Below are 41819 nucleotides of genomic sequence, written 5' to 3'. Positions count from 1 at the left end.
TGCCGTTTCTTTATCACGAATTTCCCCTACCATAATGATATTAGGGTCCTGACGCAAAATGGAACGCAAACCAGCCGCAAATGTTAATCCAACGTTTGGGTTCACTTGAATTTGATTGATACCTTCTAGCTGGTATTCCACTGGGTCTTCAACGGTAATCACATTGACCTCTTCTGTATTTAGCTTATTCAGAGCGGCATACAATGTGGACGACTTACCCGAACCGGTTGGACCGGTAATGAGGACGATTCCATTCGGCTGTTCAATCATTTCCTCAAAGCGTTTTAAATGGACTTTGTTAAATCCTAATTGATGCAAATCATTTAACGAGCTGCTTAAATCTAGAATCCGCATTACCACTTTTTCGCCATAAATCGTTGGCAGTGTTGACACACGCATATCAATGGGACGAAATTCGATATTCGTTTTAATACGTCCATCTTGAGGAATACGATGCTCGGTAATATCCAATTTGGCCAAAATTTTAATACGGGCAATTAACATACTTTGCATATGTTTAGGCAGTTGCCGCTCAATTCGTAGCCTTCCATCTATTCGGAACCGGATCGTGACCTTCGTATCTTGAGGGTCAATGTGAATATCACTCGCTTTTTCGGCAATCGCATTGGACAATAGCTGATTGACGAGACGAACAACTGGCGAGTCCTCATCCAGCTCTTCCTCACTTACTTTGTTCGTCTCTACTTCCGGCTGTAATAGTTCTTCAAACGATTCGTCCATATCATAATATTTATTAATCGTTCGAATAATATCGTCCTTTGTAGCAATCGCCGTTTCAATTTGAAAGCCAGTAGATAGCCGTAAATCTTCAATCGTGTAATAGTCCATTGGGTCTGCCATAGCGACAAATAAACGGCTGTCTTCTTTTTTCAATGGAATAATTAAATTTCTTTTTGCTACTTCTTTCGGAATTAACGATAGCAATTTCAGATCAATTGGATAGCGATACAGACTGACATGCGGAATACCTAATTGAAACTCTAGCACTTCAATTAATTGTAGCTCGGTAATGTATCCTTTTTGCAACAGAGCATCTCCTAGCTTTTGCCCTTCTGCTTTTTCCGTTAAGGCGCTTTGTAATTGCTCTGCCGTAATCAGTTTCGAATCAACTAATAAATCCCCTAGACGTTTTCTATGTTTACGCATGCTCATCACCTTTATTTAAGATTGGCATTTCCTGTATTGGTGGTCGCTTCTGTCTGCCCTTTTGGGGGTTGCGACGGCTTTTTATTTTCATTCACTTTATTCGGATCAGCCTTTTGATCTTTTCCACCATTTGGTTGAGCAGGCTTTTCGCTCGGCTTTGGCGCTGGTGGATTTAACGAGCTATGTTGTTCAATCCGATGAGTGGGCGGATAGAAATCCTCGGCTACTTTCTCTTCTTTTCGTTTCTTCAAAGCATCCGACGTTTCTCGGCACACCTCGATCGCCACACCTTTTGTTCCCGGTTCTTTCACAACCATCTTTCCATACGGTAATTGTGGAGTGAACTGCAAAATAGTCTTCGGTTGAAACATTTGTTTATTCTTTAACACAGCTTGATACGTATAAGTAAAAGGTACGCCTTTCAGTGCCCCATATAGCTTTCCATTCACTGCTTTCCACTCAATCGTATAATCTAGCAAATTACCATTCATAAAAATGAAATCTTGATCCTTCACTTCACTTACCTTCGCTTCATAGCCTAACTCTAAATAAGGTGGCAATTCAGCACTTTGATTTTTCTCGAAAATAAGGAAATTCGTTTCTAACACGATTTTGTATAATAGGGAAGCTAATTGATTTTTATCTTTCTCGCTTAACCCTGTACTTCCCGTTTCTCGCATCCATTCGTTAAAGGAAAACGCTCGATTGGATCGGATCGTCATTTGAGCATTTTGCTGAATAAAAGCTTGTAGCTCTTTACTCATCGCACTGTTTGTCATGATCGCTTCCGATACAATGGCTTGTTTGCTCGGTTCGCTTAAATAACGAGTCAAATCAATCACTGATTCTCCTGGCTGTAAAGTAGCCGCAGTTGCCTGAAGTTCTTGATCCAATCCATTAAAATCAAAGCTTTTTTCTTCAATAATTGGAAATTCACGCAAGACATCTTCTTTCACCTGTTCTTCTACTACGTCGGCGACTAATAAACCTGTCTCACCAGGAACAGCATTGTTGATCGATTCTTCCACAGAAAAATGAATCAGTGAAAGATCTAACGGTACGGATTTCTCCACATATTGTAGAGTAATCGTTTTGCTTTGCTGCCACTTTTCAATTTCATTATTGACAAGCTTCACAGAATCCCCTGCTGTTTGACCACCTAACTGTATTGGTCCAACGGTCGTCCCTTCTTCCAAAGCTGAGGAAGGATTAAATATCTTCTCATACGCATTAACGCCATAATATGAAAAACCAATTAAGTAGGCGGTGATTAAGCTGAAACTGATCGATGTTTTTAACATACTTGTTATTTTCATATTAGGAATCCCTATCTTCCCTTCTGCTTGGTGTCTTCACTGATAAGTGGTAGCTCCTCAAATAAATCCTCTAAATAATAATCATCCTCTGTTGATTTAACAGAGACATTAGGACGAACGGCCTCCTCCTCATCAACAACTAAATCACCCAGCGCTTGCACTTCTATTTCTCCCTCAGATGTCTCCCATAACGATTCGATCACATCGAGCTCTTCCTCTTCAGAAACAAGTGAGGCAGAGGATGCGCTTTCTGCGATGGCCTGTTCCTCATCTATTTGCTTTTCCGCCCGTAATGGAGTGATCGAAGCTTCCTCAATTTCGTCTACAGGCTGCCCAGCGGAAATAAACGCCTTAGTAGCATCAACCTTCACTAGATCAGCTACTGGTAGAAACCGCTCCTGTCGATAAATGTAGCCATGGAAGAGAACCGTAACAAAAGCGACGCACCCGAAAGCTAAAAGGCCGCTTTGCCATAGCGGAATGAAAGGTTGAGAAACAAGTAAAGCCCCCGCACTGATCAATGCTAGAAAAACGAATATCACTTTTCCTTTCCAATTCAGCTTCAATGGTAGCCATGGTAATAATGGAATAATTAGTATAAAAGCAATAATTAACAGCACGATTTCAATCATTTAAACGCCTCTCAAGTAGGTAATTTTTTGTTTATTCTTAATAAATTATAGTCCTTTAGGATCAAATACTATATAAGATATTGTATAATAAATGCAAGTAATTTGAAAGAAGGGAAAGATGAAACCTGTTGAAACATGTCAGATCGTGTGAAAAAGGCGTCACTTTGTTAGAGTTACTTTTGTCTCTAACGATACTTAGTATTGTCCTCTTGTCGGTGACACAGTTCTTTTATCAATCAGCGACGTTTAATCACTCGAACCAAAACAAGACGGTCGCATTAAACGTAGCTAGAAATGCCTTAATGTATATGGAAAAGCAAAATTTTATCGAGATGCGCCATTCGTTTGGAGATGTGATTGATAATAAAACAGAGGCGGATCAGCACTACTTTGAATTAATGATCTGTAATAATCAGTACGAATTAATAAACGGTAACGATGATTCAGAAGCTCCCCCCTCTTGTTCAAACATTATAGTAAACAATGAACCATACACTGTTTTCGTTTTTTCCGAACCAGTTGCGGAAGAAGGAAAGAAGAAGCATTATATTCCGATTAAAATCGAGGTGGAATGGGATAAAGATGGAAAGAAACAAACAACTGCATTGGATGGAACGATTAAAAGCGAGGATTTGCGATAATCGCGGAGTAACATTAGTCGAGCTGCTCGTCACATTGGTAATCCTTAGCATTCTTGTCCCTGTTGTGACCGGTGTGATGGTCGCAGGACAGAAAACTTTTATGAAACAAAGTAATGAAGTGCATTTTCGTGAAGATGCGGACTATGTCACTACCATGATCATGAATGAATTTTTCTCAACACCATTCGACTATGTGTCTACGTGTGACAACAAAAACACCTGTATCGAAATAGAAGATTCCAAACAGATCGGTCTATCAAAATATGAAAATAACTATAAAATTGAACAAACAGATAAAGCTGATTCATCGCCTCCAACCGAGATTAAAGTAATAACGGCGAACGACAAAGCGCAATTTGATATTGGTGGTGCCATCATGGAAACAGAATCTGACTTTGCTGGTTCGACCGTCCGCGTCGATTGCAGTAAAAACGAAGGGGAGAAATGTGTATCTGGAACGATTTCACTGAACTTACAGCTAACAAATCCCAACACAAAACAAACATTACGATTAGAAAGTAGGTTTGGTTTTTAAATGAATGTTCTCAAAAGCCAAAAAGGCAACACGCTTATTCTCGTGCTTCTAATGACGGTTATTTTCACTACAATTGGACTGGCGATTATTTCCTTTAGTATTGGAGGAACGAAAAGAACGAGCGTTAGAGAAGAGGAGATTAATAAAACATATGAAGCAATCAAAGTCATCGACCAAATCACCGCTGAATTGTCATTAAAGCTACAAAGTGATGACAATCAAATCTATATTCCTACTAATAACGAGAAGTTCAACACGTTGACTCCAGCGAATGTGTCACAGCGTCTTGAACAAATGATGACAGACTTGAAAACCGTTTATAAAAAACCAGAAAACGGTGTTGAAGAGATTACATTCACAGACATTACCGATGATTACAGCGTCGAAAGGGGCAACACATTAACGAGAGTGTATAGCCTGTCGGTAACGACAAAAACTCGTGAAGGCAATGGAAACATGACAAGAACGGCAAATAAAAGACTCATTTTCTCCCCTATCCCTAGCTTTTTGAAATATGCACTTGGATCGGAGAAGGGTGAATTATCATTAAATGGCTCCCCTCATATCGAAGGAAATATCTTCGCTAATCAATTAACGATTTCTGAGCAAGCCGAATTTTTGTTGTCCAAAGATCGCCAAGAACAAACAGCTACTCCTCTCCCGTCTATTTATGGGGATTTATATGCAGGGACCTATATGAATACTCAGTATGAAAGTGATGATTTTAATCTTGAAGAGATGCTAGCTGTCTTACAACCAGACCATTTCTATAAAGGGAAAGTACCCGATTTAAAACACGACAGTCAGTATCAGGAAATTCACTTTGATGATGCATTTAACGAGGAAAGAACTAGAGCTTTACATAAAGTGAATTTCTCGGAAAGCAGCAAAATCCAGATCATCGATAACCTCGCTACCAACATCGCTGGTGTTCCTCCTATTTTAGAGAATCAACTAACGATCAATAAAGAAACGGGAGAGAAAATACGCCCAGAATGGTTCGAATTAACAGACCCGTCTTTCGATCGCTTAGAACTTGAAGGAAACCTCAGACTCCTCCATTCAACGAAAGGTTTAGCATTAGGTGATGTATTTATCAATGGCGATTTAACGATCATAACTGATGGTGATCTTACATTAGACAATGTCTATACGACCGGAACGCTAAGAATCGTGAACAACGGTCACTTAACGATAAATGGCGAAGTTGTAGCCGGAAAATTGAGCATCGACAATCAACAGCAAATGCTCGTAAAAGGCGATATATATACGAGCGACGATTTCATTATTAAAGAAAATAGCGGCAGTATCGAATTTGAAAAAAAAGCGCAAGCAAGCGGTGAAATCTACGTCGACAATCAAAAGGAAGGCACTTTAGCTATGAACGACGGCCTTCTTACAGAAGATAAGTTAACTGTAATCAATAAAGGTAAGACAACAGTTACAGGCAATATCCTTTCAGCAAAAAACTTAACGATAACTAATGATGGGTCTTTAACTATAACTAATAATGAGTCTTTAACTTTACCAAATTATCTCTTCTCTTATGAAGCAATCAAGCTCGACCTATCTTCCACAACGAGGATCACAGGAGATATATTTTCAACTGCCTCAACGCAGCTGTTGATTAAAAACAATGCTCAGAAGGAAATCGTCTTTGAAGGGAATCTGTTTGCTGGTGCGGCTCCTGCTTATCCTGACGCTGTTAATGAAAAAATAATGTTAACGATTCAAGGAGATGCCCAAGGAGAAGAAAGCGCGGAAAATGATGTCTTTACAGCCAATGGCGTCATTTATTCATCGGATCGATCTCAAATTTCAAATTTAAAGATTGAAGGTAAACAAGACGGTCAGTTAGTCCTTTTATCAAAAGGAAAGCTATTAATTACTCGTATTAACGAATTTAGTAACTTCGATCCCTCTAAAGAGGATGATGATATTTATTTGCCCGCTGAAACAGGGGTGTCTCACCCATTAAAACTAAAAGGCTTCTTTTATACGGATGATACGGCAGAATTATACGGTGTAGGCTCCCTCTTCTATATTGAAGGCGGCTTATTTTCAAAAAATGAGTTAACGATCAATGCTCTTCGCGGTGAAGTGACAGATATTCATCATGCGATGTCGAAGTCTGTCCAACAGCAAGAAGATTATTACTCACGCTTTATCGTTGATTATAACGATGAAATCTTGCTACAAAATTTTGACGCCTTACCGAAAGTCAAATACTTATCGATTTATAGTGCAGAATTAACCGTAGAATAGGCACGACAAAACCCCCGAAGAGTCACTTCGAGGGTTTTTGTCTAGAAAAATAAGTCATTTAATTACCATTTGGAGTCTAAGTCCCCATCAACAGATGGATGATTACCTACTTCAAATACAGCGGTATCTTGTAAAGTTTCAACAAATGTTCCATCCTGCTTACGTCGTTCAGCTGTTGCAGTGAGCGTTGCATAGCCCACTCCAACGGGTTGGATCCACCAAGAGCCGTCCTCTTTCTGTATGACTTTAATGACCTTCTCATTCGTTGAACTCACCGATGTAATACTTTTATTTGTGGCATTTGAAGGCAAGTAATCGATTAAAGTTTCAACCGCGATCCAGTCGGTCTGTGCATCATCATTATACGTCCACTTCGGTTGTTTAAATTGAATGTCCGTTAACTCTATAAACTTACTTTTTATTTTCACAGGGACTTCAACACTTACCTTTGGATTAGATACGGAAGTGATCACTAGTTTCGTTTCGCCAGGTTTGATCCCATTAATTCGTCCACCCATCTGATCGCCATTTGGAATCACTTCTGCTAAATTTGTGTTGTTAATGATTGCCGTCCATTCTTGATTACCTACATGTTCAGGTAACATTTTGACTGTAAACCCTGCAAATTCATCCTCGTATACTTCTATTACTGAAGGGTTTACTTCAATTCCTTCCACTAATTTAACAATTTCGACTGTCTTTGTCACCGGATTATGATCGATAGTGAACCCACCGCTCGTACGAACCTCCATCACGACTTGGCCGATATATTCGTCTGGAATTTGGATCGCTTGCTTCGGATCAAACACGGTCCAATCGGTCGATTGACTGTTATTTACGAGACGATATTCATAGATTACATCTTTACCTGCGACAAGATCAGACACTTTAAAGGAGACTGGCCCAGGTGTTTTCGCTCCGTCAGCTAATCGCTTCCCTGTTGGATTCTCTATCACTTCAAAATTAGTTTTCATATTTAGTAACGCTTTAGTGTCGTCATGATAAAGAATGCGGATCTTTTCCCCTTGATTAACAAACTCCATCCCTTTCACTGGCTTGTTGAGCAAACCATATTCATTAGGAAAGTCTGTTTCAGCTAGTAATTCGTTTGTCTGTTCGCTATATTTTTGAATTTTCCCTGTGTAATCCCCTACATATTTGATGTCTTTCCTGAAGTCAAACTCATCCAAAAATACTCTCATATTAATCAATTTCGGGGAGACTGATAAGGTTTGTGATCGCTCTTTAAATCGCGAATCATAATAATCAATCGTCGCTCGCGGCATCGTCACATATCCCATCGCATAATCCGCCTGCAGTTTCACTTGAACGATTACATCTTTTGGCGTAAATGAACTGCCTTTGTAAGTGAAATCCTCATTTAAGGTGATCTCCAGTACTCGTTTTCCATTCTTCGTGATTTCCTTAGAGGTCGCTCCACGCGGACTCATAGGGCTTCCTACAACACTCACACCATCTGGTAAAGGCTGGTACATGATCATTTTGCTTATTGTACCTGTCACTTGTTGATTCGTTTGGTTGGTTGGTGTCAATGTATACTTTATCGAGAACTGGTTGCTTTCCCCATTGACCATTCCGTCCTTCCATAAATCATCGGCAGAATAGTGTTTATTGCCTGCAATCTCTACCTTGTTTTCAAAAACAGGTGCGGTTTCGTCTTTAATTTCGATTTGGATCGGATCATGTAAAATAGAATGCGCTTTACCATTCAAATCTTTATACTTTAAATGAATTTGATCAAACGTATAGATTCCTTTTTCCGAAAATGTTAACGGAAGAGAAGCTTGAATGAGTTGCGGAATCGGCTGTTTATTAGCAGGATAGGTCGCATTAAATTTAATATGAGCCACGTTATCTGCATCGACATAAGCATCGGCTCCTGTATCGACCTTCACCTTGCCGCCAAACTGATTTAAATCAATAGTCACTTCCCCATCTATTGCCGGAGAGTCAAAGCGCTGAGAAATATCGGTAAACACATTCGTTAAATTACCTGGCTTTGCTTCAATCGCATATCCACCTGTTTTTTTAGACATTTCATCAAGGAGCTCGTAATTGACTTCCCCTTCTTGCGAAAAAGCAATCGTGTACATCGTCACGCCTGATCGTCCGACTTGATCCGCTGTATTTCTTGCTTCGCGATGAATAATGCTCTCGACATCTTTATAAGAGGCTCCACGATTTCCAATACTCGCTTGTCCATTCGTATATAATACATGTCTTTTTCCGTTGTAATCTAAAACGGTCGGCTCTCCATCTGTTAAAAAGATGATATACTTTTTACTATCACGCATGGCGGATAATTGACTGATCGCATATTGCAATGATTGACTATAGTTGGTCCCGCCATCACTGGAATCAAAATAGCGCCCCCACCAATCTTTTCTCACTAAAGAATCGACTACATTTTCAATATTTGCTAAATCTTCAGTCGGATATACGCCATAATTCCCTTTATAACTAACGTCGCTATCAAACGGAACAAAATAATAGCGATCGTCACTCTGGGCACTTTCCTTAAAGAATTTCACAGCTTGCTGGGCTGCCTTCTGTGCCCATACCGACCTTCTTTCATTGTTCCATTGTGCTTTCATTGATCCAGAAGTATCATGAACAAATACGACATCAATCGGCTTTCTCTGTTCATCCTTCACCATTCCAGTCGGCTTAATTTCAACGTCCAAACGCCCTTTTGCCAACTGATTAACCGGCTTCACATATTCAGGTGCGGATGGCTGAACCGAAAATTCGACTCCAACGTCCGATGTAGCGCCGTTAACGACTTTCACTGTTACTTTAGGATGCGTCAGAATCGTTCCATTGTATTGTAATTCAATATTATTAAAAGTGTACGTTCCCGCTTTTTTGAAGATTAATGGTAAGGAATCGATTTGATTGTTTAATAGATTACTAGCATTAAATTGGAAGTTGAACGAATATTCCCTGCTGGAATTCCCTTCCCATGCCACATTACTTCCAGCCGCTGTTCCATCTTCCATCGTCACTTCATCTAGATGGACCTTTACTGTACCAGCGCCTGAAACAGCCATCGTTTCCTTAGCAATATCTTCATAAACCGTTGGAGCATCGGCTGCGTTTGGACTGTATACTTGCCCTCCCGTTTGAGTAGAAAGCTCTTCTAAAAACCGATAGTGAGAGGAATTATTGCTACTATTATTTAAAGCAATACTATGCAAGACAATATTTTCTTGTTTGAATTGACGAGCAATGGCAAGAGCCGCTTCTTGATTACTATTCCCCTTCGCATTCCCGTCAGAAAGAAAGATCACGTACTTTCGATTGGCCTTTCCGTTCTGCAAGTAAGCAAGTGCTTCATTTAAAGCCGGCGCATAGTTATTGTCTCCTGAGCTGTAATCTTCAATATCACTTACCGCCGCTCTAATCTTTGCTAACCCTTCCGTCGGTTTCACCTTGCCTTTATTACTCACATCCGTATCAAAAGGGACAAAATAAAAGCGATCTTGTGAGTCGCTATTTTTCTCAAAATAGTCGATCGCCTTTAATAGCGATTGTTTCGCCACGACACTTTTGATTTGTTTATCTACTTTCTGGTTCATCCACTTAGATGTCTCATGTACAAACACGACATCTGCGGACCCCTTATGAGAAGGTGGGGAAATTTCCATGTTAAGAGAAGCTTTTGCTACACCTGATGGGGATAGCTGCACTTCATGAGCTGACGGCGTCACACTAAAGCTTATATGAGGATTTGTTGCTGCATTTGATCGGAGCGAATATGGTGTATAAAAAATAGTGGATAACACTAACAGCATAACGATGAAATATTTGAACATTACTGAATTTTTGACCATCTATTTTCCCTCCTTAAGTATCATTTTTCTCTCGCTGCTCCTTTAATTATACCAACACTCGATTGTGATTAGTAGTCATTTTTTCCTATTTTTAAGCATTAAAAATAAGAGAGGATACACATTTGTTCCTCTCTCTATTGAAGACTAAAACAGCTTTTTCACCTCAGAAATAAAATAAAGCGAACCCGTTACGACAAAAATACGCTCCTTTTGTCTACTATGTTGAAATTCCTTGATACATTCCTCCCAATCCGCTCTCCAAACCGTTTGCTCATTTAGCAATGGTTCAAATTCTTCGTAGCCAGCCGCTCTCGGAAAATCGAACGTAGTAAAAATAACCGTGTCAGCCACTTCCGTAAGCGAGGAAATCATTTCATCTAGTTTTTTATCCTTTAATCCAGCGAACAATGCTGTGATTTGGCTATCTGGATAACGTGCCTGTAATGAATCAGATAATGCTTTCATGCCTTCTGGATTATGAGCGCCATCAAGCAGAATCACTGGCTGATGGCACACTTGCTCCATTCGACCTGGCCAACAAGCCGCTTCAAGTCCCTCGCGGATATGTGATTCTTCGATGAAAAAGGAGGAGAAGTTTTTTAAATAAAGCGTCGCCATCACAGCAAGTGCCGCATTGTCGGTTTGGTGCAATCCATTTAAACCAGTGTGTAGAGACTCCATATTCGCCAATTCAGAGTGAAAATGAAAGGCTTCACCTGTCGAAAGTGACTGCTGCCACTCGCCTTGAAACTGCTCTCCCAGTTGATAAACGGTTGATTTCTGATCGGCTGCTCGCTTAGAAATTACTGCTTTCGCTTCCTCTTGTTTCACACCACTAATGATCGGAACACCACTTTTAATGATTCCTGCTTTTTCAAAGGCAATCTCTTCTAGCGTATTACCTAAAAATTGCATATGATCCATACCGATCGTTGTAATGATAGAAAGAAGTGGCTGAATGACATTTGTTGAATCCAGTCGTCCGCCTAGCCCTACTTCAAATAGGACGATATCGACAGGATGAACATCGGCAAAATAATAGAAAGCCATCGCCGTAATCACTTCAAATTCACTCGGTCCACCAAGCTCTGTCTGCTCAAGTTCCTCGGCTAGCGGCTTGATTACATTGACGAGCTGAGTCAATTCGTCATCGGTAATCGGGATTCCATTAACGCTAATTCGCTCATTGAATTGTTCAATGTAAGGAGAGGTGAACGTACCGATTTCATAACCAGCTGCTTGCAAAATCGAACGCATGTAAGTAACCGTCGATCCCTTGCCATTCGTTCCGCCAATATGTATCGTTTTCAGTCGTCGTTCTGGATGATTCATCCTTTCCATTAACCATTCCATTCGTAACAACCCTGGCTTAATGCCCATTTGTAGACGACTGTGAATCCAATTTAATGCTTCTTGGTGAGTGTGTATCATTTGAACGTCCTCCATCTATATGAAAAGACGAATCTGTACACGATATACAGATTCGTCCTAGAGCCACCGCTCTTATTGCTTTAATTCATTCATGCGTGCTTCTACTGCCGCACGTTTTTCTAAGTAGTCTTGTTCTTTCGCACGTTCTTCATCGACTACTTTTTGTGGTGCTTTGCTTATGAAGCGCTCGTTGCCTAATTTTTTCTGAACGCGTTCCACTTCGCTATTCCATTTATCCCACTCTTTTTGTAGACGAGCAATTTCTTCCTCGATGTTGATTAACCCCTCAAGTGGTAAAATTAATTCCGCACCCGTAACAACAGCGGTCATCGCTTTATCAGGAGCAACCGCATCGACAGAAATTGTCAGTTCTTCTGGGTTACAGAAGCGTTCGACATATGCACGGTTATATTCAAGTACAGAAAGAACAGCTTCATCTTTCGCTTTGATCGTTAACTTAATTTGCTTGCTCATTGGCGTATTCACTTCGGCACGGATGTTACGAACAGCGCGAATAATATCCACTAATAGCTTCATATCACTCGCCGCTTTTTCATCCGATAATTCCGGGCGCACTTCTGGCCATTTTGCTGTGACGATCGTTTCACCATCATGCGGAAGGTTTTGCCAAATTTCTTCTGTAATAAACGGCATAAATGGATGTAAAAGACGCATCGTATTATCAAGCACATAAGCAAGAATTGAACGAGTCGTTTTCTTCGCTGCTTCATCTTCTCCGTACAATGGCAGCTTCGCCATTTCGATATACCAATCACAGAAATCATCCCAAATGAAGTTGTATAGCACGCGACCAACTTCACCGAACTCATAACGATCAGCAAGCTTTGTCACCGTTTCAATTGTTTCATTTAGTCTTGTTAAAATCCATTTATCTGCAACGGACATTTCACCGCTTAAATCGATTTCTTCATATTTTAATCCGTCCATATTCATTAAAGCGAAACGAGACGCATTCCAAATTTTATTGGCAAAGTTCCAAATCGATTCTACTTTTTCCACTGAGAAACGAAGGTCTTGACCTGGTGAACTTCCTGTCGATAAGAAATAACGTAGGGAATCTGCTCCGTACTTATCGATCACTTCCATCGGATCGACACCGTTTCCTAATGATTTACTCATTTTACGACCTTCTGCATCGCGAACAAGTCCATGAATTAATACATCTTTAAATGGACGCTCACCTGTAAACTCTAATCCTTGGAAGATCATACGAGATACCCAGAAGAAGATGATATCATAGCCAGTGACTAATGCACCTGTTGGATAGTAACGTTTAAAGTCTGTTGCCTCTTCATTTGGCCAGCCCATTGTAGAAAATGGCCATAAAGCCGAGCTGAACCACGTATCAAGTACATCAGTATCTTGCTCCCAGTTTTCGATATCTGCTGGCGCTTCATGACCAACAAACACTTCGCCTGTTTCTTTATGATACCAAGCAGGAATGCGGTGACCCCACCAAAGTTGACGAGAAATACACCAATCACGAATGTTTTCCATCCAGTGTAAGTATGTTTTCTCAAAGCGATCAGGAACGAAGTGAACTTTCTCTTCCTTCTCTTGTAGAGCAATCGCTTCATCTGCTAACGGCTGCATTTTAACAAACCATTGTGTAGATAAATATGGTTCAACAACGGCGCCGCTTCGCTCAGAGTGACCAACGGAATGCATATGTTCTTCAATGTTGAACAACACCCCTTGCTCTTGTAAATCTTTCACGATTTGTTTACGGCACTCAAAGCGATCCATTCCTTTATACGTGCCAGCCAAATCATTCATCGTTCCATCTTCATTCATGACAAGCACGCGCTCTAGGTCATGACGATTACCGATTTCAAAGTCATTCGGGTCATGCGCTGGCGTAATTTTCACTGCGCCTGAACCGAATTCCATATCAACATAATCATCACCAACGATTGGAATTTCACGGCCAACGATTGGTAAAATAACTGTCTTACCGATTAAATGTTTATAACGCTCATCTTCTGGATGGACAGCAACCGCTGTATCCCCAAGCATCGTTTCTGGACGAGTTGTCGCAATTTCAATATGTCCACTGCCATCAGCAAGCGGATATTTCATATGATAGAACGCGCCTTGAACGTCTTTATAAATAACCTCAATATCAGATAAAGCTGTTTTTGTCGCTGGGTCCCAGTTAATAATGTACTCCCCGCGGTAAATTAATCCTTTATTATATAAAGAAACGAATACTTCACGAACGGCTTTTGACAAGCCTTCATCTAATGTGAAACGCTCACGGCTATAATCTAAACCTAAGCCAAGCTTAGCCCATTGCTGACGAATAAAACCGGCATAATCCTCTTTCCATTTCCACGCTTCTTCTAAAAATTTCTCACGACCAAGATCATAGCGCGACTTTCCTTCTTCACGTAGCTTTTGCTCCACTTTCGCTTGCGTTGCAATTCCCGCATGGTCCATACCTGGTAACCATAGCACATCATAGCCTTGCATCCGCTTCATGCGCGTTAAAATATCTTGTAACGTCGTATCCCAAGCATGTCCAAGGTGTAGCTTTCCTGTAACGTTTGGCGGTGGAATGACAATCGTATAAGGCTCCTTCGTTTGATCATCCTTCGCTTCAAACACCTTGCTATTCACCCACCAGTCATAGCGCCCTTGCTCGATCGACTGTGGATCATACTTTGTCGGCATTGTTAATTCATTGTTTTCCATTCGATGTTCCTCCTTTATTTACAGCCTGCTTTTTTGCCCACAAAAAAACTCCTCTCGCCAAAAGGACGAAGGAGTTGTTCGCGGTGCCACCTTTTTTCACGAATGGCTGTTGCAGGCACATTCGGCTCTCAATCCAATAACGGCTGGTAACCGACTTCTGCTACTAACGTTCACAGAAGCAGCTCGCGGGTGACATTCTGATGGGCTTATCGGAAAACCTTTCAGCCATGAGTTTTCTCTCTGCTCGACTTGCTGTTCATCATACTATTCCCGGTCTTTGCTTTTTGTTATTACTCATATCTTATCGAAAAACAGGTATTTTCGTCAATCATTATTGCCATCATTTTTCATGTTTACTCACGAAGATTTACTTTCTTTCATACATATAATAATAATAAAAAGGAAAAGTAGGTGGTAATGATGAGAAGAAGATATAATCCGTATACCCTTCCACCTTGGCTACGAAAATGCCGCGCGATCTGTTCGCAATTAGCCGTCCCCTTTTGTCTGTTTCAAGGAATCCGAACACTATTTTTCCCGACTACTTTTGATGTTATTATACTGGCCGTTTTCATTTTACTAGCTGTTGCTCTTTATCTGGAATGGATTTAGGGACTGTCTCTATTCAATAGAGTTACAGTCCCTCGTTATTTTTTGAGTTAGGTTGGATGAGAAAGTATTCAATATTTTTCAGCTGCCAATGTTGCCTTTGCAGTTTTTTCGTAAATTGACGTTCGCTATATCTTCTCGAGCGAGTAAAGTACGCAGAAACCGTTTCATACATCGCTCCCGGATAGGCTAGATAACTATGAAGCAATAGCTTCTCTTCCTTCTTTAACGGAAAATGCCCCATGTAATAAGTAAATTGTTCAATTTCGGCATCTGCTTTTTTCGGAAAGGTGGCGAGAGAATGGGCAAAGTATGGAACGAGATCATGAATCGGCGTTGCTGGTCGAGATTGCTCTAAGCTAATAAAATAGCCCATGCCTTGACGATCTAAAATAAAATGATCTAACGCCAAATTCCCATGCACTTGAACCGTTCTCACCTTTTTATGCTCCTTCGTTTCCTCCATCCATTCTTTCAGCTTTTCCTTTGCGTACACATATGCCATCGTGATGTCATGATAATATAAGGCGTACTGAAGACTAAACGGTGACATGTACGTCTCTTTCTCAGCTAAAGTGATATATTGCTCTAAGTGCTCTTCTTGCCGTTCCCACATCTGTTTCATCTGTTCATAATGTTTAAGTCTTTCTTCTGGCTCTACCTCTATTTCTTTAGAAGATAATAAATGAAGCCTAGCTGTTTCTCGCAGCATTTGCTTCTCTTTTAAAATCGTGTCGCGATCATTGCTTCCTTCGACCCATGGCATTAAATAATAAATATGATGGCCTTCAAGAATGCCGTATCGACCGTCTCGCGCTGGATAGACAGGCACAAAATGATGATAACCTGATTGATACAATCGTTGCATGCTGTGAAGAAAATACATCCCGCGCGTAGCTAGTATTCTTTTTAACGCAAAATTTCCTTTATCAGTATATATTTTTTGGATACGACCGAATGATTCCATATATTTAGGCTGTAAATCATATTGTTTCCATACATCTGAAAAGGGCTGTTCCACACGCTTCACCCGCTTTGTCAAAAAGTAAGGCTGTCCCACGATGAGACAGCCAGACTATTTATTTACTGACCTTCTCATGGCTCGGAATGTAGAGCACTTGGCCTTCGGTGATTGATTGATGAGCTTCTAACTTATTTTCTTTGACGATATCCGCTACGAGTAGCCCATAACGTTCAGCTAGCTTTTGTAATGTATCATCCTTTTGTACAAGGCACACTTTCCAAGTGACTGGTTCATCCTCTTCTTTTCTCGCAAAAAAGTCCGCTAACGACATTGTTTCCGTTTGCTTAAAGCTAAATGATTTTTTCTTTTTTGGCTCAGGCGCTGGTGTTTCCTCTTGACTCTCTAACATCTCGCTACTCTCCATTTCTTCGTTCACCACTGGACTGCTACTTTCTTCCTCTTGTTCAATCATTTCGCTATTCTCAACTTGTTGGGTCTCTTTCATTTCTTCTCTTTTTTGGATTGTTGAAATGACGGTGTTTTCTATTTCTTGATCAGCCTCATTCGGTTTTCTTTTGACCTCTACAGCAAAATCAGCTTCTTCCTGTTCATCAGTAATCGGTTCTAAATCGAGCGTAACCATGGAAAACTCTAGTTCATCCGCTACTTCTTCCTCTGCGGACTCGCTTACACCTTGTTGTTCTTCTCCAAACTCCTCTAATGCTACTGGAACGACTGGCTCTTCAGTTGCTACTTGATCACGTTCTTCTTCTAACAGTTCTGGTTCTTGCGGTCGATGCGTTTGCTGTTCACCATAAATGCCCGAGATCGATAAATCCACCGTTAGCTTTAAGTCACCTTTTTGCGGAAGTTCATAGTCAAAGGAATCAATATAAATTTCCACTTCCTCTAGCCGCTCAATCCGATTTTTAGGAATGGTAATGTCAATCGGAAACGGATGAAAAAATTCGCATTCATGCTCATTTCGTTCTAATACTTGCTGAACATATTTAACCGACTGGTTACTTTCACTATCTGTCTCCTCGGCTATAGCTGGCTGATATTCTCCAGAAAGCTCTAAACAGCCATGCAAGCGGACAAATTGATCTTGCTCTTCCATTTGTATTTGCGGATCAAGCGAAATCGAGTATAACTCCTCTACCTCCTGCCCGCGATCAAATCGAATCGTTTCTTCTAAGGAAAATCGTAAATACGACTGATCTTGAGAAGTCACGCTTATTCCTCCCTCCAATAAATGCAACTTTCAGCAAATGATTAATAAGGCTCTCTTCATTCGAATGTATGCTTTTTAAAAGAGGAATATGCTTTTTCTCGTTCGCTCAGCTCTCTCACGACAAAAAAGACTGTCTTCGAGTAAACATAGTCACTATGCTCGAAGACAGTCCTAAAAAATAGCTACTTATTATTTTTTCAGTTTACTAAATGCTTTTTCCGCAGCCGCAATTGTTTTCTCGATATCTTCATCGGAATGAGCCGTTGATAAGAACAACCCTTCAAATTGAGACGGTGGAAGGAAGATACCTTCATTAGCCATTTCTTTATAATACTCAGCAAACAGCTCTAGATCAGACGTTTTCGCTGTTTCGTAGTTAATAACATCTTCATTCGTGAAGAAAATGCCAATCATCGAGCCGGCACGATTAATCGTATAAGGAATGCCATGCTTCTCTGCCGCTTCTGACAAACCTTTTTCTAGAAGATCCGCTTTACGAATAAACTCATCATACGTTTCCGGTGTTAATTGACGAAGCGTTTCTAAACCTGCTGTCATCGCCATCGGATTTCCTGAAAGAGTTCCCGCTTGATAGATCGGACCGCTTGGAGCAATTTTCTCCATAATATCCGCGCGACCACCGAACGCACCGACTGGTAGACCTCCACCGATCACTTTTCCTAAACACGTTAAATCTGGTGTTACACCGAAAAGACCTTGACCACAGTTATAGCCTACACGGAAACCTGTCATTACTTCATCAAAAATGAGCAAAGCACCATATTGCTCTGTAATTTCACGAAGACCTTCAAGGAAGCCTGGTTGTGGAGGAACGACACCCATGTTACCAGCGACTGGTTCGACGATGACACAAGCGAGGTCATCACCGTACTGTTCAAAGGCAACTTTTACTCCTTCGATATCATTATAAGCAACGGTTACTGTATTTTGAGCAACCCCTTCTGGAACACCAGGGCTATCTGGCAAACCTAATGTAGCCACGCCTGAACCTGCTTTAATTAACAATGAGTCACCATGACCGTGATAACAGCCTTCAAACTTTAAAATTTTATTTCGGCCAGTAAATCCACGAGCTAGACGTAGCGCACTCATCGTCGCTTCCGTTCCAGAAGAAACCATGCGAATAACTTCAATCGATGGTACGCGCTCGATCACAAGCTTCGCTAATTCATTTTCAACCAATGTTGATGCACCGAAGCTTGTTCCTGTTTCAGCCGTCTTCTTTAATCCTTCAACGACTTGGTCGTTTGAATGCCCTAAAATTAACGGACCCCAAGAGAGAACATAATCAATGTATTCGTTGCCGTCGATATCATAAATTTTCGACCCTTTCCCACGCTCCATAAAAATCGGGTCCATATTGACTGATTTGAATGCACGAACTGGACTGTTGACTCCACCTGGCATTAGTTTCACTGCTTCTTTATACGCTTGCTTTGACTTTTCATAAGAACGCATTGATCGTTTCCCCCTTTTATTCGCTCAGCCAACGGGCTACATCTTTTGCAAAATAGGTAATAATTAAATCCGAACCTGCTCGTTTCATGCTTGTCAATTTCTCCATGACGACAGCTTTCTCATCAATCCAACCATTTAGCGCAGCCGCTTTGACCATTGAATATTCTCCACTAACATTATAAGCCACAACTGGTGCGTTGAACTCATTGCGTACGTCACGAATAATATCCAGATAAGATAGCGCAGGCTTCACGATTAAGAAGTCTGCTCCTTCCTCCATATCCGATTGAGCTTCACGCAATGCTTCCCGACGATTCGCAGGGTCCATTTGATACGTTTTGCGGTCACCAAACTGTGGCGTAGAGTCTGCAGCATCACGGAACGGTCCGTAAAAGCTTGACGCGTACTTGACCGCATAAGACATGATCGGCACATCGGTATAGCCTGCCTCATCAAGCCCTTTACGAATAGCCGCCACGAAGCCGTCCATCATATTAGATGGAGCAATAATATCCGCTCCTGCTTCCGCTTGGCTCACGGCTGTTTTCGCTAATAAATCTAGCGATGGATCATTTAATACTTTGCCGCCTTCAATGACACCACAATGCCCATGATCGGTATATTCACAAAGGCATGTATCCGCGATCACAATCATGTCAGGATATTGCTCTTTAATCGTACGAGTCGCCTGCTGCACAATTCCGTGAACATGGTAAGCACCTGTTCCTGTCGCATCTTTTTCATGAGGAACACCGAATAAAATGACCGACTTAATGCCAAGTGAAACGATTTCATCCATTTCTTCGTTTAAACGATCCAATGATAGCTGAAACACTCCTGGCATCGAGGATACTTCATGCTTCACACTTTCACCCTCAACAATAAATAGTGGGTAAATTAAGTCTTCTTTTTGTAAAATTGTTTCACGTACAAGAGCACGCATATTGGCTGATTGTCGTAAACGACGATGACGTGTAAATTGTAATCCCATTATTCCTCTTCCTTCCTGAAGTATTGAGCCATTTCTGTGATCAATGCTTCAATCGTATATTGTTGTGGACAAATAGAGACGGAAAGACCAAACTTCTTGACTGCTGCCTCAGTCACCGGACCGATGCAGGCAATGACCGCTGAAAGTGAAAAATCGGCTTCCTCGATCACATCGATAAAATGGCGAACAGCCGATGGACTCGTAAACGTAATCACATCTAATCGCTCGTTTTGCAGAAGCTGAACGAGACGCCTCTTTTCCTCTTTAGGAAAAAAAGTTTCATAGACGATCCATTCATCTACGTGTACACCTTGTTTTCGAAGTGCCTCAGCAATCGTCGTCCGCGCGAGATTTCCTTTAGGAATAAGAACATTCTGCGCTTGAAAAAGTCCAAGTTCAATCTCTTTTGCCAACTGATCAGCCGAGAACTTTTCTGGAATATAGTCAGCAGTAAAGCCATACTCCTGCAAGACCGCTGCTGTTTTCGTCCCAATCGCCGCAAATTGGGCGGAAATCCTCGTCCGATCAACGCCCATTTCTTCCAACCGCTGAAAGAAGAAATCGACGCCATTTTTACTCGTTAAAATAATCCAATCATATGTACATAGCTTGTTAACAACGACCGCCTCATTGGAAGCTTGAATGGCCTGAAAAGCAATCAAGGGAACAGCATAGGCTATTCCCCCGGCTGCTTTTATTTTATCAATAAATGGGGCCGCTTGTCCTCTTGGACGTGTCACTAAAATATGCTTATTATGAAGCGGCTGAATCGCTGGCATTTAAGCGTCCAGCTCCGCTTTCACGTCCTCAATCAGTTTCTTCGCACCACGTTCACTTAAAAGAGCGGCCGCTTGCTCTCCTACTGCTTGAGGATCTTTCCCCTTAACGATTTCTTTAAAAATCGTCTTTCCATCTGGAGACGCAACTAAAGCGGTTAATTGTGTTTCATCGCCTTCTATCGTCGCAAATCCAGCAATCGGCACTTGACAGCCACCCTCCATTTGATGAAGAAACGCTCTTTCTGCTTCCACCGTTTGCTTCGTCTCCGGTGAAGTAAATGCCGCAAGTAACTCTAGCACTTCTTCGTCATCTTCACGACATTCAATTGCTAACGCCCCTTGCCCAACAGCTGGGAGGCAAAGATCGGCATCAAGAAACTCGGTCACGACATCTGTTGACCAGCCCATGCGCGCAAGACCAGCAGCTGCTAAAATAATCGCATCATACTCTTCCGTTTCTAATTTCGCTAAGCGCGTATCGATATTACCGCGAATCCATTTAATTTCTAAATCTGGACGGAGAGCTAAAATTTGCGCACTTCGTCGAAGACTGCTCGTACCAACAATTGCCCCTGCCGGTAAATCGGCTAACTTGACATGCCCTTTAGAAATAAAGGCATCGCGATGATCCTCACGTACAGGAATGCAACCGATCGTCAATCCTTCAGGTAGTACAGCTGGCATATCCTTCATACTATGTACAGCAATATCAATCTCTTTATCAAACATCGCTTGTTCAATTTCTTTAACAAACAAGCCTTTCCCGCCTACTTTTGAAAGAGTCACATCTAAAATGCGATCTCCTTTCGTCACGATTTCCTTCACTTCAAAATCGTAATCAGGGTTAATTTTTTTCAACTGAGCAATGACCCAGTTTGTTTGCGTTAATGCTAATTTGCTTCTTCGGGAACCAACAATAATCTTTCTCATTATGTCCTCCTACCTTTATGCATACCAAAAGTGAAACGATGAAAACCGACTCACTAGGAAAAAATTAATTAATACGATTAAAAAAGCCGCACAGTTTACTTGTGCCAATGTTTTCTCATATACTCCTCGGCGGACCTTTAAATATAGGAATATACTATAGATCGTTAACAGCACCAATGAAGCAACGATTTTCACATCGAACCAGCTCACTTCAGGTAGCTTCATAAATTTCCATGTTAATCCTAAAAGAAGACTTAACAAGAGCATCGGCACACCGACCGCATTGAAAATATAAGAAAGCTTCGCCAGCTTCTGTAAATCACCGATCCGCCAAAGTCGTTGACTCCATTTTTTCATTTTTAATAGCCTATGCTGCAGCAAATAGAGCAAAGAAAAAATAAACGACAAGGAAAATGCCCCATAAGATAGGATCGCCATTGTAATATGAATAAATAACAGCTCGGAAACTAACTTTTCCGCCATCGCTTCAGATTCCACTTGCACTGGAGCAAATGTATGAATCGCCATAATGACAAACCCAATGACATTCGTAAAAAACACCATAAAATCCATTCGCAACAACCGGTTCATCACAAGTGACAGCGTGATTAATACCCACGCATAAAAATAAAGCCCTTCAAAAAGGGTAAGCACAGGAAATCGACCGGTTTGCTTCATATAAAGAAATAAAAAGATTGTTTGAAGTACCCAAACAATCGCTAACATCGAGAAGGCGATTCGATTCGCCTTCTTGTTTTGATTTAAAAAGTCAATGAAATAGAACATGATGCTTGCTGCATATAAAATGACCATCAGTTCGTGAATTCTCGTCATTTCTTGTTCAAATAACATCGTGCAACCTCGCTTACACTTGGAATAAAGGCTTTGCTTGTGCTACTTGAACGCGTTGTTCCACGACTTTTGCCTGCTTTTGTTCTTCTACTTCTTGTTCGATATTGAAAATTTGCATGAATAACTCTAATTTCTCAGCTGCACGCTTATCTCCCGCCAATTCCTTTGCTTGCGAGATTGGATCTTTCAACATTTGATTAATAATACTTTTCGTATGTTTACTCAACACTTTGCGTTCACGATCCGTTAAGTTCGGCATTTTTCGTTCGATGCTTTCCATCGTTTCCGCTTGAATAGAGAGCGCTTTCTGACGAAGAGCAGAAATGACCGGAACGACGCCGAGCATATTGATCCAATCATTAAACGCTATGATTTCGCTTTCAATCATGAGTTCAATTCTCGCCGCTGCTTTTTGACGCTCAGCAAGATTCGCTTGCACAATTCCTTCAAGATCATCAATATCATATAGGAAAATACTTTCGAGTTCAGAAATTGCAGGATCAAGATCGCGTGGAACAGCAATATCCACCATGAATAGTGGTTTGCCTTTACGCATCTTTTCCACAACAGCCATTCTTTCTTTCGTAATTACATAATCTTTAGAGCCAGTTGAGCTAATTAAAATGTCAGCTTCGACTAGCGCACATTGCAACTCCTGTAACGTTTTCGCATCACCATCAAAACGCTCAGCCAATATAGCTGCTTTTTCAAACGTCCGATTGATGACCGTTACTTTCGTTGCCCCACTGCCGTGCAAGTTTTGGATTGCTAACTCGCCCATCTTACCTGCTCCCACAACGAGTACATGCTTTCCTTTCAAATTGCCGAAAATCTTTTTCGCTAGCTCTACAGCTGCATAGCTGACAGATACAGCGTTCGCGCCAATGTCTGTTTCAGCATGTGCCTTTTTCGCTAACGTGATGGCTTGTTTAAATAAATGATTAAATACCGTACCTGTAGAGCCCATCTCTTGACCGCGTAAAAAGCTTGAGCGCACTTGTCCAAGAATTTGCGTTTCTCCAAGTACCATTGAATTTAATCCACTCGCCACTTTAAACAAATGCTCAACAGCTGCCTCTTGCTCATAAATAAATAGAAAAGGTGTAAATTCTTCCTTTTCAATCTTAAACCACTTCGATAAGAAATCTTTAATATAATATCGCCCTGTATGAAGTTGATCTACGACCGCATAGATCTCTGTTCGGTTACATGTAGACAAGATGACATTCTCTAAAATACTCTTTTGTTGTTGAAGTTCTGACATCGCTCGTTCTAAGTCAGACTCATTAAATGATAACCGTTCCCTGATCTCCACTGGGGCTGTTTTGTAGTTCAGTCCCACCACAACAATATGCACGTTTCCTTACACCCCCGAAAAAATCTATTATCCCTATTATACCACGATGAAAAATTTCCTTATTCACAAATTGTGAACATATGCTAACATTGAAAGTAATGGATAGAAAAAAATAGATATGAACTGATATAATCCCTGTACATAGAGTAACAAAATGAGACGTAAGATTCAAGATTGCGACAAAGAAAGCGGGGAAATTGTAAATGAAGCAGCAACGATTATTTCCAGGCGTCATTTTAATCGGATTTGGATTGTACTTTTTCTTACAGCAGACAGGGCTTAATAGCATTCAACCGTTCTTGAGCTGGCCCACTTTACTTATCGTCATCGGCATAGCTTTTTTAGCTGAAGCTTACAGCGGAAATGAAGCGAGCGGTATTTTACCTGGAGTCATTTTGACAGGCTTTGGTATTCACTTTCATGTTGTCAATCATTTTCAATTTTGGTCCAATGACACGGGTGTCTTTATCTTAATTATTTCACTTGGCTTTTTAATGCAGTATCAAAAGACGAGAAAAGGATTATTCCAAGGTTTGCTTTTTCTTGTTTTGGCAATCATCACACTCTTTTACGATAAAGTAATTGAATGGTTAGGTATCCTTGAAAACCGCGCTTTTTCCCTTTGGCAGTTTTGGCCGATCGTTTTGATCATTATCGGCGGCTATTTATTATTTATTAAAAAGAAATAGGGGGCTTAAACATGGTCCATGTCATACAACGGAGAATAAAATATTTACTCCTAAAATTTTTCAGGTTAAAAGGCAGCGCCCATAGCATTTCCATCGGTTTTACTCTAGGGGCCTCTATTAATTTTATTCCATCCTTTGGTATTGGTGTCTTGATCTCTGTTGCCATTGCTAAATTATGTAGAGGAAACCCCATTGCTGGCTTTTTAGGCGGCATTTCATTGATGTGGGTCTTTCCTGTGTTGTTTTATTTAAATTTATTAACAGGCCGATTCATTTTTCCTGATGGCTTAGGAGAGGTCGTCGACAAAGTAGCCAGTCATTCCGCATCCCTTGATCAATCCGTCCTCACTAGCCTGTCACTTGGCCGGACATTCATCATTGGTATGCTCATTAATATCGCCCTTTTTATTTGTTTATTGTACCCACCAATCTACCTTATTTGCAAAAAATACCAAAAAAGAATCCTTCAATACATATACGTAAAATGGGTGAAAAGACCAGTACTACAAAACTAGGTTGTTAGAATAGTTGGCACACAAAAAGGCAGCGAACCTGAATGGATTCGCTGCCTTTTTTTAATTCTTCATTCGTCGTTGCAATATTTTCCACGCTTCATCTTTGCCTTGTCCCGTTTCGGATGAGAAGACGACAATGTCATCCTCCGGCTCAAACTCAAGCTTTTCTTTCACAACTTTCAAATGCTTTTGCCATTTCCCTTTTGGAATTTTATCCGCTTTTGTTGCGATCACGACAGCTGGAATATCGTAATGCTTAAGGAAGTTGTACATCATCACATCGTCTTCTGTCGGCGGATGTCTTAAATCGATAATTAACACGCAAGCTCTCAGTTGTTCTCGCGTCGTTAAATATGTTTCAATCATTTTTCCCCATGCTTCACGTTCCTTTTTTGAGACTTTGGCAAAGCCATAGCCCGGAACGTCAACGAAGTACAGAGCCTCTTCAATTTTATAAAAATTAAGCGTTTGTGTTTTTCCTGGTTTAGAGGAAATACGAGCCATACTTTTACGATTGATCATTTTATTAATAAAAGAGGATTTCCCTACATTTGAACGTCCAGCTAAAGCAAACTCCGGCAAAAAGCTTTCTGGGTATTGCTCCGGCTTGACTGCACTAATGACCATTTCTACTTGATTAACCTTCATTGTTTTCACCTACTAATGCTACTTTTAGAACATCCTCCATCGTCGAAGCAAGAACGAATGTTAATTCCTTGCGCACGCTTTCTGGAATGTCTTCAATATCTTTTTCATTTTCTTGTGGAAGAATAATCGTTTTTAATCCCGCGCGGTGAGCCCCTAGCGACTTCTCTTTCACGCCTCCAATGGGCAACACGCGTCCTCGTAACGTAATTTCTCCTGTCATTCCTACTTCTTTGCGAATCGCACGACCTGTTAAAGCAGATACGAGAGCCGTCGCCATCGTGATTCCCGCAGATGGTCCGTCTTTCGGAACAGCTCCCTCTGGCACATGGATATGAATATCATTTTTTTCATGGAAATCTGCCTCAATGTTGAACTCAGTCGTTTTTGAACGGACATAGCTAAAGGCGGCTTGAGCGGACTCTTTCATTACATCCCCAAGCTTACCAGTTAAAATCAATTTTCCTTTTCCTGGAGAAAGAGAGACTTCGATTTGCAACGTATCGCCACCGACTGTTGTATAAGCCAATCCATTGGCTACACCCACTTGGTCGACCGTTTCCGCTTGACCATAGCGGAAGGTTCTCTTTCCTAAAAAGTCTTCTACATTTTTGCTTGTAACAATAATTCGCTTGCGCTCATTGGACACAATCTTCTTCGCCGCTTTCCGACAGACTGACGCTAGCTGACGCTTGAGACTACGCACACCCGCTTCTCTTGTGTAATAACGGATCATATCTTGCACCGCTTCTTCCTTTACTTGCAGCTGACTTTTCGTTAACCCATGCTCTTCGACTTGCTTTGGCAATAAATGCTTCGTCGCAATATGTGTTTTCTCAACCTCTGTATAGCCAGCAATCGTAATAATCTCCATTCGATCACGGAGTGGGCCTGGAATCGTCGCTAAATCATTCGCAGTTGCCACGAACATGACGTTAGAAAGATCATACGTTTCCTCAATATAATGATCGCTGAAATTATGATTTTGCTCTGGATCAAGAACCTCTAGTAAAGCAGCGGATGGGTCGCCTCTAAAGTCACTCGACATTTTATCAATTTCATCGAGCAAAAAGACAGGATTGATCGTTCCTGCTTTTTTCATCCCTTGAATAATACGTCCCGGCATCGCCCCAACATACGTGCGGCGATGACCGCGAATTTCCGATTCATCACGTACTCCGCCAAGCGAAATGCGCACAAAGTTTCTTCCTAGCGACTCGGCAATCGAACGGGCTAAAGACGTTTTCCCTACCCCTGGAGGTCCAGCCAAACAAAGAATCGGGCCTTTTAATGATTTCGTTAGCTGTTGAACCGCTAAATATTCTAACACTCGTTCCTTTACTTTCTCTAAGCCATAATGGTCGCGGTTTAAGATCATTTCCGCGTGAGACACATCGAGATCATCGTCCGTTGCTTTCGACCATGGCAGTGCAAGGAGCCAATCTAAATAGTTGCGAATGACAACACTTTCTGCGGCACTTGCAGGGATTTTTTCGTAGCGATTTAATTCCTTTAACGCCGTTTTTTCAATGTTTTCTGGCATCCCTGCTTCTTCAATGCGCTTCAGCAGCTCTTCAACTTCTCCTGTTTTTCCTTCTTTATCGCCTAATTCTTGTTGGATCGCTTTCATTTGTTCGCGCAAAAAATACTCCTTTTGCGTGCGCTCCATCGACGTTTTCACACGTTGCCCAATCTTCTTCTCTAAATTAAGCACTTGCTTCTCATTATTTAATAATTGAATAATACGGTTCAAACGCTCTTTCACATCAAACGTTTCGAGGATTTCTTGCTTCTCCTTCAGCTTGATTGGCAAATGAGAGGCCACGATATCTGCTAGTCGGCCTGGCTCCTCGATATCTGCTACAGTCGAATATGTTTCAGCTGATACTTTTTTAGAAAGCTTTATGTATTGCTCAAAATATTGCAGAAGCGTTCGCATTAGCGCCTGAAGCTCTGTATTGATTAGCTGTTCGTCCGCATGCGTCTGAACGGTCGCCAAAAAGTACTCTTCTTTATCTTCCACCGTTTCAATCGTCGCCCGTTCTAGCCCTTCCACTAAAACACGAATCGTGCCGTTTGGCAACTTAAGCATCTGCTTTACTTTTGTCAATGTCCCTGTTTCAAACAAATCCTCCTGAATAGGGTCATCTATATTCGTATCTTTTTGTGTAGCTAAAAAGATTAAATGGTCGTCCATCATCGCTTGTTCCAATGCTTGAATGGAACGATCGCGACCTACGTCAAGATGCAACACCATGGTTGGATAAACTAATAAGCCTCTTAACGGCAGGAGGGGAACAGTATGTACTGGTTGATTACTCATAAACATTACCTCCATCAATTACAACATTCAACAAAATCATGACCTACTGATCTTCATGTTGCTTTCTTCCTAAAAAATGCATGCTTTTATTAATTTTATCGTATTTAAAAGGGAGTGTCTATTCTTTGGAGAGGATCGATCATGTGAAAAGGCCACTTGCTAAAAACAGCTAACGTCTCCGCTGTCTTTCTAACTCTTGATGGAGATGTTTAGCGTTTAGCAAATAGCCTTTTTGTTTACAGTGCCTCTGAATGCGGATTGCCTTGTATTTCCGCTCGTTTATCAAAAAAGTGGACAAAAGTATCTCTTAAATGGGTCACAGGAATAACTTTGACCCCCTCCACGTTCTTCAAATCAAGAAGATCATTTTCATGAGGGATTAATACTTTTTTCGCTCCTGCTTCCTTTGCAGCCAACACCTTTTGTCTCACACCACCAACCGGCTTGATTTTTCCTGATAAACTAATTTCTCCAGTGATCGCCACCGTGTGGTCAACAGGATGACGATAAATGGACGAGTACATCGCAACAGCCATCGCCGCTCCAGCCGATGGTCCATCAATCGGCATACCACCTGGAAAATTAATATTAATATCAAACTGATCAACTGGTACACCAAGGGATTTCAATACCGTCCATGCATTTTCAGCAGAGCCTTTCGCCATACTTTTGCGACGCATCGATTTGGCTGGCTGATTAAACGTTTCTTCCTCTACAATACCGGAAACCGTCACCGAACCTTGAGTGGTCGTTGGAATAACAACCGCTTCAATTTCAAGTAAAGCGCCGCTAGTTGGTCCTGTCACCGCTAATCCATTTACGACACCGATCGCTGCTTTCTCAGGTATGGAAAGGCTCCATTTTGGTGACAGTCGACTAGAATAGACAACCCACTCGACCTCTTCATCTAAAATTTCCTTTCTACCATCCATGATCGCAAGCCCAGCCGCCATTTGAATTAAATTGACCGCTTCCCGACCGTTGCGTGTGTATTTCGCCGTGAGTGACAACCCTTTTTCAGTGATCATCATTTGAGCTTTTTCTGCCGCTTTTTTGGCGATTTCAATGATATCTTTATTACTTAGTTCATTGAAGAAGATTTCTTGACAGCGTGATCGAATCGCTGCCGGAATTTCTTCTGGCCTTTTCGTCGTCGCGCCAATTAAGCGAAAATCAGCCGGCATCCCCTTTTGAAAAATATCATGAATATGTTTTGGAATCGTGTCATTTTCTTCACTATAATAGATGCTTTCAAGCCAAACTTTACGATCCTCTAACACCTTTAATAGCTTGTTCATTTGAATCGAATGCAATTCGCCAATCTCATCTAAAAAAAGAATGCCTCCATGCGCATTGCTCACCGCTCCCTTTTTCGGCTGAGGAATCCCTGCTTGCCCGAGAGCACCCGCTCCTTGATAAATCGGATCGTGCACAGAACCAATTAAAGGGTCGGCAATTCCTCTTTCATCAAAACGAGCGGTCGTCGCATCCAACTCGACAAAGACGGAATGGTCGCTAAACGGCGACTGTGGACTTTTCTTTGCCTCCTCTAACACTAAGCGAGCAGCCGCTGTTTTCCCAACACCAGGTGGTCCATATACAATGACATGCTGAGGATGAGGACCGCAAATAGCCGCTCTTAACGCTTTAATCCCGTCCTCTTGACCGATAACATCAGTAAAACTTGTCGGTCTAATTTTCTCAGCTAGCGGCTTCGTTAACGAGATTGACCTCATTTTCTCTAACGCTTCCATTTCTTTTTTTGACTCTCGATCAATCGTTATTTTATTCGCATGTTGCTTTTTAAGCAGCGTGAAAAAATAAAAACTAATAATCACCCCAAACACCAATTGTCCCACAATCGCAACTGTCGTCCAATCCATTTGACACCCTCCTGCACTGAAAAATTATTCGAATCTAATTTTTCAGTATCTCCAGTTCAGGCAGAGATCATCCGCTTTTCCGATAAAAGAACATGAAAAAAGGACAGTTCTTTACAGCTTGAACTGTCCTTTTTCGTTATGTCTAGCTGCGCCAACTAGCCGCTCGAGGTCAAAAGCCAATCCGTCCAAAAGGTTAAAGAACAACCTTTCAGACGGCTCGTCTTTTGCTTGTCGCGGCTGATCAAGTTGGCTCCGCTTTTCTTTATGCTGGTGTTTTTGTGTTTTGGTCGATGTTTTCTCCGTCTTCGCCTAGTAGTTTCGGCGAGGCACCGTCTGTCACGGTTTCTTTTGTGATGACGCATGTTTTTACGTCTTCACGGGATGGAAGATCATACATGACATCTAGCATAATGCTTTCGATGATGGAACGCAGTCCACGAGCACCTGTTTTGCGCTCGATTGCTTTTTTCGAAATTTCAAGAAGAGCTTCTTCTTCAAATACTAATTCCACATCATCAATTTCAAGCATTTTTTGATATTGCTTCACAAGTGCATTTTTCGGCTTTGTTAAAATTTCAACTAAGGCATCTTCATCTAATTGCTCTAAGCTTGCTGTCACCGGAAGACGACCAATAAATTCAGGGATTAAGCCGAATTTTAACAAATCTTCTGGTACTAGCTTAGAAAGAAGCGATTGATCGCTTACTTCTTCTTGTTTCGTTTCTGCACCGAAACCAATTACTTTTTGCCCTAAACGGCGTTTAATAATCGTTTCGACACCATCAAATGCTCCACCACAAATAAACAAAATATTCGTTGTATCAATTTGAATGAATTCTTGGTGCGGATGCTTTCTGCCACCTTGTGGAGGAACGCTCGCGACAGTACCTTCCAAAATTTTCAATAAAGCTTGCTGCACACCTTCACCAGAAACGTCACGCGTAATCGAAGGATTCTCTGATTTACGCGCCACTTTATCAATTTCATCGATGTAAATAATGCCTTTTTCCGCTTTCTCTACATCATAATCAGCCGCTTGAATCAGTTTAAGAAGAATGTTTTCGACATCTTCCCCTACATATCCAGCCTCTGTTAAAGAAGTCGCATCAGCAATGGCAAAAGGTACGTTTAAAATGCGTGCCAATGTTTGAGCAAGAAGGGTTTTTCCGCTTCCTGTTGGCCCGATTAAGCAAATATTACTTTTTGAAAGCTCCACGTCATCTACTTTGCTGTTAGAGTTAATTCGTTTGTAATGGTTATATACCGCGACAGCTAGCGATTTTTTCGCCCGTTCTTGTCCAATCACATACTCATCGAGAATATCGCGAATTTCCGTTGGCTTTGGAACGTCTTTAAATTCTACTTCTTCCTCTGTTCCAAGCTCCTCTTCTACGATCTCCGAGCAAAGTTCAAGACATTCGTCGCATATATACACACCGGGACCAGCTACAAGCTTACGAACTTGGTCCTGTGTTTTTCCACAGAAAGAACATTTATATTGACCTTTTTCATCGTTAAACTTGAACAAAATGTGTCACCCCTTATAAATAATAATATTAAGTAAACAACTATATTCCATCGTTCACTTATGTCCTTAAAAAGTTATGTATTGCATTGTACCACATTTATACACCGACCTAAAATAAAAAGGCTTTCTGTATATATAATGGGCTATTGGTGGAACTATTACTAAAATATAAAGTTTTTATGTAATGGGTAGAAAACAAGGCACGAGAAATTCGCGCCTTGTCTTCCCTTAATTCTATTATGCACTAGTTTTGCTGTTTTCTACAAGGAATTCGACTGCTTTGCGAATTTTCAAATCGCCTTTCATGCCTTCCGTGCTACCTAATGCTTTTTTGATGTCTTCTACTGGCAAGTTAAATTGCTCAGACATTTTTGTTAACTCTTGCTCTAAATCTGCTTCTGTTGCTTCAAGATTTTCTGCAACTGCAATTGCTTCAAGAGTTAAGCTTGTGCGAACGCGTGTCTCAGCGTTTTCTTTCATTTGGTTGCGAAGGTCTGTTTCGCTTTGACCTGAGAATTGGTAGTAAAGGTCAAGGTTCATACCTTGCATAGAAAGGTTTTGTGTGAATTCTTGAAGCATGCGATCGATTTCGCTTTCAACCATTACTTCAGGAACATCTACTTCTACACTTGCTACTGCTTTTTCAACAAGCGTGTCGCGAAGAGTTTGCTCTGCTTCGTTTTTCTTTTGCTCTTCTAGACGTTGTTGGATTGTTGCTTTTAATTCAGCAAGAGTTTCTGCTGCTTCATCTGTTTCTTTCGCGAACTCATCGTTAAGCTCAGGAAGCTCTTGAGCTTTGATTTCGTGAAGTGTTACTTTGAATACAGCCGGTTGACCTGCAAGCTCAGGCGCATGGTATTCTTCTGGGAATGTTACTTCCACGTCTTTTTCTTCGCCAGCTGCCATGCCGATCAATTGATCTTCAAAGCCTGGGATGAACGTGCCAGAACCGATTACTAATGAATAGTTCTCCGCTTTTCCACCTTCAAATGCTTCACCGTTTACAAAGCCTTCAAAGTCAAGAACAACTGTATCGTCTGCTTCAACTTTACCGTCTTCTTTGACAACAAGCTCTGCGTGACGTTTTTGTAAAGAAGTCAATTCGTTTTGAACGTCTTCTTCTGTCACTTCTGTGCTCATTTTTTCCACTTCAAGACCTTTATATTCACCAAGCTTTACTTCAGGCTTTACTGTAACAGTCGCTTTGAAGATTAGCTCTTTGCCTTTTTCCATTTGCTCGATATCGATTTCTGGACGATCTACTGGCTCAATACCAGCTTCTTCGACCGCTTTTCCGTATGCTTCTGGAAGAATGAAATCAAGAGCATCTTGATATAAAGACTCTGCGCCAAAGCGCTTTTCAAACATTCCACGAGGCATTTTACCTTTACGGAATCCAGGTACATTAACATTTTTTACTACTTTTTTAAATGCAGCGTCAAGACCATTGTTGACTGTTTCTGCATCTACTTCTACTGTAAGAACGCCTTGGTTCCCTTCTAACTTTTCCCATTTTGCAGACATAAAAAGTTCCCTCCAAAAATCTATAAATTGATAATAAAATTGAACATTTTATTTTGTTCTAACGCCCTATGTATGTCAATCATTAAACAAAAAGGACACATTACGACCTTTACATTATAACATACGATTATTCTCTTTCAAGAAAAAGGCTACATAATAGGCGAAGAAATTTCATCTAGTTCCTTAATCAACGCAAGGCTACGACTGATTTCTTTTCCAAGTTCGTTCTCATTCAACAGTCCATCTTCATAATAGGACTGAACGAGCAACAAAGAAGCTTCCGCCCAGCTTTCAGGAGCGACTTCTTCAGGATCAAACGGATACAGCAAGAAGAAATGGCGTTTCACACATTCTCTCACTTGCTCCAACAGCACCGGATTTGTCTGCCCAAGTTGCTCTTCTAACCAGCGAATCACTTCTTGAAAATATTCACTTTCAAACGTATCCTTTAACACTGCTGGCACGACTTGTTTGTGAAAATAAAATTTCCGCACCTCCGTTGGCTGCTCGATGCCGTGCTCCTTCAACACATTTAAAATGAGCGTTTGCATAAATGGATGTGTTTGTGGGTCCTTTAACAACTCTTCTAAATCTTTTTTATAAGGGCGGATATTTTGATTCACTAGCTCCATCAATTTGATGGTCCTCTCTCTTAAACTCTCGCTTCCTGTAAACAGTGACTTCTCTTCAATAGGTGGAGAATCTTTCATCTTTTTGCTCAATAGTAACAGCTGCTCAAAATTCTCTCTTTTCTCTTCTGGGAGCTGTTTTTCTTCCATTAAAGCAGACAACGTAGTATAGATCTCCTCATATTGCTTTTGCTGCATCAAGATAAGAATATACACATCTAATACATCAAAGTATTCTCCAATCCCTTGATTCAGCATATCTTTGCATAACGAAAGTGCTTGATCATATTGATCGCTTTCATATAAGGCAAGCAACAGCGCCATTTTCACATCGTCTTCTTCATCTAAAGGGTATTGGAGTGCTTCTTGCAAGTAGAGTACCGCTTGGTCGTAATCTTTCTTCTCAAGCGCCTCTCTCCCTTTACGAATCAACTCCTCAGAGGTCCCTGGAAAAATAAATATATTTCCTTTTTTAATCCATTTTTTCTTTTTCATTTTGTGATCACCCGATCATTTATAAGTTCAAATCGACTATCTAAATAGCCGCTTTCTTTCGATTTTACTTATGTAAGTGTAGCATGATATTTTTCAAAAAAAAAGCAACCGAAGGAAAACCATACCGCTATCGTTGACGGTATGGTTTCTTATTAAAAACGTGAGTTTCATTCGCCTTTGTGATCGTGATGATGTCGATGTTTATTAATCCATCTTTGTTGCATTTGAAGCAACTTGACTGTTAAGTGAATAGCCATTTTTTCCGTAAGCATACTTTCATGAGAGCAATAGTCGTTTTCAAGGAAATCAAATTCACTAATATCTGCGTCGACAATTTCACAGAATGGTTTTTCATTGAAAAATTCAGAGCTTGTTTGAAAGTGGTTCTTTTTATCTCCTTCAAGATTATTTTTATCGATAAATTTATATTCAAATCCCGATTTAAAGCTCTTTTTGAAAGGTTGTAACTCATCTACTTCAACTTCCGTGAAGCATCTAAATGGCACCTTCACCGTATGATGATACACAGGGCCCGAGCAGTCCTCAACATACTCAATGTTCTTCTCTACATACCCCTCTAAAAACAACTTCACCATCTTTTCTTCGTGGTGACACTGATCATGTTTTTTCATAGGCGGCAATGGAACTACTTCACATTGAGTAATATGAATATTCTTTTTGATTCTCTTAATCTCATATACGAACTTAGGCATCGGAACCTTTGCTTCCACAGGGATTTGAATAAACACTTCTGCTAATACAACAGGAAGCTTCGCAATAAATGGACCATATTCGGCATCCGGATAAACCGGGTAATTTCTACATTCAGAAAGCGTTTCGGCTTTGACAAATTCACATTGAACTTCCTTGTCCCCATACTTTTTATGATCATCACATTTGTTTTTGTGGCAATCATTCTTTTTCGACTCTTTTTTATTATGATCATAGCTATCATAATCATCATAGTATTTCTTACTCATCTTCTCATCCTCCGATATATTTTATTTCCCTACGGACTGACTAGCAACGGCTGCTCTCACATAACATAGATCTATTCAGGAGGGACAACTTCCTCCTTTTTCATCTACTGCTATATGCTATTCGGGCTTGATGAAATGGAATGGACAAATGTTACAAAGGAAGGGCCCTTTTTGTGATTGGGATAAAATAGAAAGAGCACCCAATGATGTGGGCACTCTAAAATGTTCGTCTATTTTTGATCTTTTGGTTTATGTGGTGTTGGTGTGGGGGATGATCCAGTTGCCCCTTCCCATATTTTTCGTAAATTTTAAAATCATTTTCAATTGAATAAATACATCTGCTATCTCCCGGTTCAATAATAGCTGGAGCAAAATTATTATTTGTCAATTGAGATGAAAGCGCACCATAATAAAAATCAGCTTTTGCTAACTTTTTTGACTCTCCCCGCTCCATGTGAAATATCATTTAATATTTAAAACTTGATTAAGTGTCACATCTAAAAGTAATATACTTCTCCAATTGAACATTTTCAGTTTTAAAGCCAACATCGAGCCATGCATGGGCATGTGAATATGTGACATCATTACTCCACCATGCTCTACATGTCGATAAGCAGATTGTGGTAAAGTAAAACCTAAAACCACTTCAATATTTCGAAAAGATAGGGTAATCGTTTCTGTTTTATTGCTTTTTAAAAATTCTTGTAACTTTAGATATTTTACACCGCGCATTTTTCTCCCCATCTTTTCACTAGTTACACAAACGGCAAATGCGTAACATTAGTAGTTCTCGGTGCTACCTGACCTCTTTGATATGCTGTTGAACTTAAATCTGCATAATGAATTGTTGCTGGTAAACGCATTTTGTTCAGTGAATGAATATGCATAAATGAAAGGCGATAAACATCTTCAATTAGTTGTTCAAATGTTAATGTTTTTGTATACTGCACAATTTTTATCGGTTGAGCCATACCTATGTTCTCTCTAGGATCGGTTGCACATAAAAACGCTTCCTTTTCACGCTTATAATATACACCTTGTCTCGTTTCAAATTTCTTAGTTGTTTCATTATAAAAAGCCATACGTCGATTTGATTTCTTAATTACCTCTATGATGTCATATGCAACACCGCGAGCTTTAAATAATTTATCTACAAATTCTGTGTCTTCATTCCACTTTCCATCTCTATGAATAGTTACATGCTTTGGAAAATCACCAAATTGATTCTTATAAGTAAATAGGACATCCATTAATATCTCTTCTAATGTTTTCGTATCAATTTTTTCACCAGCTAACGCCCCATGAATAGCAGATTGTTTTAGCAAGTGACCGTTGCTACCAATAACGTTCATAATTCCTGCTGTGCTTTTCCCATCTTCATGACTTACATCTAGCCCGATAAAGCAATCTGAATGTGTTCTTTCGTCGAGCACCCACGGCTGCATACCACTCTTAACATATACACCAAGAAGAATATTATTAATAGTGTAAAACAAATTATCGCTTTTAATTCGATTCGCAACCTCCTGACAAACCACCTCATCATTTGGATTAAACAAGTCTAACTGATTTCTTTTCAATAATTGTTGGAACAATTTTAAGCTGTTTTCTGTTATTACTTGTGTTGAAATGTCCCATTTGCCACCAAATTGCCTTTTGAAGGCATCGTAAACCTTGATTGGTAATTTAGTTAGATGTTCATCTGTAATAATTGCCAAAACGGTTGAATCTATAAAAATCGACTCTAATTCTCGAATCTCCCAAGAGAATTGTTGGAAAAACTCTTCAGTAAATTTCTCCTTCACTTCCCTCGTCTTATGACTAATTTCCAGTGTTACACCTTGCTGTTTTGCAAACTGTTGAAGTATTTTAATAAAACGAAATACAAGAGCTTTAGAAATTCCTAACTTTTTCTCTATTGCTTCATCCATAAATATCGACAATCTAATTGTTCCACTTTTAAATAGCTTCCCATTTTTCATACCATGTAAAGGCTTAAAGTAAGACCTGTCCATAAAGATTTTAGGATCCTGTATTTGATAAAGTTCATAATTGTTCGCTTCAATAAGAAATGGATTTTTTTCAAATGTTAAGTATGGATAAACGTTTAAAAGATTCATCGCCTGACGTAACTGTTTTTTCATACGCTCATCTGGCTTCATTTTTAAAATGTCCATTACCTTTTTTGTTTCAAATGACTTCATTGTTTCAAATGAACACAAGGGCTTTAATACGGTTGCAGCATAGCTTAAACTATCTCCATAAATTGGCTTTGCATAAATAACTTTCACGCCATCATGCAATGCCTCTATTACCCTCGTATCACCTTTTGCATTATAATATTGATAAATTGACTTCTTTAACTTAGGGCAATATTCCATCACTGAATACGGGGCTATTTGTTCTACTTCATATGTATAGTTATTTCGAATATCACTATGTAGTACTTTTAAGCCTGGTTCAATCACTTCACCACGCTCAATCATTTGTTGCAATGTATGTTCATATTCAAACTTATGCGTTAAGTGAAAACCAATATGGATACTATTAGCTAATATATTTATATGAAAAGATAATGCAGGATAGATTAAGATATTCCCAACTTTTTTAGGATTCCATTCTTGTAAGTCAGAACCTGCACGCTTCATTTTTAATTGTTTTTGACCTACTGCTAGTAGACTTTCTTTAATTAGTCTTTCAAGTAGTCTTGTTTCAAATGGATTGTTAGGGTTTATTGTCTTTATTTCATAAGATAGTGGTTCAAATCCAGCGTAACTGTTAACCGGTTCAAAAGTAACAATTGTACTTTGATTAAAAGCTACAGCCATATAATCATTAGCACGCCTCCAGGCTTTACAAATCATTGAGGCACCCTCATATTTTTTTGTTGGATCTTCTACCGGAAATTCATAGACGTGCAATGATATTTCATTGGCCCATTGAGTAGCTGTAACTTCAGTAATATATGCTTCCATCTGAACACCTCATATCTGATTCCTATTTAAATTATCCACTATTAATTATACTTGATAAATATAGAAAAAGTTTCAAGTTAATTTAATTTCCTATTTCAAATTTTTTAAAGTGTTGTAGCAATGGATTCAGCTACGAAACAACATCTATAATTTGATGTATGGGCTACCTTTCTTTAACGCCTGTTCAACCGTGAGTGCTGCTCGTTTTTTAGACATAACAAAAAAGCCCCCTAACTCGTTGATTAACCGGCTGAATACGATTTGTTGACCGTATCATTGACCGATTCATTCAACGCGTTAGAAGGCTTTAATGACGCCTATTTAGCGTGATTTCAATTACGTCCCAGGAGAGATTCGAACTCCCGACCGACGCCTTAGAAGGGCGTTGCTCTATCCAGCTGAGCTACTGGGACACGTTTTATTTGTTTTTTATTTATTTATCTTGAAGACATTTATTATGATACCAAGATATATATTATATGTCAACACTATTTCAAAGAAAAAATTCTTTTTCTTTTTTTCATCGAATTTCCGCCAGCAGATGTTGTCTGCTGGCGGATTGTATTCATTGAAATACTTGTCGCAGCGAGTCCAGTTCTTGATGCGTTTCGTCATAAAAACAGATCGTCGTCATGTCGTGATCGACTTCAAGGATAGCATATGTTTTTTCTTTACGTCCACGAGGGAAGGAGATGCTACCTGGATTGACGAATACTGTGCCATCGATGCGCTCCGCTCCAACGAGATGCGAGTGACCGAAGAACACAAAGTCGGCTGCATATTCCTTCGCTTTATACATCAAATTCATTAAAGACATTTTAATATTATAACGATGTCCGTGTGTGACGAAAATTCGCTTTCCTTCTACACCTTCAATAATATCATACGGAAATTGATTTTCGGTATCACAATTTCCACGCACGATAAAATATCCTTCCACCGCTGGGTCATTCGCTGACAGCTCCGAATCGCCGCAATGGATCATCGCATCGACTTGATCCTCATATCGCTCTTTTAACTGTTGTAGCACTTCGCTCCAGCCATGACTATCACTGACGATTAATACTTTCATTTCATTGCACCCTCAAGCAAAGCAGGTAAAAGTTCTTTTAATTTGTTCAATGCATTGCCACGGTGGCTAATGCTGTTTTTCGTTTCAGGTGCAAGTTCCGCCATCGTCGCTTCAAACGACTCCACATAAAAGATCGGATCGTAGCCGAAGCCATTCGTTCCTTGTTTTTCTTCTGTAATTTTACCTTCACATGTGCCAGCTACTGTTGCTGTTTCCTTCCCGGGCATGGCAATGGCTAAAGCACAATAAAAGCGAGCCGTCCGTTTGTCGCTAGCAACACCGTGAAGCTCCTTCAGCACTTTTTGAATGTTCGCCTCATCGCTTTTCTCTTCTCCTGCATACCTAGCTGAATAGACGCCAGGGCGACCATCTAACGCATCGATCATTAAGCCAGAATCATCAGCAATAACGAGACGGCCTGTTAACCGACAGATCTCCTCTGCCTTTAAGATCGCATTTTCCTCAAACGTTTCCCCTGTTTCTTCTACATCGGCATACTCCGGATAATCGAGCAACGTCTCAACCTTCATTTCGAAAGAAGCAAACATCTCAGCGAACTCCTTCGCTTTTCCTTTGTTTTTTGTGGCGATAATGACTGTGTCCATCGGGGGTCTCCTTTTTTACTTACTGATTTTGTCGGCAATCTCACCAAGAACAGACGCTTGAATGTCAAACAGCTCCTTCAGACCCATTTGAGCAGACTCTAGCAAACTTTGCAAATCCTTCATCGAAAACGTCGCTTCTTCTCCGGTTCCTTGAAGTTCAACAAATTCGCCAGCTCCTGTCATTACGACATTCATATCGACTTCTGCTTGGCTATCCTCAATATAATTTAAGTCTAACACGACTCCATGATCTTTGACGACCCCAACACTTGTCGCTGCCAAAAAGCTCGTCACCGGGAAAGTCGGCAATTCTTTTTCTCTTTGTAAACGGTCTAAAGCGATCGCCATCGCCACAAAGGCACCTGTAATCGATGCTGTCCGCGTGCCGCCATCCGCTTGAATCACATCACAATCAACCCAAACTGTACGTTCACCAATCGCTTCAAGGTCCACCACCGCTCGCAACGCCCGACCAATTAAACGTTGAATTTCCATCGTTCGTCCAGATACTTTTCCTTTGGACGATTCACGAATATTACGCTGCTCCGTTGCTCTTGGTAACATCGAATACTCAGCAGAAATCCATCCCTTTCCGCTTCCTCGCATAAACGGCGGCACTCTATCTTCTATACTCGCTGTACAAATGACTCGTGTGTCTCCTACTGTAATAAGCACAGAGCCTTCCGGATGCTTTAAAAAATCTTTTTCTATATGTACTTTACGCAATTCATTATGATTTCTACCGTCAACTCTCATGGGGTTCCTCCTTTAATTGAACAGGCATCCTCACTTGTCCGATTCCGTGCAAGCAAGGATGCTGCTCCTTCATTCGCTACTACTATATAATAGCGTAAATTTCGTTGTTCACAAGCCAATCGGGTTAATAAATTCTGGTCTTGTCACCGAACTGCTCAGAGGCTCCCCTTTTTCAGTAATGATTTCCGAGCTTCCTGCTACTTGGATCGCTAAGCTTTCAATTGTACCGTCTTCAGTTAACGACAAGGCTAACAGTTTTAATATGTGGTCAGACACCATTTTATTTTCCATGCTACCAAGAATGGCTTCATTAAAGTTCAATGTCACTCTCCCATCCTTTACAATCGGGCGTTCAAGTAGCTCGGCCTGTGGGATAAATTCAGTGACTAGCCCTGAACCAACTTTTGGCCCTTTCGTCAGCTCTTTTATCACGGCTGTAATTTGATCCTCTTCACTATTGGCAATCCGCCTAGTGACAGGTACATAATAATAGTTATCTCCCTGTTGTGCCATAAAATATACCGTCACTGGTCTTGTATTGGCTACGTCTACCACATTAGACGTATCAAAATTAATCCCCGACTTCCGAGTCATTCCTTTCGCATGTAACGGCATATTGGCAACCGGCATTTCCTTCAGTTCATGGCCGTTAATTCTCATTTTCACTCGACTAATCGAATCAAATTGAGTCAATGTCCATGTCACCGCTTGTACAATCCGAGCCTCATCTTCTTTTGCATACTCTTTAAATTCAGGTGAGAAATCAACAGTCGCTACTCCCTTTTGAACATCTACACTCTGCACTTGAGTGCCTGCCGGTAAAACGGGACGAAAATCATTCGGCAGCATATTAGAAATTGGTCCTTCCGCTACTAGGTGCTCTAGCGCCTGCTTGGCCAAACTTTTTGTATTGGAAAGGGGCATCGTCTGTGAAACGACGTAACCATTTTTATCAATTAAATAAAGTTCCGTCATCACCATATTTTTATCTTGCTTCGTCAGTGGCTGTTCCTCACCTTTCAAATTATCGGTATACGTTACTGATTGCGGCGGATCAATTTTTTCTTTTTTCTCCCCAGATAGTAAACCACACCCAGTAGCATAAACCGAAGCAATCAAGATAGCGACTACAGCTGTCGTTTTCTTATTGAGCATACTGACCCCTCCTAAAGCTGTTTGTACTAAATATACGAGCCATTCATCAAGTTAGAACCGGTCAAATAAAATCTTCTATTCTAGTAAAAAAACGACCCACTTAGCTACCTAAGCGGATCGTTTCAACTTGTATTTGTTTATTTTGTAGCCAATCCGAAGCAATTCGATAAAACAGCTCTTTAGAACCCGTCGTAAAAAAACGATGTGGAGAGCCCTTCACCTTCGATTGGATTTGTTGATAATCAAGAATTGCACTCACTTCACGAGCCGTTTCTTCTCCTGAACTAATAATCT

The 41819-nt window shown here is 40.5% G+C and carries 34 protein-coding genes, 1 tRNA gene and 1 other annotated feature (1 of these 36 only partly in view); of the genes, 6 read left to right on the top strand and 29 right to left on the bottom strand.

Annotation, left to right across the window (positions count from 1 at the left end):
• From CEF22_RS06395 to CEF22_RS06385, 3 genes are all read right to left on the bottom strand, one after another.
• Positions 1-1173 (bottom strand): GspE/PulE family protein (locus tag CEF22_RS06395; protein WP_100403929.1); only part of this gene is annotated, 1173 nt, incomplete at its 3' end.
• A gap of 5 nt (positions 1174-1178) precedes the next feature.
• Entirely contained in the window at positions 1179-2483 is a 1305-nt protein-coding gene (locus CEF22_RS06390) for a hypothetical protein (protein WP_100402202.1), read from the bottom strand.
• An 11-nt stretch (positions 2484-2494) separates the two neighbouring features.
• On the bottom strand, positions 2495-3115 hold the full coding sequence (locus CEF22_RS06385; protein ID WP_100402201.1) for a hypothetical protein: 621 nt from the start codon (positions 3113-3115) through the stop codon (positions 2495-2497).
• A gap of 128 nt (positions 3116-3243) precedes the next feature.
• On the opposite strand from CEF22_RS06385, the gene CEF22_RS06380 reads away from it, so the two are divergent.
• From CEF22_RS06380 to CEF22_RS06370, 3 genes are read left to right on the top strand one after another with little or no spacing between them, the layout of a single operon-like run.
• A complete protein-coding gene (locus CEF22_RS06380) occupies positions 3244-3756 on the top strand; it encodes a prepilin-type N-terminal cleavage/methylation domain-containing protein (protein WP_157843184.1) in 513 nt (170 codons plus the stop codon).
• Positions 3698-4291 carry a PilW family protein gene (locus CEF22_RS06375; RefSeq protein WP_157843183.1) on the top strand — a complete coding sequence of 198 codons (594 nt, stop codon included), beginning with the start codon at positions 3698-3700 and terminating at the stop codon, positions 4289-4291. The genes CEF22_RS06380 and CEF22_RS06375 overlap by 59 nt, the downstream gene beginning before the upstream one ends.
• Positions 4292-6556 (top strand): hypothetical protein, encoded by a 2265-nt coding sequence (locus CEF22_RS06370; protein ID WP_100402198.1) that lies wholly within the window; start codon positions 4292-4294, stop codon positions 6554-6556. It abuts the gene before it with no gap.
• Positions 6557-6618: 62 nt separating this feature from the next.
• Here the strand turns inward: CEF22_RS06370 and CEF22_RS06365 are convergent, their stop codons facing one another.
• From CEF22_RS06365 to CEF22_RS06355, 3 genes are all read right to left on the bottom strand, one after another.
• A complete protein-coding gene (locus CEF22_RS06365; RefSeq protein ID WP_100402197.1) occupies positions 6619-10410 on the bottom strand; it encodes a vWA domain-containing protein in 3792 nt (1263 codons plus the stop codon).
• A gap of 144 nt (positions 10411-10554) precedes the next feature.
• Complete coding sequence (locus CEF22_RS06360) at positions 10555-11841, bottom strand: bifunctional folylpolyglutamate synthase/dihydrofolate synthase (RefSeq protein WP_100402196.1); 1287 nt, start codon at positions 11839-11841, stop codon at positions 10555-10557.
• A 72-nt stretch (positions 11842-11913) separates the two neighbouring features.
• Positions 11914-14556 (bottom strand): valine--tRNA ligase, encoded by a 2643-nt coding sequence (locus CEF22_RS06355; protein WP_100402195.1) that lies wholly within the window; start codon positions 14554-14556, stop codon positions 11914-11916.
• Positions 14557-14614: 58 nt separating this feature from the next.
• Positions 14615-14843, bottom strand: a binding site (T-box leader).
• Between the two features lie 133 nt (positions 14844-14976).
• Between CEF22_RS06355 and CEF22_RS18815 the strand changes: the two genes are divergently transcribed.
• On the top strand, positions 14977-15168 hold the full coding sequence (locus tag CEF22_RS18815; protein WP_100402194.1) for a hypothetical protein: 192 nt from the start codon (positions 14977-14979) through the stop codon (positions 15166-15168).
• Positions 15169-15190: 22 nt separating this feature from the next.
• On the opposite strand, the gene ysxE is transcribed toward CEF22_RS18815, so the two are convergent.
• From ysxE to hemA, 8 genes are all read right to left on the bottom strand, one after another.
• On the bottom strand, positions 15191-16186 hold the full coding sequence (gene ysxE / locus CEF22_RS06345; RefSeq protein WP_157843182.1) for a spore coat protein YsxE: 996 nt from the start codon (positions 16184-16186) through the stop codon (positions 15191-15193).
• Between the two features lie 58 nt (positions 16187-16244).
• Positions 16245-17363 carry a stage VI sporulation protein D gene (spoVID, locus tag CEF22_RS06340; protein ID WP_157843181.1) on the bottom strand — a complete coding sequence of 373 codons (1119 nt, stop codon included), beginning with the start codon at positions 17361-17363 and terminating at the stop codon, positions 16245-16247.
• Positions 17364-17552: 189 nt separating this feature from the next.
• Positions 17553-18842: a glutamate-1-semialdehyde 2,1-aminomutase gene (gene hemL, locus CEF22_RS06335; protein WP_100402191.1), complete on the bottom strand. Its 1290-nt coding sequence runs from the start codon at positions 18840-18842 to the stop codon at positions 17553-17555.
• Positions 18843-18858: 16 nt separating this feature from the next.
• Positions 18859-19833, bottom strand: coding sequence for a porphobilinogen synthase (gene hemB / locus CEF22_RS06330; RefSeq protein ID WP_198508031.1), 975 nt, complete (start codon positions 19831-19833; stop codon positions 18859-18861).
• A complete protein-coding gene (locus tag CEF22_RS06325) occupies positions 19833-20612 on the bottom strand; it encodes a uroporphyrinogen-III synthase (RefSeq protein WP_100402189.1) in 780 nt (259 codons plus the stop codon). The genes hemB and CEF22_RS06325 overlap by 1 nt, the downstream gene beginning before the upstream one ends.
• On the bottom strand, positions 20613-21542 hold the full coding sequence (gene hemC, locus CEF22_RS06320) for a hydroxymethylbilane synthase (protein ID WP_100402188.1): 930 nt from the start codon (positions 21540-21542) through the stop codon (positions 20613-20615).
• A gap of 15 nt (positions 21543-21557) precedes the next feature.
• Positions 21558-22394 (bottom strand): cytochrome c biogenesis protein CcsA, encoded by an 837-nt coding sequence (ccsA, locus tag CEF22_RS06315; RefSeq protein ID WP_095477633.1) that lies wholly within the window; start codon positions 22392-22394, stop codon positions 21558-21560.
• A 13-nt stretch (positions 22395-22407) separates the two neighbouring features.
• The gene (gene hemA / locus CEF22_RS06310; protein ID WP_100402187.1) at positions 22408-23751 is read right to left on the bottom strand and encodes a glutamyl-tRNA reductase; all 1344 of its coding nucleotides are present in this window, start codon (positions 23749-23751) and stop codon (positions 22408-22410) included.
• Positions 23752-23954: 203 nt separating this feature from the next.
• Between hemA and CEF22_RS06305 the strand changes: the two genes are divergently transcribed.
• Entirely contained in the window at positions 23955-24440 is a 486-nt protein-coding gene (locus CEF22_RS06305; RefSeq protein ID WP_100402186.1) for a LiaI-LiaF-like domain-containing protein, read from the top strand.
• An 11-nt stretch (positions 24441-24451) separates the two neighbouring features.
• Positions 24452-24955: a DUF2062 domain-containing protein gene (locus CEF22_RS06300; RefSeq protein ID WP_100402185.1), complete on the top strand. Its 504-nt coding sequence runs from the start codon at positions 24452-24454 to the stop codon at positions 24953-24955.
• Between the two features lie 60 nt (positions 24956-25015).
• On the opposite strand, the gene yihA is transcribed toward CEF22_RS06300, so the two are convergent.
• From yihA to racE, 15 genes are all read right to left on the bottom strand, one after another.
• On the bottom strand, positions 25016-25603 hold the full coding sequence (yihA, locus tag CEF22_RS06295) for a ribosome biogenesis GTP-binding protein YihA/YsxC (RefSeq protein ID WP_095477625.1): 588 nt from the start codon (positions 25601-25603) through the stop codon (positions 25016-25018).
• On the bottom strand, positions 25593-27923 hold the full coding sequence (gene lon, locus CEF22_RS06290) for an endopeptidase La (protein WP_100402184.1): 2331 nt from the start codon (positions 27921-27923) through the stop codon (positions 25593-25595). Before lon ends, yihA begins: the two co-directional genes overlap by 11 nt.
• Before the next feature lie 236 nt (positions 27924-28159).
• Positions 28160-29806: an ATP-dependent protease LonB gene (lonB, locus tag CEF22_RS06285; RefSeq protein WP_100402183.1), complete on the bottom strand. Its 1647-nt coding sequence runs from the start codon at positions 29804-29806 to the stop codon at positions 28160-28162.
• 262 nt (positions 29807-30068) lie between these two features.
• On the bottom strand, positions 30069-31334 hold the full coding sequence (gene clpX / locus CEF22_RS06280) for an ATP-dependent protease ATP-binding subunit ClpX (protein ID WP_100402182.1): 1266 nt from the start codon (positions 31332-31334) through the stop codon (positions 30069-30071).
• Between the two features lie 237 nt (positions 31335-31571).
• Positions 31572-32858: a trigger factor gene (gene tig / locus CEF22_RS06275; protein ID WP_100402181.1), complete on the bottom strand. Its 1287-nt coding sequence runs from the start codon at positions 32856-32858 to the stop codon at positions 31572-31574.
• Between the two features lie 149 nt (positions 32859-33007).
• Positions 33008-33982, bottom strand: a complete 975-nt coding sequence (locus tag CEF22_RS06270; RefSeq protein ID WP_100402180.1) for a tetratricopeptide repeat protein — start codon at positions 33980-33982, stop codon at positions 33008-33010.
• A 167-nt stretch (positions 33983-34149) separates the two neighbouring features.
• The gene (locus CEF22_RS06265; protein ID WP_100402179.1) at positions 34150-34962 is read right to left on the bottom strand and encodes a CsxC family protein; all 813 of its coding nucleotides are present in this window, start codon (positions 34960-34962) and stop codon (positions 34150-34152) included.
• A gap of 462 nt (positions 34963-35424) precedes the next feature.
• Positions 35425-35694: a hypothetical protein gene (locus CEF22_RS06255; RefSeq protein ID WP_100402177.1), complete on the bottom strand. Its 270-nt coding sequence runs from the start codon at positions 35692-35694 to the stop codon at positions 35425-35427.
• A gap of 23 nt (positions 35695-35717) precedes the next feature.
• Positions 35718-37937 carry a Piwi domain-containing protein gene (locus CEF22_RS06250; RefSeq protein ID WP_100402176.1) on the bottom strand — a complete coding sequence of 740 codons (2220 nt, stop codon included), beginning with the start codon at positions 37935-37937 and terminating at the stop codon, positions 35718-35720.
• A gap of 339 nt (positions 37938-38276) precedes the next feature.
• Positions 38277-38350 (bottom strand) — tRNA-Arg (locus tag CEF22_RS06245).
• A gap of 152 nt (positions 38351-38502) precedes the next feature.
• The gene (locus tag CEF22_RS06240) at positions 38503-39009 is read right to left on the bottom strand and encodes a metallophosphoesterase (protein WP_100402175.1); all 507 of its coding nucleotides are present in this window, start codon (positions 39007-39009) and stop codon (positions 38503-38505) included.
• Positions 39006-39614: an XTP/dITP diphosphatase gene (locus CEF22_RS06235; protein WP_100402174.1), complete on the bottom strand. Its 609-nt coding sequence runs from the start codon at positions 39612-39614 to the stop codon at positions 39006-39008. Before CEF22_RS06235 ends, CEF22_RS06240 begins: the two co-directional genes overlap by 4 nt.
• Positions 39615-39629: 15 nt before the next feature.
• Entirely contained in the window at positions 39630-40370 is a 741-nt protein-coding gene (gene rph / locus CEF22_RS06230; RefSeq protein WP_095477607.1) for a ribonuclease PH, read from the bottom strand.
• Positions 40371-40478: 108 nt separating this feature from the next.
• Positions 40479-41525, bottom strand: coding sequence for a GerMN domain-containing protein (locus CEF22_RS06225; protein ID WP_100402173.1), 1047 nt, complete (start codon positions 41523-41525; stop codon positions 40479-40481).
• A 100-nt stretch (positions 41526-41625) separates the two neighbouring features.
• Positions 41626-41819: the 3' portion of a glutamate racemase gene (gene racE / locus CEF22_RS06220; protein ID WP_100403928.1), read on the bottom strand. 604 nt of this gene lie beyond the right edge of the window; only the last 194 of its 798 coding nucleotides appear in the window; its start codon lies off the right edge, out of view; it ends in the stop codon at positions 41626-41628.

This window comes from Bacillus sp. FJAT-42315, assembly GCF_002797375.1.
Classification (GTDB): Bacteria; Bacillota; Bacilli; order Bacillales; family Domibacillaceae; genus Bacillus_CE.
The sequence above is the reverse complement of the archived record's forward strand: the minus strand, read 5'-3'. Positions and strand labels throughout refer to the sequence as shown.

Excerpts from the sequence above, each read along its gene's own strand:
- CEF22_RS06390 (WP_100402202.1), bottom strand. The coding sequence starts at position 2,483 with ATGAAAATAACAAGTATGTTAAAAACATCGATCAGTTTCAGCTTAATC.
- CEF22_RS06385 (WP_100402201.1), bottom strand. The coding sequence starts at position 3,115 with ATGATTGAAATCGTGCTGTTAATTATTGCTTTTATACTAATTATTCCA.
- CEF22_RS06375 (WP_157843183.1), top strand. The coding sequence starts at position 3,698 with ATGGAAAGAAACAAACAACTGCATTGGATGGAACGATTAAAAGCGAGG.
- CEF22_RS06370 (WP_100402198.1), top strand. The coding sequence starts at position 4,292 with ATGAATGTTCTCAAAAGCCAAAAAGGCAACACGCTTATTCTCGTGCTT.
- CEF22_RS06365 (WP_100402197.1), bottom strand. The coding sequence starts at position 10,410 with ATGGTCAAAAATTCAGTAATGTTCAAATATTTCATCGTTATGCTGTTA.
- CEF22_RS06360 (WP_100402196.1), bottom strand. The coding sequence starts at position 11,841 with ATGATACACACTCACCAAGAAGCATTAAATTGGATTCACAGTCGTCTA.
- CEF22_RS06355 (WP_100402195.1), bottom strand. The coding sequence starts at position 14,556 with ATGGAAAACAATGAATTAACAATGCCGACAAAGTATGATCCACAGTCG.
- CEF22_RS18815 (WP_100402194.1), top strand. The coding sequence starts at position 14,977 with ATGAGAAGAAGATATAATCCGTATACCCTTCCACCTTGGCTACGAAAA.
- hemL (WP_100402191.1), bottom strand. The coding sequence starts at position 18,842 with ATGCGTTCTTATGAAAAGTCAAAGCAAGCGTATAAAGAAGCAGTGAAA.
- hemB (WP_198508031.1), bottom strand. The coding sequence starts at position 19,833 with ATGGGATTACAATTTACACGTCATCGTCGTTTACGACAATCAGCCAAT.
- CEF22_RS06325 (WP_100402189.1), bottom strand. The coding sequence starts at position 20,612 with ATGCCAGCGATTCAGCCGCTTCATAATAAGCATATTTTAGTGACACGT.
- hemC (WP_100402188.1), bottom strand. The coding sequence starts at position 21,542 with ATGAGAAAGATTATTGTTGGTTCCCGAAGAAGCAAATTAGCATTAACG.
- ccsA (WP_095477633.1), bottom strand. The coding sequence starts at position 22,394 with ATGTTATTTGAACAAGAAATGACGAGAATTCACGAACTGATGGTCATT.
- CEF22_RS06305 (WP_100402186.1), top strand. The coding sequence starts at position 23,955 with ATGAAGCAGCAACGATTATTTCCAGGCGTCATTTTAATCGGATTTGGA.
- CEF22_RS06300 (WP_100402185.1), top strand. The coding sequence starts at position 24,452 with ATGGTCCATGTCATACAACGGAGAATAAAATATTTACTCCTAAAATTT.
- yihA (WP_095477625.1), bottom strand. The coding sequence starts at position 25,603 with ATGAAGGTTAATCAAGTAGAAATGGTCATTAGTGCAGTCAAGCCGGAG.
- lon (WP_100402184.1), bottom strand. The coding sequence starts at position 27,923 with ATGAGTAATCAACCAGTACATACTGTTCCCCTCCTGCCGTTAAGAGGC.
- lonB (WP_100402183.1), bottom strand. The coding sequence starts at position 29,806 with ATGGATTGGACGACAGTTGCGATTGTGGGACAATTGGTGTTTGGGGTG.
- tig (WP_100402181.1), bottom strand. The coding sequence starts at position 32,858 with ATGTCTGCAAAATGGGAAAAGTTAGAAGGGAACCAAGGCGTTCTTACA.
- CEF22_RS06270 (WP_100402180.1), bottom strand. The coding sequence starts at position 33,982 with ATGAAAAAGAAAAAATGGATTAAAAAAGGAAATATATTTATTTTTCCA.
- CEF22_RS06265 (WP_100402179.1), bottom strand. The coding sequence starts at position 34,962 with ATGAGTAAGAAATACTATGATGATTATGATAGCTATGATCATAATAAA.
- CEF22_RS06255 (WP_100402177.1), bottom strand. The coding sequence starts at position 35,694 with ATGCGCGGTGTAAAATATCTAAAGTTACAAGAATTTTTAAAAAGCAAT.
- CEF22_RS06250 (WP_100402176.1), bottom strand. The coding sequence starts at position 37,937 with ATGGAAGCATATATTACTGAAGTTACAGCTACTCAATGGGCCAATGAA.
- CEF22_RS06240 (WP_100402175.1), bottom strand. The coding sequence starts at position 39,009 with ATGAAAGTATTAATCGTCAGTGATAGTCATGGCTGGAGCGAAGTGCTA.
- CEF22_RS06235 (WP_100402174.1), bottom strand. The coding sequence starts at position 39,614 with ATGGACACAGTCATTATCGCCACAAAAAACAAAGGAAAAGCGAAGGAG.
- rph (WP_095477607.1), bottom strand. The coding sequence starts at position 40,370 with ATGAGAGTTGACGGTAGAAATCATAATGAATTGCGTAAAGTACATATA.
- CEF22_RS06225 (WP_100402173.1), bottom strand. The coding sequence starts at position 41,525 with ATGCTCAATAAGAAAACGACAGCTGTAGTCGCTATCTTGATTGCTTCG.